Origin of the sequence: Corallococcus sp. AB038B (genome assembly GCF_003668955.1) — a bacterium.
In the GTDB taxonomy this organism is placed as follows: Bacteria; Myxococcota; Myxococcia; order Myxococcales; family Myxococcaceae; genus Corallococcus; species Corallococcus exiguus.
In genome coordinates, this window is sequence record NZ_RAWO01000002.1 from 1,201,357 (window position 1) to 1,257,605 (window position 56,249).

Sequence of the window (56,249 nt, forward strand, 5' to 3'; positions counted from 1 at the left end):
TCCACGGCGGCGCCTGGACGACGGTGTACCTGTCCCCGCGCGACTACCACCGCATCCACTCGCCGCTGGGCGGCACCATCACCGGGTACGCGTACATTCCGGGTGAGTTCTGGCCGGTGAACCCCGCGTCGGTGAAGAACAAGCAGTCGCTGTTCTGCGTGAACGAGCGGCTCGTCACCTACCTGGACACCGTGGCCGGCAAGGTGGCGGTGGTGAAGGTGGGCGCCACCTGCGTGTCGCGCATCAAGGCGTCCTACGAGGACATCACCACGCACGTGGGCCAGCCCGGCAAGGTGCACAACTACGGGGCGGGCATCCCGGTGGAGAAGGGCGGCGAGCTGGGCCGCTTCGAGATGGGCTCCACCGTCATCCTCTGCTTCGAGCCCGGCCGCGTGCGTTGGGATGACAGCATGCAGCCGGAAGCGGTGGTGCGCATGGGCACGCGTATCGGAGTCATCACGTGAGCCAGAAGATCAACGGCGTGAAGGGGATGAACGACCTTCTGCCGGGCGAGATTGAAGTCTGGCAGTTCGTGGAGTCGACCGCGCGCACGCTGTTCGGCCGCTTCGGCTACGGCGAGGTGCGCACTCCGATGGTGGAGGACACGGCCCTCTTCGTGCGCAGCGTGGGCGAGGAGACGGACATCGTCGGCAAGGAGATGTACACCTTCGAGGACAAGGGCGGCCGCAGCCTGTCCCTGCGTCCGGAGGGCACGGCGCCCGCGGCGCGCGCGTACATCGAGCACTCGGTGAGCAACCAGGAGCCGGTGTCGCGCTGGTTCTACATGGGGCCCATGTTCCGCTACGAGCGGATGAAGACGGGCCGCTACCGTCAGTTCTCCCAGATTGGCGCGGAGGCCTACGGCGCCAAGGAGCCCGCGCAGGACGCGGAGCTGATGGACGTGGTGGTGCAGTTCCTGGAGGCCCTGGGCCTCACGGACGTCACCCTGAACATCAACTCGCTGGGCGACGACAACTGCCGGCCTGCGTACCACGCCAAGCTGGTGGAGTACCTGAACGCGCACCGCGAAGAGCTGTGCGCGGACTGCCAGCAGCGGCTGGAGCGCAACCCGCTGCGCGTCCTGGACTGCAAGAACGAGAAGTGCCAGGCGGTGGCCGCGGCCGGGCCCAACGTGCTCGAGTTCCTCTGTGAGCCGTGCCGCACGCACTTCACGGACCTTCAGCGCAAGCTGGGTGCGCTGGGCATCCGCTACGTGGTGAACCACCGGCTGGTGCGCGGCCTGGACTACTACACGCGCACCGTCTTCGAGTTCATCGCCTCGCACCCCGCGCTGGGCACCGCCAGCACGGTGGGCGGCGGCGGGCGCTACGACAAGATGATGAAGGGCCTGGGCGGGCCGGACGTGCCCGCGGTGGGCTACGCCATGGGCCTGGACCGGCTGGTGCTGCTGCTGAAGGAGAGCGGCAAGACGTTCACCCAGCGGCCGGACCTGTTCATCGCCGTGGCGGACGAGGGCTCCCAGGACGAGGGTCTGAAGCTCGCCAGCCGCCTGCGCCGCGAAGGCCTCAAGGTGGACTTCGACACGCGCGGCGGCAGCCTCAAGAGCCAGATGAAGCGCGCGGACAAGTCCGGTGCCCGCTTCACGCTGGTGCTGGGAGAGCAGGAGCGCACCAGCGGCCAGGCGAAGCTCAAGCCCATGGCGGGGGGTGAGCCCGTTCCCGTGGCGCTCGACAGCGTCGCCGCCACCGTGCGCGCGCAGCCGGATGCCCCGGCTCCGGCCCCCGCGGCCTGATCCAACCCCACCCTCCGGCATGACGCGCCAGGCCGGAGGGGAGGGGGGCGGCCTGTCTTCCCAGAAAACCCGGGAGTAAAGGTGTTAAGCAGCGTAAGTCCTGGGAATCGCTGGGGGATTGAGGCTTCGGAGATTCGCGGACATTGAGAGGGTGGAGTAAGATTCCATCCGCAATGTCGAGCGCTCCCCAGCCCGGTTCCATGATCGATGGCCCACGTTGGATCCCTGTCGCCGGGGACAGCATGTGGCCGTCGTTGCGTGCGGGTGACGTGGCGGAGGTGGAGCCGCTGATGGAGGCGCCGCGCCCGGGTGAGGTGGTGCTGGCGCGCTTCGAGTCCTCGCTGGTGTTGCACCGGGTGCGGTGGTGCGACGGCAGCCTCTGTGCGCTTCGTGGGGACAATGGCGCCATGGAAGATCCGCCGCTGCCTCTCATCCGTATCCTCGGACGGGCGCGGCGTGTGCGCCGGGGAGGCACGCTGCTGGAGATGGACCGTTGGGACGTGGGGCCCCGGCGGCTGGGCCGCTGGCGCGCGACGCTGAAGCGCCAGGTGGCCGCGTGGCTGGGAAGGACGGGCCGCGCATGAGCTTTCAGGAAGGCAGCGTTCCCCGGAAGCGTTTGGGGACCTCGGGGGAGGGCTTCGGCGCGGACTTCCTGGTGCTGGACGCGGAGGGGCGCACGCTGCGCGGGCTCAACCCGACGGCGGCGCGCATCTGGGCGCTGTGCGACGGACAGCGCACGGCCCGGGCGGTGGCGGAGCAGGTGGCTTCCGAGTTTTCGACTGACGTCGGTCCGGTGCTGACCGACACGCTGGGCTTCCTGGGGGAGCTCCAGCGGCGAGGTCTGTTGGACGAAGTGCGCGCGCCGGCCGGTGCCGCGCCTCTGGAGGAGACATGATGCGGGCGCTCGTGGCCGTGCTGGCGGGGGCGATGGTGCTGTCGGCGTGCTCGGAAGGGGTGTCCCCCCTGCCGCCGCCGTCGGCCGTGAAACCGGGGCAGGGCAGCGGCTCCGTCACCCCCGTGGATCCGACGGACGTGCTGGCCGGTGGCGGGAGCGTGGCCCGGCCGCCGCCTCCGGCACCCGCAGGCGAAGAGCCGCCTCCTGACGAAGTCTTCGAGGAGGAGCCGCCGCCGGTGCCGCTGCCGCCCCCGACCGGGAGCGCGGAGGTGGTGGGCGTGGGCTCGGAGCCCGCGGCTTTGTCCGAGGTGCAGCAGGTGGACGTGGACTTCGTGGTGAGCGGCGTGCGGAACAAGGGCCTGGTGGACGTGGAGTTCATCGCGCCGGGCGGCCGTCCCTACGAGAAGCGGAGCGCGACGGTGGAGGCGCCGCCGGAGGAGACGCGCACGCTGCGCTATTCGCTGCCGGTGGCGGGCACCCCGGTGTCCATGACGCGCATGACGGGCACCTGGCAGGTGCGCTTCTTCCTGGATGGGGCGCAGCTGGCCGCCACGTCCTTCACCCTGGAGCCGTGACGTGAGGCACGCCATGAACGTCCGCATCCTCGCGCTCTTCGCCGTGCTGTTGCCCGCGGTGGGCTTCTCCCAGACCTGGACCGTGCGCCCCGTCCCTTCCGCCGGCGAGACCGTCGCGCGCGTGGTGATGGGCGACGCGTCCGAGCTCGTCGTGGAGGTGACGAACACGACCACGGCCACGAGCGACGCCCGCCTGTCGGAGGTGTCGTTCGTCCTCCCCATCGGCTACCAGCTCCTGGGCGGCCTGCCGGCGGAGGCGAATCCGAACTGGAAGGTCGATTACATCGACGCCAACGAGCGGCGCATCACCTTCCAGTCCACGCTGGGCTGCGTGGACGAAGGGCGCGGCCTGGCGCGCAACGAGACCGCGCGCTTCGCCCTGAACGTGGTGGCCCCCGCGGACCGCAACAGCGACAACGCCACCGAGCGCTTCGTGGCGGGCACGTACGGCCGCGACCAGTGCGACGGCACGAACTACGACGTCACCCTTGGCAGCCCGACTCAATGGACGCGCACCATCCTGGCCGCGAACGTGACGCTGCTGCCGCGCGTGCTGGCTGTCAACGGCTCCACCGTGGCGCGCGTGGTGGTGGAGAACCGGGGCACCGGCACGGCGTCCAACGTGACCGTGGACAACCCCACCTCCACGAGCAGCGTGCCCCTCACCACCGTGACCAAGGACGCTGGCAAGCCTGTGGCGGTGCGGTCCGCGGGCGTCTTCGCGGTCAATCTGAAGCCCACCGCCGCCGGCGCCGTGGCCGCGCGCGTCCGGGCGCGCACGAGCAACGCGAACGCGCCGCTGGTGGACTCTCCCCTGGCGAATGTGGGCAACCTGGTCGCGGCGGCGGACATGGACGTCGTGGACGCGTTCGCCGGTGATCAGGTGACGCTGCGCTTGATTGTGTTCAACACGTCCACCGCGAATTCGTACACGCAGGTGCGTCCGCGCACGCCGGTGCTGATGGGCAACGCGACGGCGTCGCTCGTGTCCGGTCCGTCGCCGGAGAGCGTGGCGCAGCTGGCTCCGGGGGCTTCCGCGCAGTTCACGTGGCGCTATCAGGTGTCGGGCGCGCCCGGCGCCAGCTACCAGTTCCAGGCGCAGGTGGACGGGACGCTCAACGGTTCGGCGGTGGCGGGGGACCTGGTCACGGCTCGCAAGGGCCGCATCGTGGAGCACCGCGTGCGGCTGAGCCATGAGACGGTGTCCACGGCGGCCACGTCCCTGACGGTGGGCTACACGGTGCAGAACCGGGGCACGCTGCCCATCTACGAGGTGAAGCTGTTCAAGCCCGCGGTGAACTACTTCTCCGTGGCGGCGTCAGGGCCACAGGCGTTCGGGGACTGGAACGTCTACACGGACACGACCAGCTACCTCTGGGAGTCGGAGTCCGGCATCCCGGTGGGCGGCGAGGCCACCTTCCGCATCACCTATTCGGGCTTCACCGCCGTCCTCGCTGACACGGCGTTCCGCCACCGGTTGGAGCTGAACCAGGGCTGGAACGATCCGCGCATCCGCGTGGAGGGGACGGTGACGCTGCTCGCCGGCACCGCGTCTCCAGACGTGGGCCGCCTCACCGGCGTGGCCCGCGACGGCAGCGTGACGCTCACGTGGGACAACCCCTTCAACCACGGTGGCACGCTGGTGCTGCGCGCCCAGGGGACGAATCCGCCCAACATCGCGCCGACCAGCGGCGTGCGCTATGCGGTGGGCGACGTGCTGGGCAACGCGACGGTGGCCTACGAGGACGAGTTCAGCTCCGCGTCGTCCATGACGGACACGGCGGTGACGAACGGCACGACGTACACCTACCGCGTGTTCAACGCGGATGATCAGCTGCGGTACGGGCCCGGCAATCAGCCCACCTCGCAGGGGCTGCTGGCCACGCCCCGGGCGCGCGTGGCGGGCAACCCGCTGTGGTGCTACTCGATGGGGCTGGCCTCGCGGCACCAGCCCATCACCGAACTGGGTGTCGGCATCTTCAGCTCGTTCAACGACTCGGTGGTGGGCCTCCTCACGAACACCGTGAACCCGTCCGAGGACGGCGCGGAGCGATTCCGGCCAGTAGCGCTGGCGGGCGCGATTGGCAGCCGCTTCCCGGTGGTACCGCTGCTGGGCCGGCCCGGTCAGCAGTGGATTGTGGTGGGTGACACTACCGGCGTGCCGGCGGTGCTCAACGCGGCCACGGGCGAGTTCCTCTGGAAGAACACCACGCTGGGCCTGGGGAACATCAGCTCGTTCCCGGTGACGCAGCTGCTGGACTACGCGAACCCGGAGTACCGGACGACGTACTCGAACGTGGACCTGGCCATCTTCGCCACGCGCAACACGTCCGCGCAGAACCAGGTGGTCGCGCTGAACGCGGCCACCGGCGCGCTCATCTGGCGCTACCGGCCCGGGGACCTGGGCATGGTGAGCGGCGGCATGCTGATGGACTACACGATGAACCGGCTCTACGTGCCGACCCGGTCGGGCACGAGCGCGGACACGCTGCGCGTGCTCAACAGCCTCACGGGCGCGGAGGTGGCGCGGCTCGAACTGGGCGACCTGGAGTTCGGTGTCGTCCGCAACGCCACGAGCAACCAGATCCTGGTCACCGCCAACGACGGCCGGGTGCACGGCGTGACTCCGTCCAACTACGAGCTTGCGTGGACCGTCCAGGTGGACAGCGCCTCGCAGCGGACGTTCTCCCACTTCGCACGGCCCCAGGGGCGGGGCTTCGTGGTGAGCCGGACGAACAGCACGGTGGAGCGCTATGAGATGGACGCGACCAACGTGCCCAAGCAGCTGTGGTCGACGCCCATCGAGAACCCGTCCGGCTCCTTCACCCTCAACCAGAACGGCGTGGCGCGCCTCTACGTCGGCAGCACGGACGGAAAGGTCCACCAACTGGAGCTGGAGGGTGGGGCGGACACCGGGCAGGTGACCGTGGGCCCGGCGCAGGCCATCGGCGTGCCGACCATCGATCACACCGTAAGCCGGTTGCATGTCGGTACCACGGATGGTCGAATCTGTGCCTTCCCGGTGCCCTTCTAGGTGGGCCATCACGTGAGCCAACGACCTTCACAGCCTCCAGCGGGTCCCTCCGTGCCGAAGCCGCCGGCCGCGCCCGCCGTGTACGTGCCTCCCGCCATCTTGTGGGAGCAGCCCTTCGTCGCGCTGGCGCAGCTGTCCATGTGCACCATCCCCGGCGAATCGGAGTGCATGCCGTGAACAGCGGGGACCCCCTGTCGGGTCCCCGTGACGGCGCGCTCCGGATCACCCTGGCCGGGTGGACCGTGGCGCTCGATGTGGAGGATGACGCGCTCGCCGGTCCGCTCCGGCGCGTGTTCGGCGCGTTCCTCGCTCCAGATGCCGTGGCTTCCGATGCCCGGCTGGCGATGCGGAACCCTCTCAGTCCGATTGCTCCCCCCACGGTGCAGGAGCTGCCCCGGCTGGAGCCGGGTGACTCGGGGACGCTGCGCGTGGAGGGCGCCGGGTACTCCGCGGTGCTCTCCCCGGACCGGTGCCACGCGGACGTCATCGGGTCGGGTCGGTACCCGGTGGAGAACGTGATCAAGGTGATGCTCGCGTCCGCGCTGGCGAAGCGTGGCGGGCTGCTCATCCACGGCGTGGGGCTGGTGCACGAGGGCCGGGCCGCGCTGTTCGTGGGGCACTCCGGTGCGGGCAAGAGCACCCTCGGCGGGCTGTGGCGCGAGGCGGGCGGGACGGTGCTCGCGGATGAGTTGGTCGCGGTGTGGCCCGTGGAGGGTGGTGGGTGGCGAGCGGCGGGAACGCCCTGGAACGTACCGACCCGGACCACCGAGGCAGCGCTCGCCGCGGTGGGCACATTGGGCTGGGACTCAGCTTCGCGGTGGGAGGCGCAGGGGGCGGGGGAGGTGGCCCGTGTGCTGCTGCTGAATGCGCTGTTGCCCGAGCCCACGCCCGCGGGCCGGGGGGCGCTGGTGGGCGCGGCTGGACGCGTGCTGTCGTCCGTGGAGACCACCCGGCTCGTGTTCTCGCGGGATGCCAGCGCGGCGGAAGTGGTGCGGGCGCGGCTGGCATAGCGGGGGCTCGCGCTCGCCTCGCGTCTGCGTTACAGCGGGCGTGGGAGGCGGACGCTGGTGGCTGAGACGCGGGTGCCGTTGACGGTGATCGCTGGACCCACGGCGTCGGGGAAGACGGCGTTGGCCATCGCCTGGGCTCGCGACGCGGGCGGGGAGATCGTCAGCGCGGACTCGCAGCAGGTGTACCGCGCCTTCGACATTGGCACCGCGAAGCCATCCGCCGAGGAGCTGGCCGCCGTGCCGCACCACCTGGTCTCCTGCGTGGATCCGCTCGAGCCCTTCTCCGCCGCCGAGTACCAACGCCGCGCGGACGCGGCCATCGCGGACATCGCCTCGCGGGGCCGGCGGGTGTTCGTCGTCGGCGGCACCGGCCTGTACCTGCGCATCCTGCTGCACGGCGTGGTGGACGCGCCCGGCGCCCTGCCTTCGCTGCGCGCGGAGCTGGAGACGCTCGCGGCGGAGCAGGGGAGGGAGGCCGTGCACCGCCGGCTGGCCGAGGTGGATCCGGAGACCGCGGCGAAGCTGCCCCCCCAGGACCTGGTGCGCGTCGTCCGCGCCCTGGAGATCCACGCGCAGACAGGCGTGCCCGCATCCGAGTTCCGCCGCGCCCATGCCTTCGCGCCGGACCGCTATCCCTTCCAGCTCTACGTGCTGGATCCGCCGCGCGAGTCCCTCTACGCCGCCATCAACGCGCGCACGGAGGCGCTCTTCTCCCGGGGGCTCGTGGAGGAGACACGGGCCTTGTTGGAGCAGGGCTACGCGGACGCGGCACCCATGCGCAGCGTCGGCTACGTGCAGGCCCGTGCCGTGGTGGAGGGGCGGATGACCCGCGAAGCGGCCATCGCCGACACCGCGCAGGAAACCCGGCGCTACGCCAAGCGGCAGCTCACCTGGTTCCGCAAGGAGCCCGGCGCGATGTTCCTGTCGCCACCGTACGCTCGTCCTGCCCTCTAGGCGCGGCAGGCCGCCCTGGCCCCTGCTCGCCGTTCCGCCTCATTTCGTCCTGCGGCGCCGATTGTTCGCGCCCGGTCGCGCGCCCATCTTCCACGAGGAAGCGCTACCCCCACCACGTCCACTCCCGGACCGACAGGCGGCCGAGGGCCCGAGGCGGGCAGCCATCACAGTGGAGATCGCCATGCGAACAAACGTCGAACGCGCGCCGGAGACCCAGCCGGACCGTCCCTCCCGGGGAGCCTCCGCCATGTGGGGCGGCCCCTTCCTCCTGGGCATGCTGACGGCAATCGCGGGGGTCGTGCTGCTGGGCGCCACGTTCTTCACCAGCATGGTCACCGTCTTCTTCGTGGGAATGATGCTGGTGATTGGCGGCGTCCTGGAGATCGCAGCGGCGGTCCGCTCACGCAGCGAAAGCCGGAGCGCCTTCTGGTCCTTCATGCTGGGAGGCGTCCTCACCACCGTGGTCGGCATCCTCACCGTCATGTACCCGGCCGCGGGGCTGGCCTCCCTCACGCTGCTGATCGCCGGCTACTTCTTCGCCAGCGGCCTCTTCCACGTCATCACCTCCGTCATGGACCGCTACTTCCAATGGGGATGGGACCTGGCCTACGGCCTCATCTCCCTGGTCCTGGGCCTCAGCGTGATGGCCAGGTGGCCCTCGTCCTCCGTGTGGCTCGTGGGCACGATGGTGGGGCTCGCCGTCTTCTTCCGAGGCATCTCGATGATGTCCGGCTCGCTCATCCTGCGGCGGGGACTGCACCGCGTGGAGGCTTGAGCACCAGAATGACACCCTCTGGCGCTCATTCACTTTGGGTGAAGTAAGGATATCGGCGGGTGAAGTCTCGGCCGGGGGGACCGGCGCCGGTGCTCGGCGCCGGACCGGTTCGCGGCCTACTTCGCCTGCTTGTGCGCGTCGTCGAACTGGTCGGAGAACTGATCCCGCGACACGTGCTTCAGGTCGCCCTTGGCGTCCGGACGCTCCAGCGTGAAGTCGTGGATGGTGCCGCGCACCAGGTACTCCTGATCCCGCGCGGAGTTCATGCTCGCGCGCTCGCGGTAGGTGAAGCTGGGCTTCGTCGGATCCACGCCGACGTCCGCGAGGATCGGTCGCTCGTGGGGCTCCGGATGCCACACCGGCGTGCCGGGCTGGCTGCGGTTCACGGCCGTCTCGTCCAGGCCCGGATGCGTGGACGTGCGGATGTCCCGCTGGATGTCGAACTGATCGAAGACGTCCCCGCCCTTCGCGTCGCGCGCCGGGTTGTGGACGATGCGGCTCTTGCCGTAGTCCGGGTTGTCCACGAGCTTCTTCTCCGTGGCATGGCCATCCACGCCCACGGGCACGCCGCTGAAGGACGTGAAGGGCGAGTGGGCCTTCGTCTCCTTCGCGCCGTCCACGTGAGCCGTCAGCGTCACCGTGCGGTCCTTCGCGTCCACCGGCTGCAGCGTGCCGTCACGGTCGATGGCCGACTTCGGCGTGTCGTACTTCGGCTGGACCTCGTTGAAGGGGAAGTTGTCCCGACGGGTCAGCTCCACTTCCGGCCGGATGCGCGGCGCGAACTGGTTGTTGCCGCCGTCACGCCGATCCTCGACGTCCATGATGTCGCTCATGATGTCGTGCTGCTGGAACTTGATCCGGTTCTGCTCGGCGCGGAGCTTGAGCGCCTGATCCTCCTGCGACGGGACCTTCGTGGAGAACGAACGGGTGAACTCCGGCGCGTGCTTGAGCAACCGGGACGACGTCTGGCTGGCGCGAAAGAACTTCGAGGCGAGCATGAGGGATTCCCTTTTGATGGAGCATGAAGTGCGAAGCTTCATGCGTTTGTAGGGATTATCCCGTCAGCGTGATTGTGGTTGCGTGCAGGTAGATGTCAGGACGCAAAACGGTCTTCGCCGAATGTTTCCGCGACCGAGGGGCGGATGACGTCGCGCGGCGAGCCGAGCGGGTCCGGCACGCGGCCGGTGAGCTGGCACAGGAGGCGCTCCGGGTTCACCGGCTTGGGCAGGAAGGCCTCCGCGCCCGCGTCGAGCGCACGCTGCCGCACGTGCGGACGGTTGAGGCCGCTCATCACCAGCACTCGCGTGTCGCGGGTGAGCGGGTGCTGCTTGAGGCCTTCACACAGACGCAGGCCGTCCACCCAGTGCAGCACCACGTCCAACAGGATGGCGGTGGGCGGACGGCGCGCCACCGCGCAGAACAGCGCCAGCTCGTCCGCGAAGGACACCACGCGCGCGCCGGTGCTCTCCAACAGCAGCGTGAGCGCCTCGCGCGTGTCCGCGTCGTCGTCCACCACGTAGTACAGGTCCGGCTCCACCTCCGGCACCAGCGTGGGCACGGGCTCGATGGGCGTGCGAAGCCACGAGCCCACCACCTCGCGCACGCCCGACCAGCGCGCCGCGGACAAGAGACCCAGCGGAGTAGGGGAGCTCAACCCCAGCACGCCACCGCCGTACACGCCGCCCGAGGTGTGCTTCGCGCGCGCCGCGACGAACGCCGCTGGAGCCCGCTTGCCCGCGCGGCGCAACCACGTGAGGGAGCGCGCTCCCGCCGCCGCGTCCTCCATCAGCTCGCCCAGCCCGTCGCGCACGTAGCGCCGCTCCAGCGACGGTGCGTCCAGCCCGCCATCCAGCAGCGCCACCGCGGCGCGGCTGCACGACGCCAGCGTCTCCGACAGGCCCACCTGCAGCGGATGGCCGAAGGCCGCGGGGCCCACGACCAGTTGCCCGGGCGCCACCAGCGTGCGGCCGGGGCCGAAGGGCAGGCGCGTCGTCTCCAGGGTGGTCAGCTCGAAGCCCTCATCGAGCAGGCCATCGCGCGCGGCCATCATCAGCACCTGGCACAGGTCCGCGGGCGTCACCGCCGCGCCAAAGGCCAGCGCGTACACGGACGACGCGCCCGGGATGAGGAACAGCGCATCCACGGTCGGCAGCGGCGCGACCCACAGCCGCGCCACCGGCGCCAGGTCCCGGCCCGGCATCCCGCCCTGGATGCGTGCCTGCACCGCCGGCATGGACGGCGCCGGCTTGAAGCCCTTGAAGAAGGCGTCACCCAACAGCGGCCCCGCGCCGGCTGCCAGCGCCACCGCGTGGAAGCGCTCGCCGCTGCCCTGCGCGCGGACGACCAGGGGCCCCGCGTTGCGCACCGCCGTGGGCGCGTCCGGTGCGGGCGCCTGCCGCTCCACGCGCTCCACGTGGCGGTTCACGAACCGGGCGCCCTGCGCGCTGGCCGCCGTGGACAGCACGTGGCGCACCATGTCCAGGCCGCCTTCGCCCCGGGGCCAGCCATCCACGACCCAGAGGCCGCCGGCCGCGCAGGGCAGCAGCTCGCGCTCGCCCTGGGAGATGATCTCCACGCCGCGCAGCTCGTGCGCGCGCCACTCCGGAGGAATGCGGCAACCCAGCGCGGCGAGCCGCGAGCGGCACTCCGGCGTGAGCAGGGCAGGGGGCGCGGTGCGCTCCTCGGTGCCTCCCGTGTAGACGCGCACGTCCAGGGCCACGCCCCGCGCACGGCCGTTGAAGAGAAGAGAGGCCGCCAGCCCCGCCCCGGCGATGCCGCCGCCGACGATCGCCACCCTCGAACCACTCGACAGCTTGCTGGTCCCGCTCATCGCGCGCCCTCGTTCCCGTCCCGCCGTCAGTGCCGCTGCGCCGCCGGTGAGTGGACCGACTGGCCGTACACCACCACCCGGTCGCGCCCCTCCCGCTTGGCCTCGTAGAGCGCGGCGTCCGCCGCCTTCAGCAAGGCCTCCGTGCTCTCACGCGGGGAGTCGGACGTGTGGTCCGCCACGCCCACGCTGATGCTCAACCCGAAGGGCGCCGGGCGCCCGTCACCACGCTGCACGTTCACGCCGCGCAGCTCCGTTCGCAGGCGCTCCGCGAACACCGCGGCCTCATGCGACGTCTGGTGCGGCAGCAGCACGACGAACTCGTCCCCGCCGAAGCGCGCCGCGAAGTCGGACTCGCGCAGGTTGCCCTGCATCAGGGTGGCCAGGGCCAGGATGGCGCGGTTGCCCACGTCGTGGCCCATGCCGTCGTTGATGGCCTTCAGGTGGTCCAGGTCGATGACCACCACGCTCATCGCGTAGCCGTAGCGCAGGGCGCGCTTGAACTCGTCCTCCAGCCGCACGGACAGCGCCCGGAAGTTCGCCAGGCCCGTGAGCGCGTCCGTCTGCGCCAGCACCTGGAGCTTGCGCTGCTGCTCGCTCTGGCGGACCGCGCGGTCGATGCGGGCGAGCAACTCGCGCGAGCTCGCCGGCTTGTGGATGAAGTCCACGGCGCCCATCTCCAGGCATCGCTCCAGGGTCGCCTCGTCCGCGTCCCCCGTAAGGAAGATGACCGGCACCATCTCCGTGCGCACGTCGCCCTGGAGCGTCTCCAAGACCGCCAGCCCATCCCCGGAGGGCAGGAAGCGATCCAGCAGCACCAGGTCCGGGCGGTGTTCGCGCGCCAGCTCCACGCCCGCGTCCGCGTCCGAAGCGGCCAGCACGTCGAAGCGTGGAGCGAGCAGGTCCATCAGGCCTTCGCGCACGCCGATGTCGTCCTCGATGATGAGCAGGAGCGCGCGCTCACTGCTGCGGCCGTGCCGTTCCATGAACTGGTTCGCTCCGCTCGCCTGACCCGAAATGGCAGGCCGAAAGTCTCGGGCGCCACGCCCTTCCAGGTGCTCCCCACGCCCTTGCGCCCCACGCGCACCCGCCGCCGCCTCGTCCTGCAAGCACCCACCCACCCATCCAAACTTCACCCGAGACCTCCGGCTGCCAAGCCCGTCCGCCTCCGCGGGGGCTTTGGGAACCATCCGTTCCGATCACCCGCGTGCCCCTGCCCGAGAGCAAGCCTTGTGCCCCGCGCTTCACCCGCGGGACGGCCTCTTTTCAGGGGGTTGCATGGGGGCCCGCGAGACAGCCAACAAGACAGCCGGAAGACGTTGCAGCGTGGAGCCCGCGCGCACGGTAGGAATTGCCGGACGCGGGCTGCCTACGAGCCAGTGCCCCGAGAGGGGATGGAGCGGCTGATCCGTTGAGAACTCCCCGGAAGCGCGCTCAACGAGGCGCCTCGACGGGGTTGCGGCGAGCAGCGATATGGGGCCCTGGCGCCATTGCATTGGCGCCGGGCCATCACTCCGCTGGGACTTCAGCGCCGGTTCGTGAACTGCACGCGGCGGCCACCGCCTGAGGGAGGCATCATCGGCGGCGCCTCCAGGCCGAACTGCCACCAGAGCGGCTCGTAGGGCTTCATCTTCAGGCGCTTGTCGTTCTGCAACTGAGCGAGGCTGCCCTTGAGCTTCTCGTCGGAGGGGTTCTGCTCCACGCCGCGCGCGAGCACTCGCTGGGCGCTGTCCTTGTCCTTCAACTGGAGGAGGCACCACGCGTACGCGGCCCAGACGATGGATTCCTTCTTGCCGCTCTTCACCGCGGCCTCGAAGGAGGTCTTCATGGAGGGCACGTCGTTGCGGCGGAAGTGCAGGGCGCCCTCCATGGCCTTGGCCATGTAGTTGCGGCCGCTGGCCTTCTCCAGATGGGGCTTGGCGCCGTCCAGGTCCTTCACCATGTACTTCAGCATCCCGATCTGGGCGTGGAGCTCCGGTCCAATCAGGAACTGCCACTTGTCCCAGACGAGGCCCTGCTCCAGCGTCTTGACGGCGCGGTCCACGCGCCCCTGGGCCTCCTTCTGGTTGGCGGGCTGACCCTGGAGATCATTCTGCACCGTCGTCATCAGCGCCTGGACCCGGGTGGAGACCCGGCGGGCGAGCACGATGTAGGCAGCGAAGAAGACGATGACGCCGGGCACGATGCCGGCCCACCACGAGAAGCCGCCGGCGAACTTCACCAGCACGCCGACCGCCAGCCCGATGGCCAGGGAGATGAGGAGGTTGTACATGCGCTGCCCCTTTAGCGGTGTGCGTGGACAGCCGCAATCTTCGGATGCACACGAACCGAAGGCGCGATATACGTTCGGCCGCCTCGCTCACACCCAAGGGGCCCTCTGTCGAAATTGGTAGACGAGGCGGACTCAAAATCCGCTGCGGCTGACCCCGCGTCCCGGTTCGAGTCCGGGGAGGGCCATCTTCAAACGCAGACCCGGCGCCCGAGATGCCGTCCTCTCCGGGCCGCCCGAACGTGAAAGCGCTCCCCTGTTCCCCGCGCTGGAAGATGCGATGAAGGTCCTGCTGGTCGAGGATGATCCGAGCCTCCGCGAAGGAATGGGAGAGCTGGTCTCCGAGCTGGCGGACGTGCAAGCGGTGGGCACCCTCGACGAAGCGCTGCGCGCCCTGGCGGCGGGCCGCTTCGAGTTGGTGATGACCGACATGCGCATCGCCGGGGGCCACACGGACGGCCGGGGCGTCCTGGAGGCCGCGCGCCGGCAGCGCCACCCGGTGGCCATCGTCAGCGCCGCCAGTACGGACGAGGTCGCCCAGGTCCTGCACCCCTCGGTGCCGGACGCGCTGCTGATCAAGCCCTTCCAGGTCGACGACATCATGGAGCTGGTGGAGCGCTTCCTGACGCTCAAGCGCCAGGTGGTCGCCGCCTCCCAGGCGCCCGTGGACAGGGACTCACCGGAGTGGATTGAATCATCACCTGGAGTGAAGTGTGCCGGTGCGGCGCCGGACAGCGACCGGATGTGGATGCGGTTGGCCGCCGAAGCAGCCTTTCCCTGGAACCGTTCCCGGTCCGCCCATGGGGTCCTCCTGCTGGAGGGCGACCTGGAGCTGGACGGCGAGCGTTATGCCGCGCCGTGCTACCTGTTCCTCTCCCAGGGCGCATCGCCCCAGGTGAAGACGCGGGCCGGCGCGCTGGCCGTGTGCGTTCCGCTGCGCGGCTAGTCAAAGAGGTCATTCGTGGACATTCCCCTCTGGCCCATGCCGCATGAGCCGTCACGTCTGGGGCGTCCGTCCCGGCGCGCGGCCACCGCGGCGGTGGAGACCCACATCGCCGTCCTCAAGGGCGAGCCACTGAAGGCCGCGCTCGCTACCGCGCTGCGAGAGGCGGAAGGGCTGGGCGGACAGGAGCGGCGCTTCGTGGCCCTGGCGGCGCGTGAGTTGTCCCGGCACACGCGGCTGTTGGACCTGGCGGCGCGGCAGCTGGGGCATTCCCCGGGCAAGCACGCGCTCACGGAAGATACAGCGCTGGTGCGCTACACGCTCTGGCGGCGCCTCTTCTGTGGCGAGGGCTGGGCGCGCATCGGGCCAGAGGTGAAGCTGCCGGGACCGGTGCGGCCGCGCACGCTGCATGACGCGGTGCTGGAGGGGCTGGCGACGAAGCCCCTCGCGGAGCCCGCCGCGGCGGAGGGCTCGGAGGCCGTCATCGAGCGGCTGGCCACCCGGTACTCGTTCCCCGGTTGGCTCACGCAGCGGCTGGCGCAGGTGTATCCGGAAGGAACGCTCGCGGGGCTGATGGCGTCCCTGGATGAGGAGCCGTCGCTGCACTTCCGCGCGCGGCCTCCGGGCACTCGCGACGCGGTGCTCGCGGCGCTGGCGGAGGAGGGCGTGGCGGTGGAGGCGGTGCCCTGCGCTCCGGACGCGCTGCGGGTCGCGGACTCCAGCCACCGCATCTTCGAGTCGCGGACCATGAAGGCCCGGCGGCTCCAGGTGCAGGACGTGGGCAGTCAGCTCATCGTCCTGGCGTGCCTGCCTCCCGGGGCGACCTTGGAGGGGCTCGCCGTGGCGGACGTGTGCGCGGGGGCTGGCGGCAAGACGCTGGGGCTCGCGGATCTGGTGGGCGCGAAGGGGAAGGTGCTCGCCGGAGATCACTCCAAGCGGCGGCTCTCGGACGCGCGCGACCGGGTGCGCGAGTTCGGCCTGAAGCAGGTGTCGTTCCCGTACCCGGTGCCGCTGGATGCGGTGGACGTGGTGCTGGTGGACGCGCCGTGCAGCGGCACGGGATCCCTGGCGCGCGAGCCGGATCAGAAGTGGAAGCTGTCCGCGAAGGCCGTCACGGAGTTCCAGGCCACGCAGTCCAAGCTGCTCGCGGAGGTGGCCGCGCAGGTGAAGCCGGGGGCGCGCATCATCTACGCCACGTGCTCCGTGCTGCCGGAGGAGAACGACGCGGTGGTGGAGGGCTTCCTCCAGAAGCACCCGGGCTTCGCCCTGGAGCCGGTGGGGGAGGGCTGGGCGCCGGAGCTCCAAGTGGGCGTGGACGGTCCCTACCTGCGCGCCCTGCCGCCCCGGGTTCCTGGCGGGGGCTTCTTCGCCGCCCGGCTGGTCCGCAAGGCGGGTTGACAGTCGCCGAGCCGCCACGTTACGCACGAACGACCTTCTCCTCTCCCGAGGGTGACAGCCGTGGCGGCAGATCCGAAGCAGAACGAAGTGATGCAGCAGATCAACGAGGCCTTCCAGGCGGCCGAGGCCAAGCTGGCCAAGCTGCGGGAAGCCGTCGAGCGCAACACGGAGCTGGCGCGGGCCAACGGCAAGGCGGCCTTCCTCAAGGACAAGAAGGAGCAGACCCACCGCGAGCTGGGCGAGGCCGTCTGGCAGTCCATCCAGGCAGGCCGGCTGGAGCTGCCCGCGAGCTTTGCCCGGCTGCTGCAGAACATCGCGGCGGCGGAGAAGGCGGCGGCGGACCACGCCGCGTCCCTCACCGACCTGCTTCGGGAAGGAGAAGAGGTGGCGGATCGTTTGAAGGTAAAAACCGTCGCGAAGCCGCAAAAAGTTGTGGCGTCCGGAACGAAGAAGCCGTAGAAGTCGCGCCGCCTCACGGCACGGACCGCCCCCCACGGCGGACCGGGCAGCACGCAGCAGAAGAGAAGGGGCTATAGCTCAGCTGGGAGAGCGCTTGAATGGCATTCAAGAGGTCACCGGTTCGATCCCGGTTAGCTCCACACTGAATTGAGAGAGGCCCGCGAGAGAAATCTCGCGGGCCTTTCGCTTTTGGGGCCTCCGCTGGGGCCACCACGCCCTGGCGCCCTCGCTACGGGTTCGCCGGGACGTCGCGGGGCAGCCGCACGGTGAAGGTGGTCCCCCCGTCGGCGGTGGACTCCACGGTGATGATGCCCCCGTGGGCCTCCACCAGCTTCTTCACGATGTAGAGCCCCAGGCCGATGCTCCGGCTGCTGTGGTCCACCTCGCCGCTGGGGCGCTGTAGCGGCTGGAAGAGGCGGCCCATTTGCTCCGGGGAGATGGGGGCCCCCGCGTTGTGGATGGACAGCGTCACGGCGTCGGCCGTGCCGTGGGTCTCCACCCGGATGGCGGTGTCCCGGGGGCTGTACTTCAGCGCGTTGGTCACCAGGTTCTGGGCCAGCTGACTCAGCCGGTCCGGATCCCACGCGCCCAGACCGCTGCCGCTCCGGCGCCGGCGGATCTCCCGGTCCGGGTGCGTGGCTTCGATCTCCTCCAGCACGCCGTCCACGATTTCGTGCAGGTCCGACGCGCGCCGCTGGATGTGCAGCCCCCCGCCCAGGCGCGCCTGGGTGAAGTCGAGCAGGTCGCGGATCATCCGGTGGGCCCGCTCCGCGGCGGATTGGATGCGGCTGACGGCCTTGGTGCTGCGCTCGTCCAGCTCCTCGCGGCGCATCAGGCTGGCGGCGCCCAGGAGGATGGCGCTCACGGGGTTTCGCAGGTCGTGGCTGACGATGCCGATGAGCTGCTGTTCGAAGTCCGCGCGCTGCTGCTGCTGGGCCTGGGCCTGGCGCAGGTCGTGGACGTCCATGGAGGTGCCCACCCACTTGATGATCCGGCCCTCCGCGTCCTTCACGGACAGGGCGCGCACCAGGTGCCAGCGATACAGGCCATCGCGGTAGCGCACCCGGTGCTCGGCCTGGTAGCGGTCGCCGCGCGTCAGGGCCTCCACCCAGGCCTGTCCGCTGGAGGCAAGGTCGTCCGGATGGATGATGTGCCGGTAGCCCCGGTCCAACAGCGTCTCCGCGCTCACGCCGGTCTCCTCCGTCAGCACGCCGTTCACGTAGATGACCGAGCCATCCGGGGCGGTGACGAAGACGGCCTCCGGCAGCGCCTCCGCGAGCGTGCGGAACTCCTCCTCGCTGCGGCGCAGGGCGTCCTCCGCGGCCTTGCGCAGGGTGACGTCCTGCATGGCGCCCACCATGCGCAGCGCCGTGCCAGCGGCATCCCGCACCACCCAGCCGCGGTCCTCCACCTGGGCATAGGTGCCATCCGCCTTGCGGAAGCGGTACTCGGCGCGCCAGTCGCTGCCTTCGGGCGCGTCCGCGATGGCGTGGAGGCTTTCGATGGCCTGCGCGCGGTCCTCCGGATGGACGGCGTCCGTCCACCAGTCCAGCGCTGTGGGCACCGTGCCGGGCGCGTAGCCGAAAAGCGTGTGGATGCCCTCGCTCCAGGTGAGCTGCTGGGTGCGCAGGTCCAGATCCCACACGGCGTCCTTCGTGGCCCGGGTCGCCAACCGGTAGCGCGTCTCCGACAGCTTGAGCGCCTGGAGGAGCTCCTCGCGCTGGGCGCGCGCCCGCGCGGCGTTCACCGTTCCCTCCAGGCGGGCCACCAGCTCGCGCACGCCGAAGGGCTTCACCAGGTAGTCGTCCGCGCCGGCGGTGAGGCCCTCCACCTTCGCCTCCTCGCCCGCGCGCGCGGACAGGAGGATGACGGGGACGTGCGCCGTGCGCGGATCCGACTTCAGCGCGCGCATGAGCCCGAAGCCGTCCAGCTCCGGCATCATCACGTCCGACAGCACCACGTCCGGCGGTTGCCGCCGTGCCAGCTCCAGCGCTGCATTGCCGTCCGCGGCGGTCGTCACCCGGAAGCGCCCCTCCAGCGACCGCCGCACGTAGTCGCGCATGTCCGCGTTGTCGTCCGCCACGAGCACGTGCCCCCGCACGACCCCCGGAGGCGCCTCCGGGACGGGCGCGGGCGCGGGCGCTTCCTCCGCGTCCGACAGCCACTGCGCCGCCTCTTGCACGAAGACCTCTGGATTCGGAGCCCGGACGGCCTCCCGCGAGGAGTGCCTCAGCTGCGCGGGTGGCAGGTGCGCCGTGCCGGTGGGCAGGGACACGGTGAACGTGCTGCCCTGGCCCAACGTGCTCTCCACGGAGACCTGGCCGCCGTGCAGCTCCACCAGCTCCCGCACGAGCGCCAGCCCGATGCCGCTGCCTTCATGGCTTCGGCCCCGCGCGCCCTCCACCCGGTGGAAGCGGTCGAAGACGCGGGGCAGCTCGTGGGCGGGGATGCCCGTGCCCGTGTCGCTGACGGACAGCTCCACCCTGCCTTCCTGTTCGCGGAGCCGGACGGTGAGGGCGCCGTGGAAGGTGAACTTGAAGGCGTTGGAGAGGAGGTTGAGGACGACCTTCTCCCAGAGATCGCGGTCCACCCAGACGGGGGTGGACAGGGGAGGGCAGTCCACCTGGAGCCCCAGCTCCGCCTTCTTCGCCAGCGAGTCGAACGCGCTCGCGAGCCCCGCGGTGAGCGGCCCCAGGTCCGTGGGCTCGAAGGTGGCCCGCATGCGGCCGGCCTCCAGGCGGCTGAAGTCGAGCAGGCTGTTCACCAGCTTGAGCAACCGCTGGCTGTTGCGCTGGACGAGCGCCAGCCGCTCGCGGTGCGCGGGCTGTATCGGGCGCTCCCCGTCCGCGAGCACGTCCCCCAGCGGCCCCAACATCAACGTCAGCGGCGTGCGGAACTCGTGGCTGACGTTGGAGAAGAAGGCCGTCTTCGCCCGGTCCAGCTCCTCCAGGGCCTCCGCCTGCCGCCGGGCGTCCTCATGCGCGCGGGCCCCGGCGATGGCGGCGCCCAGGCTCCCGGCGACGAGCTCCAGGAACGACTGGTACGACGCATCCGCGGGCAACCGCGGGGACATGCCCAGCACGAGCACGCCCGTGGGATTCGACTCGCCGGGGCGGGCCATGGGCAGGACGAGCGCGGAGCCCGGCTGTGGCACACCGTCCCGCAGGGGGAGGGGACCGAAGCGGGCCTCGAGTCCCTGGACCCGCTCGGCCTGCCCGGAGTGGATCACCTGGGCCAGGGGCCAGGGAGAGGCCTCGCCCTGCTCCAGGCCCACCTCCTTGGGGCAGAAGGCGCCGTCCCCCTCCAGGCCCATGCGCCCCTCCAGCCGCGCCCGGGCGCCGCCCGCGTCCACGCGGTAGAGCAGCGCGAACGGAAGGTCCGCGGGGTTGGTGGCGAGCGCCTCCATGCCACGCGTGGAGGCGTCGTGGACCTTGAGGCTTCCGCCCGCGCGTGAAGCCACCTCCTGCAGTGTCCGGAGGCGGCGCGCGTCCAGCACCTGGCCGGTGGTCTCCACCACCGTGTCGAGCACGCCGTTGACCGCCCCGGACTCGTCGCGGATGGGGCTGTAGGAAAAGGTGAAGTAGGTCTCCTCCAGGAAGCCGTTGCGCTCCATGAAGAGGCGCTGGTTCTCCGTCATGATGGGGCGGCCCTCGCGGCGGACCTGCTCCACCCACGGGCCGATCTCGTCCCAGACCTCCGCCCAGACCTCGTGTCCGGGCCTCCCCATGGCGGCGGGGTGCTTGCCGCCCAGGATGCGGCTGTAGGCGTCGTTGTAGAGCTTCACCGCCCGCGGTCCCCAGAACACCATCATGGGAAAGCCCGAGGTGAGGCACACGCTGGCGATGGTGCGCAGGGACTGCGGCCAGGAGGACACCGGACCCAGCGGCGTCTTCGACCAGTCCATGGAGCGCATCAGGGCGCCCATCTCGCCGCCGCCGGCGAGCACCTCCAGGGCCGCCGCGCGGTTGGAGTCATCCGGTGGCAGCGCGGGTGCGTTCCCGCCGTGTCCGCCGGACGTCCTGGAACCGTGACTCATGCCCGTTCCGTAATCGAAGCCCCTCTGGGAGGCCAGGGGAGGAACGGGGGAGGCCGGCCGCTCCAGCGCCTGCCAGCCCGCCAGCGTTCACGGCGAAACGGTCCCGCGGCCTGGCGCCCATCCCGCGAAGAGCCAGGATGGGGAAGGGCGCCACGCCACGGATGACCGCGCGCGGGGACTACTTGCCCGCGAAGACGTTCATCACGTCCTTGAGCAGCTTGAGCGACTCGCCGTGGGGACGCTGGAAGGCGTTGCGGCCCATGATGGAGCCGAAGCCGCCACCCTGGTGGATCTGCTTGATGTCCTCCATGAGGGCGGACGTCTCCTTCGCCTCGCCGCCGGAGAAGATGACGATGCGCTTGCCGTTGAACGCGGAGCGCACCACCTCGCGCACGCGGTCCGAGAGCGTCTTGGTGGAGATGTTCGCCTTCTCGAAGGCCTTCTTCGCCTCCGCCTGCTCCAGGAAGTCCGTGGGCGGCTTCACCTTGATGATGTGCGCGCCCAGCTGCGCGCTGATCTGCGCCGCGTACGCCACCACGTCGATGGCCGTCTCGCCCTCCTTGCTCAGGGCGCCGCGCGGGTAGGCCCAGAGCACCGTGGGCAGGCCGTAGGACTTGGCCTCCGCGATGATGTCGCGCAGGTCTTCGTACTGCTCGTTGCGGGCCGCGGAGCCCGGGTAGATGGTGTAGCCCACCGCCGCGCAGCCCAGGCGCACCGCGTCCTTCACGGACGACGTCACCGCGGACATGGGCGCGGCCGTCTTGGCCAGCGAGTCGGAGTTGTTCACCTTCAGGATGAGGGGAATCTCACCGGCCAGCTTGCCCGCGACGGCCTCCAGGAAGCCCAGCGGCGCCGCGTACGCGTTGCAGCCGGAGTCGATGGCCAGCTGCGCGTGGTAGTCCGGATCATATCCCACGGGGTTGGGACCGAAGGAGCGCGCGGGGCCGTGCTCGAAGCCCTGATCCACCGGCAGGATGACCAGCTTGCCCGTGCCCGCGAGCGTGCCGTGGTTCAGCAGGCGCGCCAGGTTCGTCAACGTGCCGGGATTGTCGGAGGGATACCAGGAGAGGATCTGCTTGACGCGGTCGGTGTAGGCCATGGGTTTTCCTTGAAGGAAGGCGTCGAAACTGGCGCGGGATTCTGCGTTCCTTGTCCGCGCCCACCAAGCACTGTCTGAACGGAATGTCCGCGACTGTCACGCCCTCTACGCGCCTTCCCGCGCGAGCCGACTGGAGGGAAGCCGACATCCGGCCCCCCGGGTAGGTGCACAGAAATGCTGCGCCGTCGCGGGCTTCCGGATATGCCCGGCGGCACACGAGGCGGACCACAGCATGGGCAGAGAAGTCGGCAGGGTCGTCGCAGTGGCAATGATGCTCACCGGTGGCGTGGCGGGCGCGCAGATCTCGCCCACGACAGCCCCCTCGAATGCTCCTGGAACGGGGGCGCCGGGGACCGCGGCTCCCTCGCCCGGCAACCTGTCCCCGGGCACCGTGCCCACCCCTTCGCCCGGCACCTCTCCGGCCCCTGGCCCCTCGGGCACCGGTTCGTCCGCCGCCAACCCCACCCCCGGCACGCGCGCGCCGCTGCCGGGCCCCGCCGCCGTGAACCCCGGTCCGGCCGCCGAGCCGGGCAACGCCGCCGCCAAGGGTGCCACCGCCGGCACTCCCAAGCCGGCCTCCGCCACTCCGGGCGCGCAGGATCTGGGCTCGTCACCCATCGCCCCCGGCTCGGGAGACGGCGCTCGGGGCGACCTCACCCCCGGCGCTCCCAGGGGCGCCCCGGAGGAGGCCCAGAACCAGGCCCCGGGCACCTCCCAGGCCACGAAGCCCCTGAAGGGGCCCATCACCCTGGCCCAACTGGTGGCGCGGGCGCGCACGCAGGACGCGCGCGTGGCGGAGGCCAGCGCGGAGCTGCGCAAGTTCCAGGCGCTCTATGATCAGGCCCGCTGGGCCTGGTTCCCCCGGTTCGAGATCACCCTGGGCGCGGGCGGTCCCGTCCCCGAGGCGCGCAACAACGGCCTGGGCGGCCCGCCCACCACGGAGGCGTCGCTGGAAGGCGACTGGAACTTCGGCAAGGTGGGCGTGACGGTGTTCTCCACCGGCAACGCGGTGCTGCCGCTGTACACGTTCGGCAAGCTCTCCGCGCTGGAGAAGGCGGGCGAGCAGGGCCCCAAGGTGGGCGCGGCGCTGCGTGAGCGCGTGCGCGCGGAAGCGGGCTTCCAGGCCGCCCAGGCGTACTACGGCTACCAGCTGGCCCGGGCTGGCCTGAAGCAGCTGGAGGACGTGTCCAAGCGCCTCAAGGACGCGGGCGACAAGATCGACGCGCTCCTCAAGGAGGACTCGGATCAGGTGACGAAGCTGGACACCTACAAGCTGGGGTACTTCCGTCAGCTGGTGGAGTCGCAGCGCGCCACCGCCGTGCAGGGCGAGCAGTTCGCGCTCACCGCCATCCGGCTCCTCGCCAGCGCGGGCCCGGACGAGCAGGTGGAGGTGATGGAGGAGGACCTGCCGCTCCAGGGCGACGTGAACGTGCCCGACCTGGAGACCTCGCTGAAGCAGGCCAACGAGCGCCGCCCGGAGCTGAAGGCCATCGCCGCGGGCATCATCGCGCGCGAGCAGGAGGTCATCATCCGCGAGCGCAGCTACTACCCGGACCTGGGGCTCGCGGGTTACTACGACGTGCGCTGGACGAGCAGCGCCACGCGCCAGCGCAGCCCCTTCGCGTACGACCCGTTCAACGACCGCACCGCGGGCCTGGGCCTGGTCATCCGAGGCACCTTCGACATCCCCATCAAGGACGCGCAGCTGGAGCAGGCCCGCGCGGAGCTGGACAAGATGCACGCGCAGGAGCTGACGCTCAAGGCCGGCATCCAGCTGGAAGTCACCCAGGTGCAGAGCCAGCTGGCCGCGTCTTATTCGCGCGCGAAGTCCTTCACGGAGGCGGAGAAGAACGCGAAGCGCTGGGCCACCGCCGCCTACGCCGCCTTCGACCTGGGGACCGGCGACACGCGTGAGCTGGTGGACGCCTTCACCGCGCTGGCCCAGGCCTCCGCCGAGCGCGGCAAGAGCTGGCACGACGTGCGCGTCGGATTGGCGTCACTCGCCCGTGTCACCGGTGCCGTCCCCGCGACGGATGAATAACCCTTCCAGGCTGCCAGTCCTCACAGGTGTCGTCACACCTGAACTTCTACCCGGAGCTTCATCGATATGATTGCTTCCCTGCTTGCCGCCACGCTGCTCGCCGCCGCTCCCGTGAGCCCGCTCAACGTGGTGAAGAACGGCAACGCCGCCGTGCAGAAGGCGGCCAACGCCCCTGGCGCCAATGTGCAGTCCCTGGCGACCGTCGTGGAGTCCTTCGTGGACTTCGAGGAGCTCGCCAAGCGAGCCCTGGGTGAGAAGGCCTGGGCGGGCCTCACCGCCGCCCAGCGCAAGGACTTCACGGAAACCATGACGGGCCTGCTGCGCGCCTCGTACGCCCAGAAGGCCATCGGGCAGGCGAAGGCGGACGTGAAGTACGGCAAGGAGAGCGTGCAGGGGACCGAGGCCACGGTCGACACGGAGCTCACCGTGAAGACGGACCAGGTGCCCGTGAACTACCGCCTCTACAAGGCCACGCCCAAGGCCGACTGGCGCATCTACGACGTGATTACGGACGAGGTCTCCCTGGTGGACACCTACAGCGGCCAGTTCAAGAAGATCCTCTCCACCAAGGGCTTTGACGGCCTGCTGACGACGCTCAAGTCCAAGCGCGCCCAGCTGGAGAAGGAGAACGCCGGCACCAGCGCGGCCTCCGTGAAGGAGTCCGCCGCCGGGGGTTCGGGCGCCGCGCCGCAGGTGAAGTAGGGCAGGGCGTTTCCCAACGACTTCAAGCAGTGACCTTCCGCCCGGGTGCCTCAAGCGCCCGGGCGGAAGTGTTTCAGGACGACGTCAGACGGGCCGCTGGAACACGCGGTACGTCTTGGAGCGCTGGCCGCCCATGGACTCGATGGCGCGGTTGACCAGGTGGTTGTCCTCCAGCGTCCACGAAATCTCGCCGCCCGTGTACCCCAGCTCCTTCGCGTTGCGCAGGGTGTCCAGGTAGAGGATGGCGTCCAGGCCGCGGCGCCGGTAGCCCTCCTTGATGCCCAGCGTGAGCAGGCGCAGCCGCTTGAGCTTGCGCGACGCCAGCACCAGCTTCACCAGGCCAATGGGCAGGCCGAACGTCGTGAGCCGTCCGTTGGCCGCCTTGAACGCCTCGTTGGCGTCCGGCAGCGTCATGGAGAAGGCGACGGGCTCGCCCTTCACCTCGGCGATCAGCACCAGCTCCGGACGCACGATGGCCTTCATCTCCTTGGCCATATGCTCGAACTCGCGGTCCGTGAACGGGATGAAGCCCCAGTTCTTCTCCCAGGCCGCGTTGTAGATCTGCTTGATGCGGGCGACCTCGGCGGGGAAGTCCTTCAGGTTCACCGCGCGCACGGTGACGCCCTCGCGCTGGCGGATCTTCTCCGCGATGCGCGCCACCTTCTCCGGCGGCGGCGTGGACGCGGACAGCTCGAAGGCGAACAGGTCCTTCGCCTTGGTGAAGCCGCACGTCTCCAGCAGCCCCGCGTAGTACGTGGGGTTGTAGGGCATCATCAGCGCGGGAGGGCTCTCGTAGCCCTCCACGAGCAGGCCCCAGTCCTGGTTGGAGGAGAAGTTGGCCGGCCCCAGCACGGAGTCGATGCCGCGCGCCTTCAGCCACGCGCTGGCCGCGTCCAGGAGGCCCCGGGCCACGCCCGCGTCGTTCACGCACTCGAAGAGGCCGAAGAAGCCCTCCTTCGTGCCGTGGAACTCCATGTGGCGCGGGTTCTTGATGGCGGCCACCCGGCCCACCACGTCCTGCCCGCGGCGCGCGAGGAACAGCTCCACCTCCGCGTAGTCGAAGAAGGGGTTCTTCTTCGGGTCCAGGAAGTCGCGGCGCTCCATCTCCAGAGGCGGCACCCAGTTCGGGTCGTCACGGTAGAGCGAGTACGGCAGCCGGATGAACGCCGTCCGGTCCGCCGCGCCGCGCACTGGGGTCACCTGCACGTCGGTGGTCATGGGAGTAGGGGAGGCGGAGGCGTCTTCGTGCTTGGCGGGGTGGGCCATATGAGGGGGACTTAGTTCCTTTCGGCCTGGTTGCCGCCGTCGGAACTGTCGCTGCCGTTGCGCATGAACAGCTGGGCGCCCTTCTCCAGGAGCACGCCACCCAGCTCGCTGCGCTTCTCCCACAGCTTCTTGGGCGCGCCGCCCAGCCGCCGCAGGTCCTCCGGCTGCAGGTTCGCCGCGCGCCAGGTGAGCTGCTCCACCGCGTCGAAGAACTTCCCGGCCATCTCCCGCGACGACATCCGCGACAGCTGCTCCAGGCTGAAGCCCTTGTCCGCGAGCAGGCCCGCGCTGCCCGCCGCCCACGTCTCGCTCGCCTTGTTGCTGCGCACCGCGCTGCCCGGCCGGGCGATCTTCACCGGCTCGTACACCGTGGGGCGCGTCTCCGGGATGACGTTGAGCTTGCGGCCGATCTTCTCGAACGTGTCCAGCACCTGATCCAGCTGCGCGTCCGTGTGCGTGGCCATGTAGCTGGTGCGGATGAGCGCGTGGCCCGCCTCCACCGCCGGCGGAATCACGGGGTTGGCGAACACGCCCGCCTCGTGCAGCGCGCGCCAGAAGCGGAAGCACTTCACCTGGTCGCCGATGTGCACGGGCACCACCGGCGTCACCGACACGCCCGTGTCGAAGCCCATGGCGCGGAAGCCGTTGTGCATCTTCTCCGCGATGTCCAGCAGGCGCTCGCGGCGCTGCGGCTCCGCCTCGATGATCTCCGTCGACTTCAGCGCCGCCGCGATGGACGCGGGCGTCATGGACGCGGAGAAGATGACCGAGCGCGCCTTGTGGCGGATGTAGTTGATGACCTCGAAGGGGCCCGCGAGCACGCCGCCCAGCGACGCGAAGCTCTTGGAGAACGTGCCCATCACCAGGTCCACGTCCTTCTCCAGGCCGAAGTACTCCGACGTGCCCCGGCCCAGCTCGCCCAGCACGCCCATGGCGTGGGCGTCATCCGTCATCACGCGGGCGTTGTACTGCTTGGACAGCTCCACGATGCGGGGCAGGTTGCAGACGTCGCCCTCCATGGAGAACACGCCGTCCGTGACGATGATCTTCCCGGCGCCCGGCTCCGCCGCGGCCAGCAGCTGCTCCAGGTGCTCCATGTCGTTGTGGCGGAACTTGCGCTCGGTCGCGAACGACAGGCGCACGCCGTCCACCAGCGACGCGTGGTTCGCGCGGTCGCTGAACACGATGTCGTGACGGCCCAGGATGGACGCCAGCGCCAGGTTCGTCTGGAACCCGGTGGAGATGACGATGGCCGCCTCGCGGTTGAGGAACTTGGCCAGCCGCGCCTCCAGCTCCTCGTGCAGCGCCAGCGTGCCGTTGAGCAGGCGCGAACCGGAGCACGTGGTGCCGAACTTCTCCGTCGCCTTGATGGCCGCTTCCTTCACGCGCGGATCCGCCGCCAGGCCCAGGTAGTTGTTCGAACCCACCATGATGACCCGCCGCCCCTCGATCTCCACCTCCGTGGAACCGTGCGACGCCTCGATGGCCCGGAAGTACGGATACAGCCCCGTGGCCTTGGCGATGCGGTAGTCCTTCCAGGTACGGCACTTGTCGAACACGTCGCTCATGGTGGTCTTTCTTACGCGTCGGAGGGTGTGATCCGAGCCGCTTTCCATGTGCAGGGCGCGTTCCAGGTTCGGATTGCCCGGCCGCGCGAACACCCAGGAGGACGACGCGAGGGGGTCAATAAAGAGGGAAAACCGCACTGTCAAGGCGGGGACGGTCCCAACGCATCGCGTGTGGGGCATCCGTGTCAGGGCGCGCCTTGACAGTCATGCCGCATTGGTGGCACGCCGCGCCCCCGGACCTGTGTTCGCCAGTGGATGCTCTGCACCCAGGGCACACATGGGTTCACACGGGGAATGGGTTGAGCGGGGCCGTCTGTTCCGGGGGCCTGGATTATGGCTGGGTTATTGCTACGCCGGCCAGCATCAGAGGAGCAGACGGTGTCCCAAGCACGACGGCAGCGGTGGTTCGAGGGCTTCATCCAGGCAGCGATGTCGCGCCCCTGGCAGGTGCTGCTCGCTGTCGCCCTGGTGACGGTCGCCGCGGGCTTCTTCGCCTCTCGCCTGGAGTTCCGGGGCTCCTTCGTGGAGCTCCTCCCGGAGGGTGCCCCAGAGGTCCGGGACCTGACACGCGTGTCAGAGAAGGCGGGCGGAGACGGCTACCTGGTCATCATGGCCAAGGGGGCGGCCCCGGAGGCCTTGAAGGCCTACGCCACGGAGTTCCAGAGGCGCCTGGAGGCCCTGCCGACGGTCCGCTACGTCGAGCACCACTATGACGTGGCCTTCTTCCGCCGCCACGGCCTGCTTCTCCTGCCCACGGCGGAGGTCGCCTCCCTGCGTCAGGACCTGGAGGCCCGCGTCCGCTACGAGCGGGAGCGCGCCAGCCCCCTCTTCGTGGACCTGGGCGCGGAGGAGGCGCCGCCCACGTTCGAGGAGATCGCCAAGAAGCACACCCCGGACACGGCGCTGCCGGAGACGCTGGCGAACAAGGAGGGCACCGAGGTCTACCTGATGATCAAGCCGTCGGGGACGGCGGGGGACCTGGAGTTCGCGCGGAACTTCGTGGCCACGGTGTTCGACACGGGCCGCAAGCTCGCGGCGGAGAAGTACCCGGGCGTGACGCTGGAGGCGACGGGCAACTTCCAGAACCGCATCGAAGAGGACGCGGTGATGCGCGGCGACCTGTCCAACGCGGGCATGCTGTCCGCGCTCATCGCCGTAGGACTCATCCTGCTGGCCACCCGGCGCATCTCCGCGCTGGCGGTGGTGGGCGTGCCGGTGATGGTGGGGCTGGTGCTGACGTTCGCGTTCGCGCAGGGCGCCATCGGTCACCTCAACATCGTGACCGGCTTCCTGGTCGCCATCCTCATCGGCCTGGGCATCGAGTACGGCGTCCACCTGACCATGCGTTACTGGGAGGAGCGCGAGCGGCACGGCGTGAAGGAGGCGCTCACGGCGGCGGTGCGCGGTACCTTCAGCGGGGCGCTGACGTCCGCCTTCACCAACGCGGCGGCGTTCTTCGTGCTGGTGCTGGCGCAGTTCCACGCGTTCCAGCAGTTCGGCCTGCTCGCGGGCGTGGGCGTGCTGATGGCGGTGCTGTCCGCGTACGCGCTGGGCCCGTCGCTGCTCGCCATCGCGGAGCGCATCCGCCCGTTCCGCCGCGATGCGGCGTCCACCACCCAGGCCTCCGCGCCGTTCGTGGACCCGGCTCCTGCTCCGGCGAAGGAGTGGCGGCGCTGGCCCACGGGCGTCATCGTCGCGGTGGCGCTGTCGGTGGTGGGCTTCGCGGCGTACTCGGTGGGCATCGCGCCCCGGCTGGGCTTCGAGACCAACCTGCGCAACCTGAAGGGTGACTCGCCGGCTTCGCGGCTGGACGACCACATCACGGAGCAGATTGGCGCGCCGCTCAACCCCGCCATCCTCTCCGTGGACACGCTGGAGCAGGTCCGCGAGGTGGAGGCCGTCATCGCCCAGGTGAAGGCGAAGAACGGCGCCAACTCCGTGTTCCTGCGCACTGCGTCGTTGAGCGACCTGGTGCCCTCCGACGTGGCGGGCCACGAGGCGGAGATGGGCCGCATCCGGACGCTGCTGGACGGGCTGCCGAAGTCCGCCCAGGAGGACCCGCGCGTGAAGGACCTGCGGGAGATGGTGGACGCGAAGCCCTACGGCCTGGACCAGCTGCCGGTGGAGGCGCGCCGCCGCTTCGAGGCGCTGGACGGCAAGGGGATGTTCCTCCTGCTGTTTCCGTCCGTGTCCAACTACGACACGCAGGACCTGAACCGCTGGGCGGGGCAGCTGGATGAGGTGATTGCCGGGGCGAAGGCGAAGGGCATCGACCTGGCGGTGCTGGACAGCAACCGCATCGCCGCGCGCATCTTCTCCCTGGTGCGCATGGACGGGCCGTTCATCCTCTGGTCCGCGGCGGTGGTGGTGTTCCTGGTCATCCTCGCCAGCCTGCGCAGCTTCAAGCGCGCGCTGCTGGTGGCGGGCCCGCTGTTCCTGGGCATGACGTGCCTGGCGGGCGGGATGTACCTGTTCGACGTCCAGCTCAACTTCATCAACGCGGTGGTGCTGCCCAACCTGTTGGCCATCGCGGTGGACAACTCGGTGCACCTGTTCCACCGGTACGAGGAAGAGGGCCCCGGGTCGCTGGGCCGGGTGGTGCGCAACACCGGCTTCGCGGCGGTGGTGGCCACCCTGTCCAACGCGGCGGGCTACGGAGCGCTCCTCGTGGCGAACCACCAGGGCTTGCGCAGCATCGGACAGATTGCCCTACTAGGGGTCGTGAGCACCTTCCTGGGAACGACGGTGTTCTTCCCGGCCATGCTGGCGCTGTTGGAGCGGTGGAAGGGGCGGCGGTCCGCGGTGGCGCCGGAGTCGGGCGCGGTGGTGCGGAGCCTCAATCTCGGGGGGGCCGGCGAGCTGTCGGCCGAATCGCCGGGGGAGCGCAAATCGGCGTGAGCATCTGGTCATTCAGCGAAGGCCGCGTGCGGCCCGTCGTGACGTCATCGGACGAAGCGCTCGTGCGCTTCCGGCAGGTGGACCTCGTCCTCATGGTGGCCTGCTCGGTGGCTGCCCTGGTGTGCGTGGGCCCGGCCCGCTGGGCGCCGCACTCCGGCCGCAACGCGCTCCTCTTCCTCTTCTTCGCGCTGGGCCTGCCGGCCATGCGCATGCTGGAGGCGCGCTTCCCGCGCCAGCCACTCATCGCCATCGTGGCGGACTTCTGGCTCCTGCCGGTGTCGGCGCTGGCCCACGGGTGGCTGGGTCCCATCGTGGACTGGATGAACCCGGTGGTGAAGGACGCCCAGCTCATCGCGGTGGATCAGAAGCTGTTCGGCTTCCAGACCGCGGTGGCGCTGGCGCACGTGATTCCGCCCTGGCTCAACGACGTGCTGATGCTCTGCTACTACGGGCACTTCATGTGGCCGCTGCTGCTGGGCGTCTACCTGTACGCCCGGGGCAGGGGGTCCACGCCCGCGTTCGACGAGTACCTGCTGGGTCTGGGGCTTCTCCTGGGCTTCAACTACGCGGCGTACTCGTTGGTGCCCGCGGTGGGGCCCCGGTACTTCCTCATCGGCGCGTTCGACGGGCCGGCGACGCAGGGGTGGATCCTCACGCCGCTGTTGGAGTCCATGATGCGCACGCCGGTGTACACCCGGGACTGCTTCCCGTCCGGGCACACCGGGGTGATGCTGGTGGTGCTCTTCTACGCGTTCCGGTTCGCCCGCCGCTTCTTCTGGGTGATGCTCTTCCCGGGCATGGGGCTCATCTTCGCGACGCTGGCGGGGCGGTTCCACTACGCCATCGACCTCATCTGCGCGGTGCCCCTGGTGATGGTGGTGACGGGGCTGGCGCTGGCCCTGTCCCGCTCCGCGAGGCAGCGCGCGGTGGAACAGGGCGCGCGTTCCGTGCCCGCGGACGCTATCGTCCGGCCCTGAACCGCCAGCCGGTCGCCCCGGGGTTCGGGGTGGACGTGCGCTGGCCTCCAGAGGCCTGACCCATGTCCCCCCGGCCCGTGCTCGCGCAACGCGTCTCCCGCTTCGGCACCACCGTCTTCTCCGAGTTCAGCGCGCTGGCCCTGAAGCACCAGGCCGTGAACCTGGGGCAGGGCTTCCCGGACTTCGACGGGCCGGACGCAGTGAAGGAAGCGGCGTGGAAGGCCATCCAGGGCGGCGTCAACCAGTACGCCCCCGGCATGGGCGCCAAGGACCTGCGCAACGCCATCGCCGAGCACGCGCAGCGCTTCTACAACCACGCCGTGGACCCGGACACGATGGTCACCGTCACCAGCGGCGCGACGGAGGCCATCCTCGACGTCATCCTCGGCCTGGTGGATCCGGGCGATGAAGTGGTGGCCTTCGAGCCGTTCTATGACTCGTACGACGCCAACATCGCCTTCGTGGGCGCCACGCCGCGCTTCGTGCCGCTGCGTCCGCCGGACGCGGAGCACACCACCTGGTGGTTCGACCGGGACGAAGTGCGCGCCGCCTTCGGTCCGAAGACGCGGCTGCTGATCCTCAACTCGCCGCACAACCCCACGGGCAAGGTCTTCACGCGCGAGGAGCTGGAGTTCCTGGGCAACCTCTGCGCCGAGCACGACGTGAAGGTGCTGGCGGATGAAGTCTACGAGCACATCGTCTTCGCCCCCGCGAAGCACATCCGCGCGGCCACGGTGCCGGTGCTCGCGGACCGCACGGTGACGGTGAGCAGCGCGGGCAAGTCCTTCAGCCTGACGGGGTGGAAGGTCGGTTGGATCATCGCGCCGCCGCCGCTGCGGGACGCGGTGCAGCGCGCGCACCAGTTCGTCACCTTCGCCACCGCGTCGCCGTTCCAGGCCGCCATGGCCGTGGCACTGCGGCTGCCGGACAGCTACTTCCAGGAGCTGACGGCGCTCTACACGTCCAAGCGCGAGCGGCTGCTCACGGGCCTGCGCGAGGCGGGGCTCCAGGCCTTCTCGCCGGAGGGCAGCTACTTCATCCTCGCGGACATCGCCGGGTACGGCTTCGCGGACGACGTGGCGTTCTGCCGGCACCTGGTGACGGAGGTGGGCGTCGCGGGCATCCCGCCCAGCGTCTTCTACGGCCCGGAGCACCGGCACCTGGGACAGCGCTTCGCGCGCTTCGCCTTCTGCAAGTCGGAGGGCGTGCTGGACGAAGCCGTGCGCCGCCTGCGCGAGAAGCTGCCCGCCCTCAAGCGCTGAAGCGCGCACGGCCGTGAGCGACTTCTTCGGAGAGCTGTACCTGCGCAGCACGCTGCCGTACCTCTCCGAGGCGGTGACGGCCCGGGAAGTCGACTACCTGTCCCGGGCGTTCGCGGACGTGGAGGGCCCGGTGGTGGACCTGGGCTGCGGCCACGGCAGGCACGCGGCGCGGCTCAATGCGGAGGGCGCGCTCGCGGGCAGGGTGGTGGGCCTGGAGTTGGATCCGCTGTCCCTGCGCCTGCGCCGCACCGGATTCCCCGTGGTGCGAGGCGACCTGCGGGCGCTGCCCTTCCAGGACGCGACCCTGGGGGGCGCCTACGCCTGGTATTCGACACTCTTCGCCTTCAGCGACGCGGAGCACGTCCAGGTGCTGCGCGAGGTGGCTCGGGCGCTGCGGCCCGGCGGACGGTTGGTGTTCCAGACGGTTCCCTACGAGCGGCTGGCCGGAAGTCCGGGCGCATCGTTCCGCGAGCGGTTACCGGATGGGAGTCTCCTGGAGGAGGAGAGCCGCTTCGACGCGACGCGTGGAAGGGATGTCGGGCAGCGTCAGCTCACCTTGCCTGACGGTCGCGTGCTGCGGGCGGCGTACACGCTTCGTTACTATCCTCTTGCGGAACTGAAGGGGCTGTTGGAAAGCACGGGCTTTTCGGTGCAGTGGGTGCACGGCGGCCTGGACTCCGCGCCGATGACACCCGAGTCGACCGACCTCATCGTGGGAGCCGGGCGCCGGTGACGGAGCCCCGGACACGTCCAGTGGATCCGAAAGAGACATCGCGAACGCGGGTCGGCCTGCTGGGGCAACTGCCCCGCCGGGTCGACGTGTACGAGGTCGGCCCCCGCGACGGCCTGCAGAACGAGCTCCGCACGCTGCCCACCCGAGACAAGGCGCGGCTCATCAACGCCCTGGTCGCCGCGGGGGAGAAGCGCATCGAGGTGACGTCGTTCGTGTCGCCCAAGTGGATCCCCCAGCTGGCGGACGCGGAGGAGCTGCTCAAGCAGGTGGGCCGCCGCCCCGGAGTCGTCTTCTCCGCGCTGGTGCCCAACCTGAAGGGCCTGGAGCGCGCGCAGGCGGCGGGCCTGGAGGAGGCCGCGGTGTTCATCTCCGCGTCGGAGGCCCACTCCAAGAAAAACATCAACAAGACCATCGCGGAGGCGCTGGCCGGCGCGAAGGAAGTGACGGCCGCCGCCCGCAAGGCCGGCATGCGCGTGCGCGGCTACCTGTCCACCGTGTGGGGCTGCCCCTACGAGGGACACGTCCCGGTGGAGCGCGTGGTGGACATCTGCCGGCAGCTGGTGGACGCGGGCATCTACCAGCTGAGCCTGGGCGACACGATTGGCGTGGGCACGCCCCGGCAGACGGAGGAGATCCTCACGGCGCTCCTCCAGCACATGCCGGTGGACACGCTGGCGCTGCACCTGCACGACACGCGAGGCACCGCGCTGGCCAACGCGCTGGTGGGCCTGTCCGCGGGCGTCACCACGTTCGACGCGAGCATCGGCGGACTGGGCGGCTGTCCCTACGCGCCGGGCGCCGCGGGCAACCTGGCCTCCGAGGACGCCGTCTTCATGATGCACGGCATGGGCGTGGACACCGGCATCGACCTGGACAAGCTGGTGGAGGCCGGGGAGATCGCCCAGGAGCTCATCGGCCGGAAGCTCGCGGGCAAGTACCTCCAGGCCGCGCTCGGCGAGCGGGACAAGAAGGCCACCCGCCGCGCGCAGACCTGAGCAGCCCCACCGGGGACCACGGAATCAGTGGTCCCCGATCAGCGCCGGAAGCTTCTCTTCCAGGCCCAGGTGCTGGGCGGCGATCTGCAGCATCTTCCGCTCCTTGCGGTCGATGCGGCCGTCCACCAGGGCCATCTCCACGATGTGGCGCAGGAAGACTTCCGCTTCCGGGCTGCCGCGCGGCACCAGGCGCTCGAAGAGCTGCGGCCCGGCGTTGAGGGCCATCTCCACGTTGGCCCACGACACGCTCCAACGCTCCGCGCACAGCTTGAGCAGGCGGCGCTCGGCGTTCGAGACCTCTCCGTCCGCGGCGGCGATGGCGGCCATCATGTAGAGCAGCCGCTCGCGCTCCTTCACGTCCGTCACCACCCGGTCGCCATTGCCATGTCCGCCGACGTCCACGGGCGGGGGCGCCACGGTGCCGCGCTCGGACCGGCGGGCCTCCTGGTAGCGGGCCGCGTTCCGGGACGTGCGCTGCGCGTGGTGAACGTTCCAGGACTCGAAGGGGAGGGCGGACGCGAGCACCCAGTCGCGCTCGCCGTTGCCCAGCACCGTGCCGCAGAACTCGCAGGTGTTGGCCGCGCTGTTGGTGGTGGGCGCGTTGCACTGCGGGCAGCGGTCCGTGGACATACCGGTGTCCGTGTTCGTCTTCGCGCCGTGGCGACGCAGCAGCGTGAAGACCCAGCGCTGCGGCACCGTGGGCAAGCCAGGCGGCTTCTCGTTCGCGGGGCCAATGCCCATGCGAGCGCTCCACCGGATTTCAACCTGAGCCTCGTCAAAGGACTCCGGGTGCACCTCCAGCGCGCGCACGTCCACCGCGCCCACCGCGCACTCCAGGAAGACGCGACGGCGGCCCTGCTTCGCCAGCTGGCCCAGCTCCGCGTTGAGCTTCGTGAGGGCGTCCGCGTTGGCGACCTTGGACAGGCGCTGCGTCTCGTTGCGGCTCTGCGCGTCGATCCACTTCCAGAACAGCAGCGACGCGCGGTCCTCCAGCATCTCCAGGTTGAGCGCCGGGTCGTCCGCGCGCGCCTGCATCAGGCCGTCCACCTGCTTGTGGTGGCGCACGTGCTCCACGCCCTGCGTGATTTCAGAGAGCGTCCAGTCGTAGTTACCGGAGTTCACCACCGCGTTGCAGAACTCGCAGGTGTTGGACGCGCCGCCCTTGTAGGGCGCGCCGCAGTTGGGGCACTTGCCCTGGAACAGGTCCTCGCCGATGCGCGTCTGCGCACCCGGCTTGCGCACGAAGGTCCACACCTCCGTGAAAGTCTCCGGCGCCACCTTGCTGGCGGCGGCCATGGCCTGCGCATCCGTCTGGTTCGCGGGCACGTCCGTGTCGCGGATGCTGGCGCGCACGCGCACGTGGATGCTGTCGTACCACTGGGTCTGGTGCAGGCCGATGAGCTGCACGTCCAGCACCTTCATGTCCGCGAGCGCGTCCCGCACGCCCTGCGCCTGCATCAGCCCGAGCTGCACGTTGAAGCGCTGCCACGTCGCGTCCGACAGGAAGGGGCGCACCGGCGTCATGTCCCGGCGGAACCACGACTTCTGCAATTCGATGAAGAGCCAGCGCACCTTCTGCAGCGTGGGCTCCAACTCGAAGGACGGGTCCTTGAGCTTCAGCGCGTTCACCCAACCCTGCACGTCGCGGCCGGACACCTCCGTGCGCACTTCCGCCTCGCGCTGATCCAACGCGCGCCGGGTGGTGGCGTCCGGGTGCAGGTTGCGCTTGTAGAGCCAGTACGCGACGCCGCCGATGATCAGCAGCGGGACGGTCACCTTCGGGTAGAGGAAGATGAGCCGGATCAGGTCGAAGATCAGCCAGAAGGGCAGGCCGTCGCCCCCTCCGCCGCCGTTGCTGCGGTCGCGTCCGGACGTGTAGTGCTCGCCTCCACCGCCGCGTGCCAGGGCCACGAGCGGCAGGGCGAGCACGAGCAGGGCGGACACGGTGAGCAGGCCGGGCAGCCACCGCCACGGGCGTTTCGCTGTTGAGCACGAAGGCATGGGCAGGATCCTATCCGTTTACGGCTTGCCAGACTGGGGAACAGGTTTCAGGCTGCGCGCCATTCACGCGGGTCGCCCAGCGCGGTCCGTCACGGGGAGCGAAGATGCCGGAGTTCAAGGTCGAGGCCCGAGGGGCCATCGAGATCTGGACCATCGACGGGGAGAGCCGCCGCAACGCCATCAGCCGCGCGATGCACCAGGAGTTGGACGCGCTCGTGTCCCGCGTGTCCTCCGGCCGCGCCGTGCGCGCCGTCATCCTCACCGGCGCGGGCGACAAGGCCTTCTGCGCCGGCGCGGACCTCAAGGAACGCACCACCATGTCGGAAGACGAGGTGCGCGCCTTCCTCAACGGCCTGCGCGTCACCCTGCGCTCGATTGAAAAGAGCGACTGCGTCTTCATCGCCGCCATCAACGGCGCGGCCTTCGGCGGCGGCACGGAGCTGGCCCTGGCGTGCGACCTGCGCGTCGCCTCGCCCGCCACGGAGATGGGCCTCACGGAAGTGAAGCTGGGCATCATCCCCGGCGGCGGCGGCACGCAGCGGCTCACGCGGCTCATCGGCCCCGGGCGCGCCAAGGACCTCATCCTCACCGCCCGGCGCGTGAACGCGGCGGAGGCCTTCACCATCGGCCTGGTGAACCGGCTGGCCCCGGAAGGGCACCTGCTGGAGGTCGCCTTCCAGCTCGCGGAGGCCGTGGTGGAGAACGCCCCCGTGGCCGTGGCCACCGCCAAGCACGCCATCGACGAGGGCACCGGCCTGGAGCTGGACGACGCGCTGGCGCTGGAGCTCAAGAAGTACGAGGAGGTGCTCAAGACAGAGGACCGGCTGGAAGGGCTCCGCGCGTTCGCGGAGAAGCGTCCTCCTGTCTATAAAGGCCGCTAGGCCCTTCGAAAGCGACAGGGGCGGCAGGCCCGCGGTTGCCCGCGGACCTTGCTGCCCCTGGTTGCTGCCCTCAACTCAGCTTCAGGCGCTGGCGGTCTTCTCGCCGCCGATGTTCACGCCCTGCTTGTTGATGTAGCCCATCGCCTTGTCCTTGACGGTGGTGCGCAGCTCCGTGCCGCGGCTCGGGGCCATCAGCAGGGCCACGATGCTGCCCGCGGCGGCGCCCAGCAGGAACGCTCCCAGGCCGCCCATGCCCGCGCGCGCCGGCTTGTACGTCGTCAATCCCACATAGCGCAGCGCGTCGTCCGGGTCGAAGTTGTCCCAGGACTTCCGCGCGACCTTGCCTGCCTTGTCCGCGTAGTCGGGCAGCTGATCCAGCAGCTGGTGCGCAAGGAACTGGCGGTACAGCTTGCTCTTGGCAAAAGCCTTCGCCTGCCACGTCGCCTTCTTCGCTCTGAACATGGGTCCCTCCTGGGCCGGATGCGGTTCACGGGGCGAGTGTGGCCCGCCTGGGTGCACACCCCCCGTGCAGCATGAAGGTAGGCAGGGAAGCCCCAAGCGACACCCCCCGAAGCGCTCCTCCGTGGCCTCATGCGTCGTCCGTTGGACGGCACGGCTGGTGGCCGGCATGGCAAGAAGGCAGCCAGGCCAGGGGTTTCTTGGTATGGGACGACGGCCATGTCCTCAGATCAGAAACTGCTCGAGAAGGTCGCCCAGGTGGAGAAGGGCGGCGCGCCCAAGTACCACGCGAAGAACGCGGAGACGGGCAAGCTCTTCGCGCGCGAGCGCATCCGGCTGCTCGTGGACGCGGACTCCTTCGTGGAGGACGGCAAGCTGGCCAACAACCTGGACCCGGACCTGCCCTCCGACGGCGTCATCACCGGCGTCGGGCGCATCGACGGGCGCGCGGTGGCCATCATGGCCAACGACTCCACGGTGAAGGCGGGCAGCTGGGGCGCGCGCACGGTGGAGAAGATCCTCCGCATCCAGGAGACGGCGAAGGCGCTGCGCTGCCCGCTGCTCTATCTGGTGGACAGCGCGGGCGCGCGCATCACGGACCAGGTGGAGATGTTCCCCGGCCGACGTGGCGCGGGCCGCATCTTCTACAACGAGGTCCACCTGTCGGGCTTCGTGCCTCAAATCTGCCTGCTCTTCGGCCCGTCCGCCGCGGGCGGCGCGTACATCCCCGCGTTCTGCGACCTGGTCATCATGGTGGAGGGCAACGCCTCCATGTACCTGGGCAGCCCCCGCATGGCGGAGATGGTCATCGGCGAGAAGGTCACCCTGGAGGAGATGGGCGGCGCGAAGATGCACTGCTCCGTGTCCGGCGTGGGCGACGTGCTGGTGAAGACCGAACAGGACGCCATCGCCGCCGCGAAGCAGTATCTGGCCTTCTTCCCGGAGAACTTCTCCAAGGCCCCGCCGACGGTCGAACTGAAGGCGCCCAAGCACAGCGGCAAGCGCGTGGATGAGATCATCCCGCCGGATCAGAACAAGCCGTTCGACATGCACGCGCTCATCGCGGAGCTCATCGACGAGGGCAGCTGGTTCGACGTGAAGAAGCTCTTCGCGCAGGAGATCATCACGGGCCTGGCGCGCATTGGCGGGCGGCCGGTGGGCATCGTCGCGAACCAGCCCAAGTACAAGGGCGGCGTGCTGTTCGTGGACAGCGCGGACAAGGCGGCCCGGTTCATCTGGCTGTGTGACGCGTTCAACATCCCGCTGCTGTACCTGTCGGACGTGCCGGGCTTCATGATCGGCACCAAGGTGGAGCGCGCGGGCATCATCCGCGCGGGCGCGAAGATGATCTCCGCGGTGTCGGAGGCCAGCGTGCCGCGCATCTGTGTGGTGGTGCGCAAGGCGTACGGCGCCGGCCTCTACGCCATGAGCGGGCCCGGATTCGCCCCAGAGGCCACGTTGGCGCTGCCCCAGGCGATGATCGCCGTGATGGGTCCGGAGGCGGCGGTGAACGCCGTCTATTTCAACAAGATCCAGGAGCTGCCGGAGGCCGAGCGGCCAGCCTTCGTCCAGAAGCTCCGCGACGAGTACAAGCAGGACGTGGACATCTTCAAGCTGGCCAGCGAGCTCATCATCGACGCCGTGGTCCCCGGCGACTCCCTGCGCGGGGAATTGATGCAGCGTTATTCGCTTTATGCGGACCGGTTCCAGCCCCGTGCGGAGAAGAAGCACGGCGTCCACCCCGTCTGAAGTTCCCCCACCAGCATTCACGCTCTAGATTCCGCACCCGACCATGGACTTCGAACTTCCTGAAAGCCACCGCGCCCTGCAGGCCTCCCTCCGTGAATTCTGCGAACGCCGCGTGAAGCCGTACGCGCGCGAGTGGGACAAGGACGAGAAGTTCCCCATGGAGGTGGTGAAGGAGCTGGGGCAGCTGGGCGTGCTCGGCATGCTCGTCTCCGACGAGTACGGCGGAGCGGCCATGGACTCGCTCGCCGTGGCGGTGGCCGTGGAGGAGATCGCCCGCTACGACGGCTCGCTCGCGCTCACGGTGGCCAGCCACAACGGCCTGGGCACCAGCCACGTGCGCGTGTTCGGCAACAAGGCGCAGCACCAGCGCTACCTGCCCAAGCTCGCCTCCGGTGAGTGGCTGGGCGCGTGGGGCCTCACCGAGCCGGGATCCGGTTCGGACGCGTCCGGCATGCGCACCACCGCCGTGCGCAAGGGCAACAAGTGGGTGCTCAACGGCGCGAAGATGTTCATCACCCAGGGCACCGTGGGTGACGTGTTCGTGGTGCTGGCGCTCACGTCGCCGGAGAAGCGCCAGAAGGGCATCACCGCCTTCGTGCTGGAGAAGGGCATCCCCGGCTTCAGCCAGCGCGCCATCCACGGGAAGCTGGGCATGCGCTCGTCGGACACGGCCGAGCTGATCCTCGAGAACGTGGAGGTCGGTGACGACGCCATCGTGGGCGAGGTCGACCGCGGCTTCATCGACACGCTCAAGATTCTCGACAAGGGCCGCATCACCATCGGCGCGCTGTCGGTGGGCCTCCTGCGCGGGGCGCTGGAGGAGTCGGTGGCGTACTCCAAGGACCGCACCGCGTTCGGCCAGCCCATTGGCGAGTTCCAGGGCCTGCGCTGGATGATGGCGGACATGAAGACGGAGCTGGAGGCGGCGCGGCTGCTGGTGCACCGCGCGGCGCGGCTCGCGGACGCGGGTCAGCCGTACTCGGAGGAGGCCTCCATGGCGAAGCTGTTCGCGTCGGAGGCGGCCATGCGCGGGTGCAACAAGGCCGTGCAGATCCACGGCGGCTACGGCTACACGCGCGAGTTCCCCGTGGAGCGCTACCTGCGCGACGCCAAGCTCTGTGAGATTGGCGAGGGCACGAGCGAGATCCAGCGGACCATCATCGCCCGCGAGACCTTCAAAGGCGCCTGATGGATACCGCTCGGCTGCGAGAGCTGGGGCTCCAGGTTCGCGAGGAGCCGTCCGGCGTCGAAGTGGTGCTGGACCTGGAAGCCGCGTCCCTGGTGAATCCCATCACCAAGGACTTCATCACCGAGATCACCTTCCAGGTGATGGGGGACCGGCTCATCCCCATCGCGCCGCCAGCCGTGGTGGGCATGACGCCCATCCTCCTGTCCGCCATCGACGCGGCGGAGGAGATGCAGGCGCTCCTGCTGGACACCTTCAGCGACCACGTCTTCCACCTGCAGCGCCGCTCGGAGGAGTTGCAGCTGTTGGGCCTGCCGGCGGACGTGGATCCGCAGTCGCTGGTGCTGTCCACGGACGTGCGGGAGGGCCAGCTCGCGGTGAAGCTGGTGGCGGACCGGCAGGGCAACTTCCGCATCGCGCAGGCCATTCGCGGGCTCGAGGAGCTGGTCACCGCCGCCGGGCACGTCATCGAGCTGTCGGAGTTCCGCGAGAAGGCCGCGCTGACGGGCTACCTGTCCGCGCTGCTCGGCGAGCCCGTGCCGCGCACGCCGCAGGCGGCGTCGGGCGCGGAGCCGGTGCGCTTCGTGGAGATTGTGGAGAAGTTCGGCCCGCAGTCGCTGGTGCCGCCTCGCAGCAGCCTGGAGTTGCTGGCGCAGCTGCAGGTGGAGGGCAAGGCCTACCGCTTCGCCGCCGCGCGCATCGCCGGGCGCACCTTCCGGGGGCTCCTGGCGGGCACCCAGGGCAAGGTGTGGGCGGGCCGCTTCGAACTGGATGAGTTCCCCGGCGTCGTGCAGCTGGTGGCCGAGCTGTTGAAGGTCGCTCCCGAGGCCGTGCGACTCGTGGGCCCGGACGCCCCCCAGGAGTGAGCCTCGTGGAGAAGATGACCCTGGTGGAGCGGGTGCAGACCCTGGAGACGCGCCTGGGCGTGCAGTTCTCCAAGCGCGACCTGGCCCTGGAGGCGCTGACACACAAGACGTACGTCAACGAGAACCGGGACCAGAACCTCAAGGACAACCAGCGCCTGGAGTTCCTGGGAGATGCCGTGGTGGACCTGGCCGTGAGCCACCGGCTGATGGACCGCTGCCCCGGCGTCCCCGAGGGCGAGCTCACCAAGATGCGTGCCCGCATCGTCCACGAGGAGGGCCTGGCCCGCGTGGCCCGGAGCCTGCGCCTGGGCGAGCTGCTCCTGCTGGGCCGGGGCGAGTCCCAGTCCGGCGGCCGCGACAAGAACTCGCTGCTCGCGGACGCGCTGGAGGCGGTGCTGGGCGCGGTGTACCTGAGCGGCGGCCTGGAGCCGGCGCTGTCCGTGGTGGATCGCATCTTCGGGGAGCTGGTGGAGGAGGTGGCCTCCGGCGCGGGCCGCCTGGACTACAAGACGCTCCTCCAGGAGCTGGCCCACGAGAAGCTCAAGCTGTCGCCGCGCTACCGCGTGGTGGCGGAAACGGGCCCGGAGCACTCCAAGGTGTTCGAGGTGGAGGTGTGTATCGGGGAGGCCGTGTACGCCCGGGCCAGCGGCCGGAACAAGAAGGAGGCCGAGCAGGCAGCCGCTCGCACCACGCTGGAGCGCCTGAAGGAGGAGTCGGCTTCCCTGGCATCCCCGGCTGTCGTGGCGCCCGTCCCGGGAGGTCCTTCACCGGACGACCCTCCGGCGTGAAAGCCCTTGGAGGGGGAGGGGGGTGGGGGGTAGGGTCCGCGCCTTCCTGCCCTGGAGTTTGTTCCGTATGCACCGTCTTCTCGGTCTCACCGTGGCGCTGGCCGCCGTCGCGGCGTTGGCCGCCGAGCCCGCCGCGGGCCCCTGGACGAAGAAGGTCCAGGCCGGCAAGGACCTCTACGCGACGCTGAAGACGAGCCAGGGCGTCATCACCGTGAAGCTCTTCTCCAAGGACGCGCCCAAGACGGTGGAGAACTTCGTGGGTCTGGCCACGGGCGAGAAGGCCTGGACGGATCCGAAGACGGGCGACCCGGTGAAGGGCAAGCCGCTCTACGCCGGCACCGTCTTCCACCGCGTCATCCCGGGCTTCATGATTCAGGGCGGCGACCCCACCGGCACGGGCAGGGGCGACCCGGGCTACCGCTTCGAGGACGAGTTCCAGAGCGGCCGGAGCTTCGACAAGCCGGGCATCCTGGCCATGGCCAACGCGGGCCCCAACACCAACGGCAGCCAGTTCTTCATCACCACCGCCACGCCCGCGCACCTCACCGGCCGCCACACCATCTTCGGCGAGGTCGTCACCGGCTACGACGTGGTGGAGAAGATCGGCACCGTGCCGCGCAGCGCGCAGGACCGCCCGCAGACGCCGGTGGTGCTGGAGACGGTGACGCTGAGTGAGAAGGGGCCCAAGAAGCCGGCCGCGCCCAAGCCCGCCGCCCCCAAGAAGGGCACCCCGCAATGAGCTTCATGGAGCTGGCCCACGCGGGCACGGAGCTGTTCGGCACCTTCCAGACCACGGAGGGGCGCATCGTCGTACGCCTGTTCTCCAAGGACTCGCCCAAGACGGTGGAGAACTTCGTGGGCCTGGCCACCGGGGAGAAGCCCTGGAAGGACCCGGTGACGTTCCAGCCCCAGCACGGCCGCCCGCTCTACGACGGGACGCTCTTCTTCCGCTGCATCAAGGACTTCATGATTCAGGGCGGGGACCCGACCAGCCGGGGCAACAACGGGCCGGGCTTCCGTTTCGAGGATGAGTTCCAGAGCGGCCGGCGTTTCGACAAGAAGGGTGTTCTGGCCATGGGCAACACGGGCCCCAACACCAACGGCAGTCAGTTCTTCATCACCGCGGCGCCGCAGCCCCACCTGGACAACCGGTACACCATCTTCGGCGAGGTGGTGGAAGGGCAGGACGTGGTGGACCGCATCGCCAATGAGCTTCCCAAGGATTCAAGCGACCGTCCCCGCCGGGACGTGCGCATCCAGACGTTGACCATCTCCACGGCGCGGCCTTCGTAAGCAGTCCGCCGCCGTACCCTGGCAGTTCCCACGGGGCCTTCCCGAAGTCGGAGTCGGAAGGCCCACTGATCATCTCCGGAAGTATGGCCTCTCAGTCCCAGAAGAAGACCCCTCGCGCTGGCTTCGCCGCGCTCATCGGCCGGCCCAACGTGGGCAAGAGCACGCTGCTCAACGCGCTCACAGGCGAGAAGATCGCCATCGTTTCGCCCAAGCCTCAGACCACCCGCAACCGCATCCTGGGCGTGGTGACGCGTCCGGAAGGGCAGGTGGCGTTCATCGACACTCCCGGCATCCACCAGGCCAAGGGAGAGCTCAACCGCTACATGGTGGAGGCCGCCATCTCCGCGGCCGAGGAGGTGGACCTGGTCCTCTTCCTCATCGAGCCGCCCCAGGGCGAGACGCTGGACGTGACGCCGGGCAACCGCGCCATCCTCGAGCGGCTGGAGAAGGTGGGCAAGCCCACCTTCCTGGTCATCAACAAAATCGACTCCATCCCCAAGGCGAAGCTGCTGCCGCTCATCGCGCTCTACGGCCAGGAGTTCCCCTTCGCGGAGGTGGTGCCCATCTCCGCGCGGGAGAAGGACGGCGTGGATCACCTGTTCCAGGTCGTGCTGGGCCACCTGCCGGAGGGCGAGCCCCTCTTCGCGGAGGACATGCTCACGGACCAGCAGGAGCGCGTGCTGGTGGCGGAGTACATCCGCGAGCAGGTGCTCCGGCACTGCCGCCAGGAGATTCCGTACTCCACCGCGGTGCTGGTGGACGTGTTCGATGAATCCGAGCGCGAGCCGCGCCCCGGCACGCCCCCCGGCCAGCTGGGCGGCCTCATCCGCATCGCGGCGTCCATCTACGTGGAGCGCGACAGCCAGAAGGCCATCCTGATTGGCAAGCAGGGGCAGATGCTGAAGCTCATTGGCACGGACGCTCGCAAGTCCGTGCAGCGCCTGCTGGGTGCGCACGTGTACCTGGACCTGCGCGTGCGCGTGGAGGCCCGCTGGAGCGAGCGCGCCGCGGGTTTGAGGAAGCTGGGTTACGAGTGATGTCGCCGCGGAAGTTTGTGTCGCTGACGTCGTTGCATTCGAAGTCGTCGTCGCTGTCGAAAGAGACTCCATGAAGCCGCTGGTCGCCATTGTCGGTCGCCCCAACGTGGGCAAGAGCACGCTGTTCAACCGCCTGGTGGGCCGCCGAATCGCGCTCGTGCAGGACGAGCCCGGCGTCACCCGCGACCGGCACTACTCCGACGCGGAGTGGGAGGGCCGCGCCTTCACCCTCATCGACACGGGCGGCTTCGTCCCCGGTGAGAAGGACACGCTGCTCAAGCAGGTGCGCGAGCAGGCGCAGTTCGCGGTGGAGGAGTGCGACGTCATCATCTTCGTCGTGGATGCCCGCGCGGGGATGACGACGGCGGACGAGGCCGTCGCCAACTACCTGCGCAAGTCGGGCAAGCCCGTCGTCGTGGCGGCCAACAAGCTGGATAACGAGACCGGGCTGATGCAGTCGCTGTCCGGCGAGTTCTTCCGCCTGGGCCTGGGCGACGTGAACGCCATGTCCGCCGAGCACAACCTCGGCATGGGCAGCCTGATGGACTCCGTGGTGTCCAAACTCCCGGAGAAGCAGGAGGGCGAGGACTCGGAGGCGCCGCCGGACGACGGGAAGATCCGCGTGGCCATCATCGGCCGGCCCAACGTGGGCAAGAGCACGCTGGTCAACGCCATCCTCAAGGAGAAGCGCGTCGTCACCAGCGAGGTCGCCGGCACCACGCGTGACCCCATCGACTCGGAAGTCACGTACAAGGGCAACCAGCTCATCCTCACGGACACCGCGGGCATCCGGCGCAAGAAGACCATCGCGCACCAGGTGGAGCAGTACTCCGTCATCGCGGCGCTGAAGGTGCTGGAGCGCAGCGACGTGGCGGTGCTGCTGATGGACGCCACGGAGCCCGCGGTGGACCAGGACGCGAAGCTCGCGGGCCTGTCCATGGACCGCGGTCGCGCGCTGGTCATCGTGGTGAACAAGTGGGACCTCATCGCGGAGGACAAGCGCCGCCAGGAGGCCTTCCGCGAGGACCTCAAGATCGCCCTCAAGTTCGTGGGCTACGCGCCGGTCATCTTCACGTCCGCCCTGCACGGCTCCAAGGTGGAGAAGGTCGTGGACGTGGCGGTGGAGCTGGCCAAGCAGTTCCGCTTCCGGGCGCCCACCCCGCAGCTCAACAAGCTGCTGGATTACATGGTGGACAACAACCCGGCGCCCATCGTGAAGAGCAAGCCGCTGCGCCTGTACTACATCGCCCAGGTGGCGGCGGCCCCGCCGACCTTCACCCTCACCTGCAACGAGCCGCAGGGCGTGCCGGACATGTACAAGCGGTACATCACCAACCAGATCCGCAAGACGTTCGATTTGCGGGTCCCCATCCGCCTGCTCTTCCGCGAGCGGCCAGGCAAGGCCAAGCGCGAGGCGCGCAAGAAGCCGCACCTGGCCGGCAAGGGTGGCAAGGGCGGGAAGCGGGCAGGGCGCGACTGACCGCGCTCGCGCGTTGACACTCCCAGCGGGCGCTCTTTACAGTGCGCCGCTTTCCCAGAGCGAAGAGCACCGTCGAGCCGGAGAGAGGTCCCCTCATCGTGGCCCAGCAGAAGACCGAGAAGATTCGCCAGCAGGAGCTTCGTCAGCCGGACGCCTTCCAGAAGGCGGGAGCGGACGCGCGGGACTGGCTGATGCAGCGCCAGAAGTTCCTCGCCATCGGCGCGGGCGTGCTCGTGCTGGGCGCGGTGGGCGTGGCCATCGCCAGTGAGGTCTCCAAGCGCGGCGAGGAGACGGCCTCCATGGCCCTGGGCCAGGCGCTCACCGTCCTGGACCGCCCCGTGACGGGCGTGGACCCGGCGGACCCGTCCGCCACGGAGCCCCCGTTCCCCACGGAGCGGGCCCGCGACGAGGAGGTCGTGAAGCAGCTGGCCGCCTTCCGCAAGGAGCACGGCGGCACCCGCTCGGCGACGACGGCCGCCCTGCCGCAGGCCAAGGCCGAGTTCCGGCTGGGCAAGAACGACGACGCCCTGGCGTCCCTGGATACCTTCCTCAAGGGCGCCCCGGAGAACGACGCCCTGCGCGCGAGCGCCCTGGAAGGCCAGGGCTACGCCTACGAGGCCAAGGGTGACTACGCCCAGGCCATCACCTCCTTCGAGGCGATGGAGAAGGCGGACACCGGCGAGTACCTGATTGGCATGGGCGCGTACCACAAGGCGCGCATGCTGATCCTCCAGGGCAAGAAGGACGACGCCGCCCAGGTGCTGTCGAAGATTCCGACGGAGCACCCGAGCAGCGCAGCGGCCCGTCAGGCCACCGAGCGCATGGCGGTGCTGGCCGCGGAGGGCGTGAAGGTGCCCACGCCGGCACCTCCCGCCGCGCCGGCCACGGACTCGGGTCAGCCGTAGCGCGCTCATGACCATGCGGCTTGCTCGGTGGAAGCGGTGGGTGGGAATGGTGGCCGGGGTAGGGCTCCTGGCCGGGTGCGCGACGGCGCCGCTGTACGGCAACCCGGAGCTGCCCGCGGCGCCCCGTCAGCCGCCGGTGGATTTCTTCCAGGTGAACTGGTGGACGGGGCTCGTCGACAAGGTCCCGCTGCTGGAGTACTCGCCGCGCGAGCCCGCCTCTCCGGTGTACGACCCGGACAGCCGGAACGTCATCGTGCAGACGCGTGACGGCTACGTCCGCGCGGTGGGGCCGGACGCGAAGGTGTCCTGGACCTTCCGCACGGGGGCCCGGGCGCTCGCGGGCGGCCTGGTCAGCGAGGGCGTCGTCTACCTGCCGGGCGGTGATGGCGTGCTGTACGCGCTGGACGGCCGCACCGGCGCGGTGAAGTGGAAGTACGCCACCAGCGAGTCCCTGGCCACGGTGCCGGTGCTCGCGGACGGCCTGGTGCTGGTGACCACGGACACCGACACGGTGTTCGCGGTGAAGGCCACGGACGGCACCTGGGTGTGGCAGTACCGGCGCGACCCGCCGTCCGGCTTCACCATCCGGGGCGCCTCCGCGCCGAAGGTGGACCAGGACACCGCGTACGTCGGCTTCTCCGACGGCTTCCTCGTCGCCCTCAAGGTGGAGGACGGCGCCGTCGTCTGGGAGAAGTCCCTGTCGGGCACGGGCACGGAGTTCCTGGACGTGGACACCACGCCCGCCATCGACTCGGCGGGGCGGCTGTATGTGGCCTCGTACAAGAACGGCCTGTACGCCCTGGAGGCGGACACCGGCGCCGTCATCTGGAACGCCAGCGTGGGCGGCCTGACGTCGCTGCTGTCGCGCGGCGAGGTGGTGTTCGCCACCGGCGACGGCCGCTTGGACGCCTACCTGGGAGAGACGGGGAAGCTCATCTGGTCGCTCCCCCTCAAGGAGAAGACGGCGTTCGCTCCGGTGTTGGCGCGGGGAATGCTCCTGGTGCCCAACGAGCGTGCGCTGCTGTTCGTGGATCCGACGACGGGCAAGTCGCGCCTGGCGTGGAACCCGGGCGTGGGCATCTCCGCGCCGCCGTTCGTGGTGGGCTCGCGGGTGTATGTGCTGTCCAACAACGCGTACCTGTACGCGCTGGACATGAACGACGTGAAGAAGGGGCCGCGCGGGTGACGCGCGCCGTGCCCCGGACGGTGCGGGTGGTGGCCGCGCTGATTCCCCGGCCCGGTCCGGAAGACGGCGGGCCGCGGTACCTGGTCCAGCAGCGCCTTCCCGGTGGGAGCCGCGCGCTCCTCTGGGAGTTCCCCGGCGGCAAGGTGGAGGCGGGCGAAACGGACGAGGCCGCCCTCGCGCGCGAGTGCCGCGAGGAGCTGGACGTGGAGCTGTCCGTGGGCCGCCGCCTCTGGGAGGGCCGGCACACGTACCCGGACCTCACGGTGGAGCTGGTGCTGCTCTCGGCCACGATTGTGTCCGGTGAGCCGAAGCCGCTGGGCGCGCACCAACTGGCGTTCCACACGCCCACGGAGATGCAGGCGCTGCCGTTCTGCGAAGCGGACGTGCCGCTCCTGGATGACTTGCTGGCGGGAAGGCTGGGTGCGCTCGATTGATGCTGCTGCACACGTTCCAGCTCATCCCCGGCGTGGGGCCGTGGCGCGAGAAGGACCTGTGGTCCAAGGGCATCCGGACCTGGGATGACTTCCCGGACGGCGGCATCGTCATCAGCCGCAAGGCGGACACGGCGGCCCGCGAGCGCATCGCGGAGGCCCGGGCGGCCCTGGCCCGGAAGGACTTGAAGGACCTGGCCCGCATGGTGCCGCCGCGCGAGCACTGGCGCCTGTTCCCGGAGTTCCAGGACGACGCCGTCTACTTCGACATCGAGACGGACGGCAGCAAGACGCAGGTGCCCACGGTGGTGAGCCTGTTCGACGCCGCGGGGCTGCACGTCTTCATCCAGGGCCGGAACATGGACGCGCTGCCAGAGGCCATGGCGAAGCGGCGGCTGTGGGTGACGTTCAACGGCTCGTGCTTCGACGTGCCGGTGCTGAAGGAGTACTTCGGCGAGAAGAACTTCCCGGTGCCAGAGGCGCACATCGATCTGCGCTTCGTCACACGCCGGCTGGGGATGGGCGGCGGGCTGAAGGAGATCGAGGAGAAGCTGGGCGTGGGACGGCCGCCGCACCTGAAGGGTGCGAACGGCTACGACGCGGTGCTGCTGTGGCGTGCGTACCTGCGGCGCGGCGACGTGGAGGCCCTGCGCTACCTGGTCGAGTACAACCTCTACGACTCGTTCCAGCTCCGGTCGCTGATGGACCTTGCGTACAACAAGGGCGCGGACGACCTGAACCTGGACGTCCCCCGGCTGAAGGTCTTCGAGCGCGGGGACCTGCTGTACGACGTGAGCCGGTTGCTCCTGGAGTTGGGCCCCACCGAGCGCGACGTGGACACGCTCGCGCGCGTGCGGGCCATGGAGCAGGATTCCTGAGCGGCCAGGTCGTGCCTTGGGTGGGCAGGCCGCGGCCCGGCACGCCGTGGGGCATCCCCAGCCGCCGCGTGGAGCTCACTCGAATCACGACGCTGCCGGTGACGGACGCGGAGTGGGCGGGTGACGGCTTCGTGTTGCCTCCCGCGGCCTCGGGCTCGGACGCCTCGGTGGGGTTGGCCGTGGGAATGCGGCGCCTGGCCGTGCTCGGAGCGCGGGAGTCCTGGCCGCCGGAGCGTGCGCTGGAGCTGCCCAGGACCGCGGGGCTCGTGGCGCTGCATCCGTCGCTCGGGAGCGCGGCGGTGCTGGGCCCGGGGCGCATCGAGATGGTGGGCCGGGCGCCGGATGGGAGTCCGGTGGAGACGCCCGCGCGGGCCTGGACGCGGAACACGCAGGCGCTGGGGTTCGACATCACCGGCGAGGGCCTGTGGACGAGCGGCGTCCAGGATGGGCGGGCGTCGCTGCGCGTCCTGGATGCCCGAACGTTATCGGACGTTGCGGGGACGGAGGCGGGGCTCGAGCTCGGGGCGCCGACGCTGGGTGAGGACGACCTGGACGGGCTGCACGAATGGATGCCGCATCCGAGCCTGCCGGTGATGGGCGTGGCGGTGAGCCTGGGCCAGGAGGGCACGTGGCTCACGTTCGTGGAGCGCGGCGCCACGGGGCTCGTGCGTGGCGCGGCGGTGGCTTCGGTGGAGGCGCCGTTCTATCCGGCGGGGTTCCTGCCGGACGGCTCGGGCTTCGTTGGCGTAGGTGGCACCTGGGTGCGGCGCTGGACGTACCCGGAGGCCACGCTGGCTGCGGAGTTCCTGCTGCCGGAACAGGGCACGCTCGCCACGGGGTACAGCGGGCTGGTGACGGAGCGGGCGGTGCTGGTGGCGGTGGAGGACCTGTTGGAGGTGGGGGAGTGGTACCTGCTTCAACTGGACCCCGCGTCGCTGCGGCCCGTGTGCGCGTGGGAGCTGCCGTTGTCCACGGAGGTCGTCACGTCGGTGCACCTCTTGCCCGGCGGATTCATTCTGTCGCCGGAGGACGGCCAGCTCTGGCGCCTGCCGGACGAGGTCCTCTCCGCACGGTGAACACAGACGGCGCGGATTGTTCACGCGCGCGTGGAATGGCTCGGAGGCCTGTCTGTAAGGTCCGGGACCATGAGCGATCCGAACTTCGTGAATCAGGGCCCTGGAGCCATTCCGCCGACGCCAGAGGCCGAGCCGCCGAAGGCTCCGTCGCGGGGCAAGGTCCTGGGCGTCCTGGTCGCGCTGATGGTCGTGGGCGTGGTCGGTTCGTACTTCGGCCTGAAGCGGCAGTCGGAGGCGCCGGTGGTGACGGCACCGCCCGTGGTGGATGCGGGCGTGGCGGAGGTGCCTCCGGAGGTGTCGCTGCCGGAGAGTGATGGCCGCATCCGCGACCTGGTGGGCAAGCTGTCGGTGGACCCGGAATTGGCGAAGTGGCTCCAGGAGCGCGACCTGGCGCGCCGGTTCACCGCGTCCGTGAGCAACATCGCTGAGGGCGAGAGTCCTCGGGCTTCGCTGTTGTTCATGGCGCCCGTGGGGGCGTTCCAGGTGGGCGCGGCCGGGGCGAACGGGCGCTCGGAGATCGCGCCGTTGAGTTACGCGCGCTACGACCTGGTGGCCCGGGTGCTGGGTTCGCTGGACGCGTCCGGCGCGGCGATGGTGTACCGGGAGCTGAGGCCGCTCTTCGACCAGGCGTACCGGGAGATCGCGCCGCCGGATCAGCACTTCGAGACGGCGTTTGGCCGGGCCATCCAGCACCTGCTGATGGTGCCGGTGCCGAAGGGGCCGGTGGAGGTGGAGTCCAAGGGCGCGCTGTATGTCTATGCGTCGCCGGAGCTGGAGGGGCTGAGCAAGGCCCAGAAGCACCTGTTGCGGATGGGCCCGGGGAACATGCGGCTCATCCAGGCGAAGCTGCGGGAGCTGCGCACGGCGCTGAACCTGCCGACCCCGGCACCCGCCACGCCCGAGCCGTTGCCGGATCAGGCGCCGGGGCAGTCCGAAACCCAGGAGTGACAGCTACCTGGACTTCTTCTTGCCGCCCTTGGCGGGCGGCGCAGGCGCCTTGGGCTTTTCCTTGTCGCCGATGATCTGGAACGAAGCCCGGAGGTCCTCGACGTCGCGGCCGATCGAGTCCTGGAACGACGTGCCGGTCTGCGAGTCGACGACGAGGGTGTACGAGTAGCCGGTCTTGAGCGGCTGCGGCAGGTGGATGCGGTACACGAGGCCGTCATCGGCCTCGGACACGGAGTCGTCGGAGACCATGGCCCGGTCGGCTTCGTCCATGAGTCGGACGCGGTAGTTCTTGAGGCCCAGGGTGCTGCGCAGCTCCAGGTCGGAGGTGGGCTCCACGAGCGGCTTTTCCTCCAGGGCCAGGGGGATGAGCGCGGAGCCACCATCCGGCGACAGGTACTGGAGCGTGAAGACCACGGCCTCGGGACCCGAGTCCGGGGCCGCCGTGGCGCCGGTGACGCCACCATCCACGGGGGCCTGGGCCGTCTTGTCGGGGCAGCCCGTCAGCAGGGCCACGGTGAGGCCGCAAAGCGCGGCGAGTCCGGTTCGTCGGAAGAGGCGCATGGGGCGGCAAGGTACGTTCCGGGGCCGTGCTCGGGAAGCACGAGATTCCACGGCCGATGCCGGGCGGTTGGTGGCCGACGGTGGCGCCTCACCGTGCTATCAGTTTTCGCCTGATGGGCGCGATTCGCAGGATGGCGGCTGGGCTCTGCCTGGGGTTCGCCTTGGGATGCTCAACCGTCACGCATGAGTCGGGCCGCCGGCCCACGAATGACTACCTGGCGCAAGCGGCAGACGCTTGCCGGCCGGGGGATTTGAGCATCGTGTGCTGCCTCAAGAAGAACCGAATCCCTGAAGCGTGCGGGATGACGGAGAGCGAAGCCGTGACGCTGATGCAGGGCGCTCGCGAGCTCGAGAAGGCCACAGACACGGCCAAAGAAGACGTGGACGACGGTTGGCGGCAACACTGCATCGACATGTATGCGAGGTGCCAATCCACGAAGAAGCCGCATTGGGGCGGTCCCTGTGGCGCGTGCATGGAACGCTGCAAGGGGCAGCGGCAATGGCCATTCGACATGTGCGGACCGGGGGTAGCGCAGTGACGTCCGATGATTGGCGAAAGGTGATCGACCTGGGCCTGGCGCTCGCGAACGGCGCGGACCTGCCGCAAGACCCCGAGATGCCTGAGCTCCTGCGCAGGATGGCTCCCCAGGTGGGAATGACTCGCGCGGAGGCCGACGCCGCACTTTCCAGAGCAGCGGATACAGCCTCGCTCGTGAGGGAGATTCATCGACGGACCCGTGAGGGCACGTATCGCCTCGGGCGAGCATTCGGAGCGTCCGACTCGCTCAAGGCGAGCGGGGACAGGGCCGGAGCCCGGAAGGTCCTTGGGGACGCGATGGCGGTGGAGGTCGTGCCGCTTTATCGGGCACAGCTCCAGGCGTACCTGGACCACGTCGATGAGCCCGACGACACATGAACGGTGGAACCAAGGCGCGGGCCGGGTCGGTTACGCGGACGTCCACGGAGGCCCTGGATGGGCCGGGGAAGCGCCTGGAATCCTTGGGGAACCCCCAGTCAGAACGTCTGATAAGAAGCGTTATGTAAACTAAGCCTCTGGGGTCCCGGGTGGGGTTCATTGAGGCCCGTTCCCTGCCCGGCGCCGTGGCACCATGGCCGCGCTTTCCGCCGGTTCTGGTTCACGACGAGGCTCCTTCGGCGCATGGACTCCCCTCATTCCGGCGACGTCACCCGGGGCTCGCTTGGCGAGGTCGCGCGGGTCTTCCTCCGGTTGGGACTGACGGCCTTCGGGGGCCCTGCCGCGCACATCGCGATGATGGAAGACGAACTCGTGCGGCGGCGCCGGTGGCTGCCCCGTGAGGAGTTCCTCGACCTGCTGGGCGCCACCCACCTCATCCCGGGCCCGAACTCCACCGAGCTGGCCATCCACCTCGGCCACCGGCGTGCCGGCTGGCCCGGACTGCTCGTGGCCGGCACGTGCTTCATCGTCCCGGCGATGCTCCTGACGCTCGCGGCGGCGTGGGCCTACGTGCGTTTTGGCACCCTGCCGCAAGCCGGCGCCCTGCTGTACGGCGTGAAACCCGTCATCCTGGCCGTGGTGGTCCAGGCCCTATGGGGCCTCGGCAAGACGGCCCTGACGACGCGCCCCAGGATCGTCGTGGCCATTGGCGCGGCCGTGGCGAGCGCCCTTGGCGCCAACGAGCTGCTCATCCTGGCCCTGGCCGGTGGTTTCCTGGCGGCCTGGAGCCATTTTCGATCCTCCTCGGCGCCCAGGTCGACGCTCGCCCTGACGCCTTTCGCCCTCCACGGCGTCACAGTCATGACTGCCACTGCCGCCGCGCCGTTCAGCCTCGGCGGCCTCTTCCTGTTCTTCCTCAAGGTCGGCAGCGTGCTGTTTGGCAGCGGCTACGTGCTGCTGGCCTTCCTCCGAGCGGACCTCGTCGAGCGCTGGGGCTGGCTCACCGAGGCCCAGCTCCTGGACGCGGTGGCCGTGGGCCAGTTCACGCCGGGCCCTGTCTTCACCACGGCGACGTTCATCGGCTACCTGGTGGGCGGCACGCCCGGCGCGGGGCTCGCGACGCTGGGCATCTTCCTGCCCGCCTTCGTCTTCGTGGCGCTGAGCGGCCCTCTGGTGCCCCGGCTTCGCCGGTCGCGGACCGCGGGCGCGGTGCTCGACGGCGTCAACGCGGCCTCGTTGGCCCTCATGGCCGTGGTGACCTGGCAGCTGGGACGCGCGGCATTGGTGGATGGCTGGACGGTGGCCCTGGCCGTGTTCGGCGCGGGGTTGCTTCTTCGCTGGCGGGTCAACTCGGCCTGGCTGGTGTTGGGCGGTGCCGCTGCCGGACTGCTGTTGGCTGGGTTGTGAAGCCTTATGTGAGATCACTTGGTCCTGGGACTTCAGTCCTCCCACACGCCCGCGGCGCTCCGGAGGGCTTCGGCGAGTGACTCCCGCGCCCGCCGGAGGGCCGCGTCCGCGCGCCGGGTGGCGGCGGACAGCAGCCACACCGGTGGGCCGCCCGGAAGTTCCTTCTCCAGGACCAGGCGCGGGTCCCCCTCGGCGAGCAGCGCCGGGAGCACGCTCCGCCCCAGACCCGCGACGCAGGCATCCCTGATGCCGAGCAGCGTGTCGCATTCCACGAGGGACTCCGCGTCCTCAGGGACAGCCTTCCACCAGCGCATGGAGGATCGGGTGCGCAGGTTCTCCGATGGCAAGACCCAGGCCTCCGAGTCCTGCTGAACAGCCCGCGCCCGGAACACTCCGAGCCGCAGCCTCCCCAGCTGTTGTCCCCGCAGCGCACCGCCCGGCGTGTGACTCGGCCGCAGGGCCAGATCCGTCACCCCGGGCTCCAGCGCCAGCTCGCTCTCGGAGATGCGCACCTGGACCCGCTGCGTGAAGCCGCACGTGCGCAGCGCGCCGAACAGCAGTGACGCGAGCACTTCGTTCGTGGTGATGACGAGCCGGCCTGCGCGCGCTCGGCGCTGCTCCTCGATGAGTGCCCCCACGTCCAGGACATGGGGGCGCATGCGGCCCGCGCGCTCGGCAATGGCGAGGCCGAGCGGCGTCGGACGCAGCGTCGCCCCACGCAGGAAGAGCGGCGTCCCGAGCGCGCGCTCGAGGGCGTCCACCCGCCGCGAGATGGACGAGTGGCGCAGCGAGAGCTCGCGCGCCGCGCCCACGACACTCCCTGTGCGCACCAGCGCCTCCACCGTCTGCAGGTCGTCCCAGGCGATGTGCATGAACGCACATGCTGTGCGCGCCCGCGGGCGTCGTCAACGCAGGGGGCTGGGGCTATCTCTCGGGGCGTGGCAATGACGCCACTCCCGCAGGAGCAACACATGGTCCCTGTCCCTCACGACAACGAGCACGAGACGCCCTCTGACGTGCAGGCGCTGTGTGACCCCGAGACTGGGACGTGCGCGCTCCCCGGCGCGGCGCAGACGAGCGCCGGGCCGAGCGCCGAGGGGCCCGTGGGGGAAGTGCTCTATGTGGGGGACCCGATGTGCTCCTGGTGCTGGGGAGGCTCGCCCGGCCTCCGCGAACTGGAGGCGGAGGCAAACCGTAAGGGCATCCCCTTCCGCATCCGGGTGGGCGGGCTCCGTGCGGGAGGCGGGGACCCCTGGAACGAGCGGTTCAAAGGCTTCCTGCGCCACCACTGGGAAGAGATTGCCGCGCGCACCGGACAGCCGTTCTCCACCCGGTTCCTCGACCGGGCGGAGTTCAACTACGACACCGAGCCTGCGTGCCGCGCGTTCCTCGTCATGCGCGGGATGTTCGAGGAGATGCCGGGACCGGAGACGCGCGCGTACGAGGTGTTTGCCTCCATCCAGCGGAAGTTCTACGCCGACGGAGAGGCCCCGACCGTGGCGGCCTTCTACGAGAGCATCTGCGCCGCGCACGGCCTCGACTTCAGGGTGTTCCTGAACCGGTTCGACCATGCGGACGCGAAGCGGGCGACGGCGAACGAGTTCCTGGAGGTCAGGGCCCTGGGCGTGAGCGGGTTCCCCACCGTGCTCTTCCGTGGCGGCGCCGGCCTCGAAGTGCTCGCGAGCGGCTTCATGACCGGACCGCGCATGGTCGAGGCGCTCGAACGGGCGAC

The 56,249-nt window shown here is 69.9% G+C and carries 50 protein-coding genes and 2 tRNA genes (2 of these 52 only partly in view); 40 read left to right on the forward strand and 12 right to left on the reverse strand.

Annotated features, from left to right (window positions below):
• The 10 genes from asd to D7Y04_RS16005 all read left to right on the forward strand — a co-directional run.
• Positions 1-464, forward strand: the 3' portion of a protein-coding gene (asd, locus tag D7Y04_RS15965) for an archaetidylserine decarboxylase (protein ID WP_120577471.1). It extends 379 nt beyond the left edge of the window; the window shows 464 of its 843 coding nt (coding positions 380-843); its start codon lies beyond the left edge, outside the window; it ends in the stop codon at positions 462-464.
• A 26-nt stretch (positions 465-490) separates the two neighbouring features.
• Positions 491-1,753 carry a histidine--tRNA ligase gene (gene hisS, locus D7Y04_RS15970; protein ID WP_216669532.1) on the forward strand — a complete coding sequence of 421 codons (1,263 nt, stop codon included), beginning with the start codon at positions 491-493 and terminating at the stop codon, positions 1,751-1,753.
• A 200-nt stretch (positions 1,754-1,953) separates the two neighbouring features.
• Positions 1,954-2,337, forward strand: a complete 384-nt coding sequence (locus tag D7Y04_RS15975; RefSeq protein WP_255428439.1) for a S24/S26 family peptidase — start codon at positions 1,954-1,956, stop codon at positions 2,335-2,337.
• Positions 2,334-2,648 carry a PqqD family protein gene (locus tag D7Y04_RS15980; protein WP_120596388.1) on the forward strand — a complete coding sequence of 105 codons (315 nt, stop codon included), beginning with the start codon at positions 2,334-2,336 and terminating at the stop codon, positions 2,646-2,648. The genes D7Y04_RS15975 and D7Y04_RS15980 overlap by 4 nt, the downstream gene beginning before the upstream one ends.
• Positions 2,645-3,223, forward strand: coding sequence for a hypothetical protein (locus D7Y04_RS15985; protein WP_121759847.1), 579 nt, complete (start codon positions 2,645-2,647; stop codon positions 3,221-3,223). The genes D7Y04_RS15980 and D7Y04_RS15985 overlap by 4 nt, the downstream gene beginning before the upstream one ends.
• A gap of 13 nt (positions 3,224-3,236) precedes the next feature.
• On the forward strand, positions 3,237-6,257 hold the full coding sequence (locus D7Y04_RS15990) for a PQQ-binding-like beta-propeller repeat protein (protein ID WP_121759848.1): 3,021 nt from the start codon (positions 3,237-3,239) through the stop codon (positions 6,255-6,257).
• Positions 6,258-6,269: 12 nt separating this feature from the next.
• Complete coding sequence (locus D7Y04_RS44460) at positions 6,270-6,434, forward strand: hypothetical protein (protein WP_158620682.1); 165 nt, start codon at positions 6,270-6,272, stop codon at positions 6,432-6,434.
• Positions 6,431-7,267 (forward strand): hypothetical protein, encoded by an 837-nt coding sequence (locus D7Y04_RS15995; RefSeq protein WP_233601442.1) that lies wholly within the window; start codon positions 6,431-6,433, stop codon positions 7,265-7,267. Before D7Y04_RS44460 ends, D7Y04_RS15995 begins: the two co-directional genes overlap by 4 nt.
• A 72-nt stretch (positions 7,268-7,339) precedes the next feature.
• A complete protein-coding gene (gene miaA, locus D7Y04_RS16000) occupies positions 7,340-8,221 on the forward strand; it encodes a tRNA (adenosine(37)-N6)-dimethylallyltransferase MiaA (protein WP_121759922.1) in 882 nt (293 codons plus the stop codon).
• A gap of 181 nt (positions 8,222-8,402) precedes the next feature.
• Complete coding sequence (locus tag D7Y04_RS16005; RefSeq protein ID WP_233601443.1) at positions 8,403-8,996, forward strand: HdeD family acid-resistance protein; 594 nt, start codon at positions 8,403-8,405, stop codon at positions 8,994-8,996.
• A 116-nt stretch (positions 8,997-9,112) separates the two neighbouring features.
• On the opposite strand, the gene D7Y04_RS16010 is transcribed toward D7Y04_RS16005, so the two are convergent.
• The 4 genes from D7Y04_RS16010 to D7Y04_RS16025 all read right to left on the reverse strand — a co-directional run bounded on the left by D7Y04_RS16010 (position 9,113) and on the right by D7Y04_RS16025 (position 14,095).
• On the reverse strand, positions 9,113-9,994 hold the full coding sequence (locus tag D7Y04_RS16010) for a hypothetical protein (RefSeq protein WP_121759850.1): 882 nt from the start codon (positions 9,992-9,994) through the stop codon (positions 9,113-9,115).
• Positions 9,995-10,089: 95 nt separating this feature from the next.
• Positions 10,090-11,826, reverse strand: a complete 1,737-nt coding sequence (locus D7Y04_RS16015) for a two-component system response regulator (protein WP_121759851.1) — start codon at positions 11,824-11,826, stop codon at positions 10,090-10,092.
• 26 nt (positions 11,827-11,852) lie between these two features.
• Complete coding sequence (locus D7Y04_RS16020; RefSeq protein WP_120598573.1) at positions 11,853-12,809, reverse strand: diguanylate cyclase; 957 nt, start codon at positions 12,807-12,809, stop codon at positions 11,853-11,855.
• Positions 12,810-13,348: 539 nt separating this feature from the next.
• On the reverse strand, positions 13,349-14,095 hold the full coding sequence (locus tag D7Y04_RS16025; protein ID WP_120598572.1) for a M48 family metallopeptidase: 747 nt from the start codon (positions 14,093-14,095) through the stop codon (positions 13,349-13,351).
• A gap of 99 nt (positions 14,096-14,194) precedes the next feature.
• Here D7Y04_RS16025 and D7Y04_RS16030 point away from each other — a divergent pair.
• The 5 genes from D7Y04_RS16030 to D7Y04_RS16050 all read left to right on the forward strand — a co-directional run bounded on the left by D7Y04_RS16030 (position 14,195) and on the right by D7Y04_RS16050 (position 17,032).
• A tRNA-Leu gene (locus tag D7Y04_RS16030) sits at positions 14,195-14,280 on the forward strand.
• A gap of 92 nt (positions 14,281-14,372) precedes the next feature.
• Positions 14,373-15,038, forward strand: coding sequence for a response regulator (locus D7Y04_RS16035; protein WP_120598571.1), 666 nt, complete (start codon positions 14,373-14,375; stop codon positions 15,036-15,038).
• Positions 15,039-15,053: 15 nt separating this feature from the next.
• On the forward strand, positions 15,054-16,433 hold the full coding sequence (locus tag D7Y04_RS16040) for an RsmB/NOP family class I SAM-dependent RNA methyltransferase (RefSeq protein WP_233601444.1): 1,380 nt from the start codon (positions 15,054-15,056) through the stop codon (positions 16,431-16,433).
• A 60-nt stretch (positions 16,434-16,493) separates the two neighbouring features.
• Entirely contained in the window at positions 16,494-16,892 is a 399-nt protein-coding gene (locus D7Y04_RS16045) for a hypothetical protein (protein WP_120598570.1), read from the forward strand.
• 67 nt (positions 16,893-16,959) lie between these two features.
• Positions 16,960-17,032, forward strand: a tRNA-Ala gene (locus tag D7Y04_RS16050).
• A gap of 89 nt (positions 17,033-17,121) precedes the next feature.
• Here D7Y04_RS16050 and D7Y04_RS16055 read toward each other — a convergent pair.
• Positions 17,122-20,928, reverse strand: coding sequence for an ATP-binding protein (locus D7Y04_RS16055; RefSeq protein ID WP_121759852.1), 3,807 nt, complete (start codon positions 20,926-20,928; stop codon positions 17,122-17,124).
• 178 nt (positions 20,929-21,106) lie between these two features.
• Complete coding sequence (locus D7Y04_RS16060; protein ID WP_120598568.1) at positions 21,107-22,027, reverse strand: class I fructose-bisphosphate aldolase; 921 nt, start codon at positions 22,025-22,027, stop codon at positions 21,107-21,109.
• Between the two features lie 232 nt (positions 22,028-22,259).
• Here D7Y04_RS16060 and D7Y04_RS16065 point away from each other — a divergent pair, with 232 nt between their 5' ends.
• Both D7Y04_RS16065 and D7Y04_RS16070 read left to right on the forward strand, forming a co-directional pair.
• Positions 22,260-24,068 carry a TolC family protein gene (locus D7Y04_RS16065; protein WP_121759853.1) on the forward strand — a complete coding sequence of 603 codons (1,809 nt, stop codon included), beginning with the start codon at positions 22,260-22,262 and terminating at the stop codon, positions 24,066-24,068.
• A 66-nt stretch (positions 24,069-24,134) separates the two neighbouring features.
• Positions 24,135-24,770: a phospholipid-binding protein MlaC gene (locus D7Y04_RS16070; RefSeq protein WP_120597842.1), complete on the forward strand. Its 636-nt coding sequence runs from the start codon at positions 24,135-24,137 to the stop codon at positions 24,768-24,770.
• Between the two features lie 84 nt (positions 24,771-24,854).
• Here D7Y04_RS16070 and D7Y04_RS16075 read toward each other — a convergent pair whose 3' ends face one another.
• Complete coding sequence (locus D7Y04_RS16075) at positions 24,855-26,036, reverse strand: N-acetyltransferase (protein ID WP_120579412.1); 1,182 nt, start codon at positions 26,034-26,036, stop codon at positions 24,855-24,857.
• A gap of 11 nt (positions 26,037-26,047) precedes the next feature.
• Positions 26,048-27,604: an aminotransferase class I/II-fold pyridoxal phosphate-dependent enzyme gene (locus D7Y04_RS16080; RefSeq protein WP_120597841.1), complete on the reverse strand. Its 1,557-nt coding sequence runs from the start codon at positions 27,602-27,604 to the stop codon at positions 26,048-26,050.
• A gap of 429 nt (positions 27,605-28,033) precedes the next feature.
• Here D7Y04_RS16080 and D7Y04_RS16085 point away from each other — a divergent pair, with 429 nt between their 5' ends.
• From D7Y04_RS16085 to D7Y04_RS16105, 5 genes are all read left to right on the forward strand, one after another.
• Positions 28,034-30,502, forward strand: coding sequence for an RND family transporter (locus tag D7Y04_RS16085; protein WP_121759854.1), 2,469 nt, complete (start codon positions 28,034-28,036; stop codon positions 30,500-30,502).
• Positions 30,499-31,479 (forward strand): phosphatase PAP2 family protein, encoded by a 981-nt coding sequence (locus D7Y04_RS16090; RefSeq protein ID WP_171809031.1) that lies wholly within the window; start codon positions 30,499-30,501, stop codon positions 31,477-31,479. The genes D7Y04_RS16085 and D7Y04_RS16090 overlap by 4 nt, the downstream gene beginning before the upstream one ends.
• Before the next feature lie 62 nt (positions 31,480-31,541).
• Positions 31,542-32,741: an aminotransferase class I/II-fold pyridoxal phosphate-dependent enzyme gene (locus tag D7Y04_RS16095; protein WP_121759855.1), complete on the forward strand. Its 1,200-nt coding sequence runs from the start codon at positions 31,542-31,544 to the stop codon at positions 32,739-32,741.
• Positions 32,742-32,754: 13 nt separating this feature from the next.
• Positions 32,755-33,474, forward strand: coding sequence for a methyltransferase domain-containing protein (locus D7Y04_RS16100; protein WP_121759856.1), 720 nt, complete (start codon positions 32,755-32,757; stop codon positions 33,472-33,474).
• A gap of 20 nt (positions 33,475-33,494) precedes the next feature.
• A complete protein-coding gene (locus tag D7Y04_RS16105) occupies positions 33,495-34,469 on the forward strand; it encodes a hydroxymethylglutaryl-CoA lyase (RefSeq protein ID WP_120579417.1) in 975 nt (324 codons plus the stop codon).
• A gap of 24 nt (positions 34,470-34,493) precedes the next feature.
• Here D7Y04_RS16105 and D7Y04_RS16110 read toward each other — a convergent pair whose 3' ends face one another.
• A complete protein-coding gene (locus D7Y04_RS16110) occupies positions 34,494-36,470 on the reverse strand; it encodes a TIM44-like domain-containing protein (RefSeq protein WP_121759857.1) in 1,977 nt (658 codons plus the stop codon).
• A 104-nt stretch (positions 36,471-36,574) separates the two neighbouring features.
• Here D7Y04_RS16110 and D7Y04_RS16115 point away from each other — a divergent pair, with 104 nt between their 5' ends.
• The gene (locus D7Y04_RS16115; protein WP_120597836.1) at positions 36,575-37,351 is read left to right on the forward strand and encodes an enoyl-CoA hydratase-related protein; all 777 of its coding nucleotides are present in this window, start codon (positions 36,575-36,577) and stop codon (positions 37,349-37,351) included.
• 81 nt (positions 37,352-37,432) lie between these two features.
• Here D7Y04_RS16115 and D7Y04_RS16120 read toward each other — a convergent pair whose 3' ends face one another.
• The gene (locus D7Y04_RS16120; protein WP_120597835.1) at positions 37,433-37,813 is read right to left on the reverse strand and encodes a YtxH domain-containing protein; all 381 of its coding nucleotides are present in this window, start codon (positions 37,811-37,813) and stop codon (positions 37,433-37,435) included.
• A 216-nt stretch (positions 37,814-38,029) separates the two neighbouring features.
• On the opposite strand from D7Y04_RS16120, the gene D7Y04_RS16125 reads away from it, so the two are divergent.
• The 14 genes from D7Y04_RS16125 (at position 38,030) to D7Y04_RS16190 (ending at position 51,633) form a co-directional block, all read left to right on the forward strand.
• Positions 38,030-39,559 (forward strand): acyl-CoA carboxylase subunit beta, encoded by a 1,530-nt coding sequence (locus tag D7Y04_RS16125; protein ID WP_120597834.1) that lies wholly within the window; start codon positions 38,030-38,032, stop codon positions 39,557-39,559.
• Between the two features lie 43 nt (positions 39,560-39,602).
• Complete coding sequence (locus D7Y04_RS16130) at positions 39,603-40,748, forward strand: acyl-CoA dehydrogenase family protein (protein WP_120597833.1); 1,146 nt, start codon at positions 39,603-39,605, stop codon at positions 40,746-40,748.
• Positions 40,748-41,611 (forward strand): hypothetical protein, encoded by an 864-nt coding sequence (locus D7Y04_RS16135; RefSeq protein ID WP_169827167.1) that lies wholly within the window; start codon positions 40,748-40,750, stop codon positions 41,609-41,611. The genes D7Y04_RS16130 and D7Y04_RS16135 overlap by 1 nt, the downstream gene beginning before the upstream one ends.
• 14 nt (positions 41,612-41,625) lie before the next feature.
• Positions 41,626-42,399 carry a ribonuclease III gene (rnc, locus tag D7Y04_RS16140; RefSeq protein WP_171809036.1) on the forward strand — a complete coding sequence of 258 codons (774 nt, stop codon included), beginning with the start codon at positions 41,626-41,628 and terminating at the stop codon, positions 42,397-42,399.
• 67 nt (positions 42,400-42,466) lie between these two features.
• Complete coding sequence (locus D7Y04_RS16145; RefSeq protein WP_121759859.1) at positions 42,467-43,138, forward strand: peptidylprolyl isomerase; 672 nt, start codon at positions 42,467-42,469, stop codon at positions 43,136-43,138.
• Positions 43,135-43,692, forward strand: a complete 558-nt coding sequence (locus D7Y04_RS16150; protein WP_120576875.1) for a peptidylprolyl isomerase — start codon at positions 43,135-43,137, stop codon at positions 43,690-43,692. Before D7Y04_RS16145 ends, D7Y04_RS16150 begins: the two co-directional genes overlap by 4 nt.
• Before the next feature lie 83 nt (positions 43,693-43,775).
• Positions 43,776-44,729 (forward strand): GTPase Era, encoded by a 954-nt coding sequence (era, locus tag D7Y04_RS16155; RefSeq protein ID WP_120576876.1) that lies wholly within the window; start codon positions 43,776-43,778, stop codon positions 44,727-44,729.
• 70 nt (positions 44,730-44,799) lie between these two features.
• On the forward strand, positions 44,800-46,209 hold the full coding sequence (gene der / locus D7Y04_RS16160; protein WP_120576877.1) for a ribosome biogenesis GTPase Der: 1,410 nt from the start codon (positions 44,800-44,802) through the stop codon (positions 46,207-46,209).
• A gap of 95 nt (positions 46,210-46,304) precedes the next feature.
• Positions 46,305-47,114 carry a tol-pal system YbgF family protein gene (locus tag D7Y04_RS16165; protein WP_370457113.1) on the forward strand — a complete coding sequence of 270 codons (810 nt, stop codon included), beginning with the start codon at positions 46,305-46,307 and terminating at the stop codon, positions 47,112-47,114.
• A 46-nt stretch (positions 47,115-47,160) separates the two neighbouring features.
• Entirely contained in the window at positions 47,161-48,300 is a 1,140-nt protein-coding gene (locus D7Y04_RS16170) for a PQQ-binding-like beta-propeller repeat protein (protein WP_233601460.1), read from the forward strand.
• Positions 48,297-48,734, forward strand: a complete 438-nt coding sequence (locus D7Y04_RS16175) for a (deoxy)nucleoside triphosphate pyrophosphohydrolase (RefSeq protein ID WP_121759861.1) — start codon at positions 48,297-48,299, stop codon at positions 48,732-48,734. Before D7Y04_RS16170 ends, D7Y04_RS16175 begins: the two co-directional genes overlap by 4 nt.
• Complete coding sequence (locus tag D7Y04_RS16180) at positions 48,734-49,609, forward strand: ribonuclease H-like domain-containing protein (RefSeq protein ID WP_121759862.1); 876 nt, start codon at positions 48,734-48,736, stop codon at positions 49,607-49,609. Before D7Y04_RS16175 ends, D7Y04_RS16180 begins: the two co-directional genes overlap by 1 nt.
• 20 nt (positions 49,610-49,629) lie before the next feature.
• Complete coding sequence (locus tag D7Y04_RS16185) at positions 49,630-50,685, forward strand: hypothetical protein (protein WP_121759863.1); 1,056 nt, start codon at positions 49,630-49,632, stop codon at positions 50,683-50,685.
• 69 nt (positions 50,686-50,754) lie between these two features.
• The gene (locus D7Y04_RS16190; RefSeq protein ID WP_121759864.1) at positions 50,755-51,633 is read left to right on the forward strand and encodes a DUF3014 domain-containing protein; all 879 of its coding nucleotides are present in this window, start codon (positions 50,755-50,757) and stop codon (positions 51,631-51,633) included.
• Positions 51,634-51,636: 3 nt separating this feature from the next.
• On the opposite strand, the gene D7Y04_RS16195 is transcribed toward D7Y04_RS16190, so the two are convergent.
• A complete protein-coding gene (locus D7Y04_RS16195) occupies positions 51,637-52,194 on the reverse strand; it encodes a hypothetical protein (RefSeq protein WP_121759865.1) in 558 nt (185 codons plus the stop codon).
• Between the two features lie 499 nt (positions 52,195-52,693).
• Between D7Y04_RS16195 and D7Y04_RS46765 the strand changes: the two genes are divergently transcribed.
• The gene (locus D7Y04_RS46765) at positions 52,694-53,110 is read left to right on the forward strand and encodes a DUSAM domain-containing protein (protein ID WP_121759866.1); all 417 of its coding nucleotides are present in this window, start codon (positions 52,694-52,696) and stop codon (positions 53,108-53,110) included.
• Positions 53,111-53,353: 243 nt separating this feature from the next.
• Positions 53,354-54,517: a chromate efflux transporter gene (chrA, locus tag D7Y04_RS16205; protein WP_121759867.1), complete on the forward strand. Its 1,164-nt coding sequence runs from the start codon at positions 53,354-53,356 to the stop codon at positions 54,515-54,517.
• 32 nt (positions 54,518-54,549) lie between these two features.
• Here chrA and D7Y04_RS16210 read toward each other — a convergent pair whose 3' ends face one another.
• Positions 54,550-55,389: a LysR family transcriptional regulator gene (locus D7Y04_RS16210; protein WP_121759868.1), complete on the reverse strand. Its 840-nt coding sequence runs from the start codon at positions 55,387-55,389 to the stop codon at positions 54,550-54,552.
• A gap of 99 nt (positions 55,390-55,488) precedes the next feature.
• On the opposite strand from D7Y04_RS16210, the gene D7Y04_RS16215 reads away from it, so the two are divergent.
• Positions 55,489-56,249 carry the 5' portion of a DsbA family protein gene (locus D7Y04_RS16215; protein WP_121759869.1) on the forward strand. Its footprint extends 25 nt past the window's final position, so 761 of the gene's 786 nt are visible here — the first part of the coding sequence; the start codon lies at positions 55,489-55,491; its stop codon lies off the right edge, out of view.

What these genes read in the sequence shown, in the direction of transcription:
- D7Y04_RS16095 (WP_121759855.1), top strand. Translation starts at nt 31,542, where the DNA reads ATGTCCCCCCGGCCCGTGCTCGCGCAACGCGTCTCCCGCTTCGGCACC.
- D7Y04_RS16060 (WP_120598568.1), bottom strand. Translation starts at nt 22,027, where the DNA reads ATGGCCTACACCGACCGCGTCAAGCAGATCCTCTCCTGGTATCCCTCC.
- D7Y04_RS16130 (WP_120597833.1), top strand. Translation starts at nt 39,603, where the DNA reads ATGGACTTCGAACTTCCTGAAAGCCACCGCGCCCTGCAGGCCTCCCTC.
- D7Y04_RS16020 (WP_120598573.1), bottom strand. Translation starts at nt 12,809, where the DNA reads ATGGAACGGCACGGCCGCAGCAGTGAGCGCGCGCTCCTGCTCATCATC.
- hisS (WP_216669532.1), top strand. Translation starts at nt 491, where the DNA reads ATGAACGACCTTCTGCCGGGCGAGATTGAAGTCTGGCAGTTCGTGGAG.
- D7Y04_RS16150 (WP_120576875.1), top strand. Translation starts at nt 43,135, where the DNA reads ATGAGCTTCATGGAGCTGGCCCACGCGGGCACGGAGCTGTTCGGCACC.
- D7Y04_RS16170 (WP_233601460.1), top strand. Translation starts at nt 47,161, where the DNA reads ATGGTGGCCGGGGTAGGGCTCCTGGCCGGGTGCGCGACGGCGCCGCTG.
- D7Y04_RS16110 (WP_121759857.1), bottom strand. Translation starts at nt 36,470, where the DNA reads ATGCCTTCGTGCTCAACAGCGAAACGCCCGTGGCGGTGGCTGCCCGGC.
- D7Y04_RS16180 (WP_121759862.1), top strand. Translation starts at nt 48,734, where the DNA reads ATGCTGCTGCACACGTTCCAGCTCATCCCCGGCGTGGGGCCGTGGCGC.
- chrA (WP_121759867.1), top strand. Translation starts at nt 53,354, where the DNA reads ATGGACTCCCCTCATTCCGGCGACGTCACCCGGGGCTCGCTTGGCGAG.
- rnc (WP_171809036.1), top strand. Translation starts at nt 41,626, where the DNA reads ATGACCCTGGTGGAGCGGGTGCAGACCCTGGAGACGCGCCTGGGCGTG.
- der (WP_120576877.1), top strand. Translation starts at nt 44,800, where the DNA reads ATGAAGCCGCTGGTCGCCATTGTCGGTCGCCCCAACGTGGGCAAGAGC.
- D7Y04_RS16015 (WP_121759851.1), bottom strand. Translation starts at nt 11,826, where the DNA reads ATGAGCGGGACCAGCAAGCTGTCGAGTGGTTCGAGGGTGGCGATCGTC.
- D7Y04_RS15985 (WP_121759847.1), top strand. Translation starts at nt 2,645, where the DNA reads ATGATGCGGGCGCTCGTGGCCGTGCTGGCGGGGGCGATGGTGCTGTCG.
- D7Y04_RS16120 (WP_120597835.1), bottom strand. Translation starts at nt 37,813, where the DNA reads ATGTTCAGAGCGAAGAAGGCGACGTGGCAGGCGAAGGCTTTTGCCAAG.
- D7Y04_RS46765 (WP_121759866.1), top strand. Translation starts at nt 52,694, where the DNA reads ATGGCCATTCGACATGTGCGGACCGGGGGTAGCGCAGTGACGTCCGAT.
- D7Y04_RS15980 (WP_120596388.1), top strand. Translation starts at nt 2,334, where the DNA reads ATGAGCTTTCAGGAAGGCAGCGTTCCCCGGAAGCGTTTGGGGACCTCG.
- D7Y04_RS16025 (WP_120598572.1), bottom strand. Translation starts at nt 14,095, where the DNA reads ATGTACAACCTCCTCATCTCCCTGGCCATCGGGCTGGCGGTCGGCGTG.
- D7Y04_RS16135 (WP_169827167.1), top strand. Translation starts at nt 40,748, where the DNA reads ATGGATACCGCTCGGCTGCGAGAGCTGGGGCTCCAGGTTCGCGAGGAG.
- D7Y04_RS16145 (WP_121759859.1), top strand. Translation starts at nt 42,467, where the DNA reads ATGCACCGTCTTCTCGGTCTCACCGTGGCGCTGGCCGCCGTCGCGGCG.
- D7Y04_RS16115 (WP_120597836.1), top strand. Translation starts at nt 36,575, where the DNA reads ATGCCGGAGTTCAAGGTCGAGGCCCGAGGGGCCATCGAGATCTGGACC.
- D7Y04_RS16010 (WP_121759850.1), bottom strand. Translation starts at nt 9,994, where the DNA reads ATGCTCGCCTCGAAGTTCTTTCGCGCCAGCCAGACGTCGTCCCGGTTG.
- D7Y04_RS16035 (WP_120598571.1), top strand. Translation starts at nt 14,373, where the DNA reads ATGAAGGTCCTGCTGGTCGAGGATGATCCGAGCCTCCGCGAAGGAATG.
- D7Y04_RS16080 (WP_120597841.1), bottom strand. Translation starts at nt 27,604, where the DNA reads ATGAGCGACGTGTTCGACAAGTGCCGTACCTGGAAGGACTACCGCATC.
- D7Y04_RS16065 (WP_121759853.1), top strand. Translation starts at nt 22,260, where the DNA reads ATGGGCAGAGAAGTCGGCAGGGTCGTCGCAGTGGCAATGATGCTCACC.
- D7Y04_RS16005 (WP_233601443.1), top strand. Translation starts at nt 8,403, where the DNA reads ATGCGAACAAACGTCGAACGCGCGCCGGAGACCCAGCCGGACCGTCCC.
- D7Y04_RS15990 (WP_121759848.1), top strand. Translation starts at nt 3,237, where the DNA reads ATGAACGTCCGCATCCTCGCGCTCTTCGCCGTGCTGTTGCCCGCGGTG.
- D7Y04_RS16055 (WP_121759852.1), bottom strand. Translation starts at nt 20,928, where the DNA reads ATGAGTCACGGTTCCAGGACGTCCGGCGGACACGGCGGGAACGCACCC.
- D7Y04_RS16075 (WP_120579412.1), bottom strand. Translation starts at nt 26,036, where the DNA reads ATGGCCCACCCCGCCAAGCACGAAGACGCCTCCGCCTCCCCTACTCCC.
- era (WP_120576876.1), top strand. Translation starts at nt 43,776, where the DNA reads ATGGCCTCTCAGTCCCAGAAGAAGACCCCTCGCGCTGGCTTCGCCGCG.
- D7Y04_RS16125 (WP_120597834.1), top strand. Translation starts at nt 38,030, where the DNA reads ATGTCCTCAGATCAGAAACTGCTCGAGAAGGTCGCCCAGGTGGAGAAG.
- D7Y04_RS16195 (WP_121759865.1), bottom strand. Translation starts at nt 52,194, where the DNA reads ATGCGCCTCTTCCGACGAACCGGACTCGCCGCGCTTTGCGGCCTCACC.
- D7Y04_RS16085 (WP_121759854.1), top strand. Translation starts at nt 28,034, where the DNA reads ATGTCGCGCCCCTGGCAGGTGCTGCTCGCTGTCGCCCTGGTGACGGTC.
- D7Y04_RS16190 (WP_121759864.1), top strand. Translation starts at nt 50,755, where the DNA reads ATGAGCGATCCGAACTTCGTGAATCAGGGCCCTGGAGCCATTCCGCCG.
- D7Y04_RS15975 (WP_255428439.1), top strand. Translation starts at nt 1,954, where the DNA reads ATGATCGATGGCCCACGTTGGATCCCTGTCGCCGGGGACAGCATGTGG.
- D7Y04_RS16210 (WP_121759868.1), bottom strand. Translation starts at nt 55,389, where the DNA reads ATGCACATCGCCTGGGACGACCTGCAGACGGTGGAGGCGCTGGTGCGC.
- D7Y04_RS16070 (WP_120597842.1), top strand. Translation starts at nt 24,135, where the DNA reads ATGATTGCTTCCCTGCTTGCCGCCACGCTGCTCGCCGCCGCTCCCGTG.